This window comes from Achromobacter marplatensis (genome assembly GCF_049060505.1).
GTDB classification, from domain to species: domain Bacteria; phylum Pseudomonadota; class Gammaproteobacteria; order Burkholderiales; family Burkholderiaceae_B; genus Achromobacter; species Achromobacter marplatensis_A.
Window position 1 is genome coordinate 112,847 of the sequence record NZ_JBMGRB010000005.1, and the last position, 56,527, is coordinate 169,373.

Genomic DNA, 56,527 nt, shown 5'->3' on the forward strand with positions numbered 1-56,527 from the left:
GGGCGGTTTGCCGCCGGCGTCCGGCACGGCGCCGCCGCACAGGCTGGTGTTGCCGCCCTGGGGCAGTACCGGGGTGGCATGCGCGTTGCACAGACGGACGATATCGGCGACCTGCTGTGTGTTGCCGGGCAAGGCAACGCATAGCGCGGGGCCCTTGTACCGGCCGCGCCAGTCTTCGGTGTAGCCGGCCGTATCGGCGTCGGAATGAAGGATGGCGTCCGTGCCCAGGGCCTGGGTCAACGCGTCTAGCAGGGTCGTGCCGTTGGTCATGTCTGTGGTCCCGAATGGGGCCCGGACGTCAATGGAAGTCCGAGCGCATTGAGGCACAGCATACGATTACTTAAATCGCTTTTCGATTTGATTAATCGTATTTCAATCGATTCTAGGGTATGTACTAAGGGTGAATCCGTCTGGTACTGCGCGTTGGCGGGGGTCAGAGGATTGCCATGGTCAGCGCAGACCCGCATTCTGCCAAGCTCTGCCGACGACGGCGGCTGATTCGTCTTGCTTTGCAAGACGAAATTGGCCGCTAGTGGATAGCCCCGGATTGCGGTTTTCAAAACGATCGAAATACAATCATATCGTGTGAAATGCAATTCTATTCGGCTCCTGCAAATGAAGGAAGGGACATGCTTCCCAGCGTGATGGAGTACCGACGGCAGGCGCAAAAGCGGCTGCCCCGGCTGGCATTCGATTATCTGGAGGGCGGCGCGGAAGACGGGTTGGCGCTTGCCCGCAACCGGGCGGCGTATGCCGACCTGGAATTCCGCCCCGACGTCCTGGTGGACGTGACGGATTGCCGTCTGGACGCCACGGTGCTGGGAGCCTCGGCCGCCATGCCCGCCATCGTCGGGCCCACGGGCCTGAATGGGTTGTTCTGGCCGGACGCCGACGTGCATCTGGCGCGCGCCGCGCATCAGGCGGGCTTGCCTTTTGTGCTGTCCACCGCATCGACCTCGTTGCTGGAAGACGTGCGCGCCGCCACGCCCGGCGAACTTTGGCTGCAACTGTATGTGCAGCGCGACCGCCGCATCGCCGAACACCTGATGGACCGCGCCTGGCGGAACGGCTATACCGTGCTGTTTCTGACGGTGGATGTGCCGGTGCACGGCAATCGTGACCACGACAAGCGCAATGGCTTCTCGCTGCCGCTGCGGCCGTCGCGCCGGCTGTTGATGGACCTGGCGGCGCACCCGGGCTGGTGTTGGCGGATGTTGCGCCACGGCGGGCCGCAATTGAAGAACCTGGCCGTCAGCGCCAACGCGCGCGAGAACATCACGGAACAGGCCTCGGTGCTAAGCCGGCAGATGGACCTGGCGCTAAGCTGGAACGACGTTGCCTGGCTGCGCCGGCATTGGCGCGGCCGCATCGTGATCAAAGGCATTCAGGGCCTGGCCGACGCGCGGCGCGCGCACGCGCACGGCGTGGACGGGATCGTGTTGTCCAACCACGGCGGGCGGCAGCTGGAAAGCGCGCCGTGTCCGCTCGAAGTGCTGCCCGAAGTGGCCGCTGAGCTCGGACAGTCGCTAGAGATTCTGGTGGACGGCGGCGTGCGGCGCGGCAGCGATATCGCCAAGGCCATGGCGCTGGGTGCACGCGCCGTGTTGCTGGGCCGCGCACCGTTGTATGGATTGGCGGGGCGCGGGCCGGCGGGCGCGCATGACGTCCTGGCGATCCTGCGTACCGAACTCGACAACACCCTCAGGCTGCTCGGCCGCAATCACATCGGCGCGGTGAACGCCACCGCGGTCCGAAAGCGCTGAAGGCCGTTCTTGCCTCCCTTTTTTTGGAATCAGAGCAACATGCGCGAAAAGATCGTCTTCATCGGTGGGGGCAATATGGCCTCCGCCATCATCGACGGGCTGCTCGAACAGGGCCGCCAACAAGCCGACTTTCTGGTGATCGAACCCTATGCGCCCACGCGCCATGCGCTGTCCGCGCGTGGCCTGCGCTGCCGCGAATGCCTCGGTCCGGAAATCACCGACGCCGCGTTGTGCGTGCTGGCCACCAAACCGCAGGTGTTGCGCGACGCTTGCGGGCAGGTGCGCCAGCATCTGTCGCCGGCGGCTACCGTGGTCAGCATCGCAGCCGGCGTCCAGCTGGCATCACTGTCGGACTGGCTGGGCGGCCATGCGCGCATCGTGCGCGCCATGCCGAACACGCCGGCAAAGGTGGGGCTGGGCATGACGGGTCTGTACGCCACGCCGGCATGCGGCGAGGCCGAACGCGCGCGGGTGGACGCCTTGTTCGCCGCGGTGGGTGATCGCATTTGGACAGACAGCGAATCCATGATCGACGCGGTGACCGCCGTGACGGGCAGTGGGCCGGGCTATGTCTTCCACTTCATGGCGGCGCTAGCGCAGGGCGCGCTGGAATTGGGATTTTCCGCCGCTGATGCGCGCCGGCTGGCCGTCGCTACGTTTCGCGGCGCGGCGGGGCTGGCCGCCAGCGAAGACGTGCCGCTGGCCGACTTGCAAGACCGTGTCACGTCCAAGGGCGGCACCACCTACGCCGCGCTGTCCTACATGCGGGAAGCCGGCGTGGCCGACGCGATCGCGCAGGCGGTGCATCAGGCCGAACAGCGCGCGCGCGAGCTATCGGCGGGGTAGGCCGGGATACCGCCAAAAGGCGCCGGCACTGACCCGTTTCAGGGGCGCCGACCCAGCCACCCCAGCAGCAGGGTCGACACCGCGATCGCCGCCACGTTGAAGTGCATGGCCGAGGCGAACGCCTGGGCGTAACGCTCGGGCGCGCCGGCATCCGCATGCGCTTGCAGCGCGCCGCTGAACAGCATGCCCGCCGCCGACACGCCCAGCGCGGCGCCCACTTGCTGCAACGTCGACACCACGCCCGCCGCCATGCCGGCCTGGCGGTCTTCAACCAGGCCCAGCACCAGATTCACCAGCGGCGTGTTGACCGCGCCCTGCGCCGCGCCCAGCCACACCAGCGCCGGGACCAGCGACCAGGGCGCCAGCGCCGCGCCCGCTGCGCCTACGTGCGCCATCAGCGCGGCGGTGGCCCCGCCATATAGCAACGCGGCCACCGCGATTGCACCGGTGCCAAAGCGCGCCACCAGCCGCGGTGCGGCCATTGATCCCGCCACGAAACCCACGCTGGCCGGGGCGAAGATCAGGCCCGCCGTCAGCGCATCCAGCCCGAAGCCGGTCTGCACCAGCAGGGCGTAGCAAAGGAACATCGCACTGGCGGTCGAGAACACCAGCATCACCAGCAGGCAGCCGGCGGCAAAGCGCGGCTGTGCAAGCAGGCTCATGTCGACCAGCGGCGCGCCGCCCTATCGCGTCCAGCGCAAAGTCGGATTGATCCCTGCCGGCGGAGGCGGTTTCATGCGCCGCGCCGTCGCGTATGCGTTGATTGCCTGGCTGCCTTTGGTGATTGCCGCATGGTTGTCCGGCACGGCCATTGAATCGTTTCAAGACAAAGAGCCATTGCTGGGACACATCGGCATTCATGTGCGCTGCCTGATTGCCATTCCTTTGCTTGTGCTGGCCGAAGGCATCGCCCAAAAGCTCACTCCGCTAGGCTTGCGCGAATTTCGGCGTTCGGGGCTCGTTGACGAGAGTTTGTCCGCCAGATTTGATCAAGTCCTGATGGGGGTGTTGGCGCTGCGAAACCGCATTGCACCCTGGATCGTCATTACCGTCTTCGTCGTGACGTGGATCGCCGTCCTGTTCTTCTCGCCCAATCTGGACGAGCTGCGCTGGGCGGATTCAGGCAGCCAAAGTCTTAGCTTCGGCGTGTGGTGGCTATTGCTGGTGACGCGGCCCATTTTTTCGATTCTGTTGCTGGCCTGGGTGTGGCGGCTGATATTGCTTGGGCTGTTGCTGTTAAGGATCGCGGCCTTGCCCTTGAAGCTGGTGCCCAGCCACCCCGACCGCCTGGGAGGTCTGGGCTTTCTCACGCGGCTGCCGGTTGTCTACGGTCCTTTCCTGTTTTCTGTTTCGGCCGTCGTGGCGGGCGTGTGGGCGCATGAAGTCCTGTATCACGGGGTGACGGTGCCTTCGCTTTATGGCCAGATCGCAGCGCTGCTGGCGGTGCTTACGATCATCGGACTGGCGCCGCTGCTGGTGTTCACGCCATTGCTGCTGCGCGTAAAGCGAGAAGCGCTTCTGGATTACGGCGTGTTCGTGTCCCGGCACGGGCGGGCGGTCCATGAAAAATGGATAGAAGGCAAAGACGTGCCCGACTCTCCCATGCTGGATGCGCCCGAGCTCGGGCCGGTGGCGGATGTCCAGGCGATCTACCAAGCGGTCGCGGCCATGCGGGGAGCCATCGTCAATAAATCCGTGCTGCTGAAGATCCTGGCGCCGGCTGCCTTGCCCATGCTGCTATTGATCTCGATGCAATGGCCGTTGAAGAGCACGCTGTCCAAGCTGCTGTTCACACTGCTCTAGCCTTCCACAGGCGGGGCACTGCGCTGATCGTAGGCGGGCGGCGTGGAGGGGAGGCGAGGAAGGGAGGCGAGGAAGGGAGGCGAGGAGCGTCGCGCTTGACGACGGGTTTTTCGTGGGTGTATCGTAAGATATATATCTAAAGATACATCTTACGAGCTAATCATGCGCCATTCCCATTTCCAAGACGACCATCACCCTCACCACGACCATCACGGTAGCCACGGCCATCACGGTAGCCACGGCCATCACGGCCACCGCGGCAGCCACGGCCACCATCACGGCCCCCACAACCACCATGACCATTACGCCCGCCACGCGGCCGCGGGCGGCGACTGGTTTTCGGGCCCGCCCGACGGCCGGGGCGATGCCGACGGCTTTGGTGGCGACGGACGCGGCTTCACTCGCGGCCGCCGGGTGTCCGCCGACGATCTTCAATTGATGCTGTTGGGCCTGCTTGAGCAAAACCCCAGCCACGGGTACGAACTCATCAAGGCCCTGGGCACGCTCAGCAACGGCTTCTACACGCCCAGCCCAGGCATGGTCTATCCCGCGCTGACCTATCTGGAAGAGCTGGGCTACGCCACCGTTGAGCAGGACGGCGCCAAAAAGCGCTACCACCTGGCGGAAGCGGGCAAGGCGCACCTGGAGGCCAACCGCAGCCGCCTGACCATGATGTTCAACCGCTTCAAGCACATCGCCCGCAAGATGGACTGGATGCGCCAGGCCTGGAGCGGCGAGCCCCGCAACCTTGGCCCCGAAGGCCAAGACATGCGCACCGGCTGGCTTCCCGAATTCGTAGAAGCCCGCCACGCCCTCCGGCAAGCCTTGCTGGACCGCACCGACGCGTCGCCCGCCGAACAACGGCGCATTGCCGCCATCCTGGCGCGCGCCACCGACGAGATCAACGGCACGCCCTGTGCTTGACCCGTCCCCCCGATTTGGAGTGTTCATGACCCGTACCGATTTGAACGTGGAGCGCGTGCGCCACAACCTGAAAATGCGCGTGCTGACTGTCGCGCGCACCGAACGCATCGCGGGCCTGCTGGCCCGCATCACCTTCACTGGCGACGACCTGCAGGACTTCGTGTCCGCCTCGTTCGACGACCATGTAAAGCTCTTTTTCCCCGCCGACCCGTCCCTGCCGCCGGTGTTGCCTTCCGTCGGCCCTGATGGCATCAAGTTCCCCGACGGTATGCCCAAGCCGGCTGCGCGCGACTACACGCCGCGCTATTTCGATGCGGCCCGCCGCGAATTGGTCATTGACTTCGTGCTGCATGGCGATGGCCCCGCGTCAACCTGGGCCGAGCAGGCCGCACCCGGCCAGACGCTGGGCATCGGCGGCCCGCGCGGTTCCTTCGTGGTGCCCAAAGCCTTCGACTGGCACGTGCTGATCGGTGACGAAACCGCGCTGCCTGCGATGGCGCGCCGCCTGGAAGAACTGCCCGCCGGCGCGCAGGCGTTAGCGCTGATTGAAGTCCCGTCCGCCGCCAACCAGATCCCGCTGGCATCGGCCGCTAAAACGTCCGTGCGCTGGCTGCACCGCGACGGCACCGCGCCGGGCTACAGCACCTTGCTGCTGGAAGCGGCGCGCGAGTTGGTGCTGCCCGCCGGCGAAGGCTATGTCTGGGTGGCCGCCGAATCCGCGGTGGCCAAGGCCGTGCGCGAAATCATGGTGTCCCAGCATGCCATCGACAAGAGCCGCATTCGCGCCGCCAGCTATTGGAAGCGTGGCGCCGTGGCCGTGCACGAATCGCACGAGGACTGACCGGCCTACGACGTCGCCGCCGTCCGTTACGCCTTACGCGTCAGGCGAAGCAGGTTTTCGACCTTTCCGCCGGACGCGTCTTGCCGCACCGCCAGGCCCAGCACCGCCCGCGGCCAGTCCAGTGCGAAAGGGCGGTAGACGACGCCGTCGGGGCGCAGGTGGCGCAACGACGCTGGCACCACTGCCACGCCCATGCCTGCCGCTACCAAGTTCACCGCCGACGACAGCTGCGGCGCCCGTTGGCCGATCAGCGGGTTCAGGCCATGCTGGCGGCACGCCGCCATGATGTCCGCGCTAAGCCCGTACCCAGACTTCCGGGAATACAGAATGAAGCGCTCCTGCGTCAGGTCTGCGGGCGCCAGCCGCTTCCTCCGCGCCAACGCATAGCCCAGGGGCAGGGCCACCACCAGCGGTTCTTCGGCCAACTGCGTGAAAGCCAGACCGCCATCCAAGGCGAACGGGGGCCGCACGAAGGCGGCGTCGATGGCGCCTTCGCGCAACTGCGCCACCAGCGTCTCGCTATCGCCTTGCGACAGCGTCATCTCCACATCGGGATACTGCAGCCGGTACTGACGGATCAGCGCCGTTACCACACCATTGAACGAGGCAGATTCGGTGAAGCCCAACGTCAGCTCTCCCACTTCGCCGCGCGCCGCGCGCTGCGCCGTCTGCACGGCGGCTTGCGTGCGTTGCAGGATGTCTTGCGCGCAAGCAAGGAAGGCGCGGCCGGCGTCGTTCAGCGCGACCCCGCGGCCCGTTCGGTCAAACAGCGGCGTGCCGACTTCCTGTTCCAACTGACGGATTTGCTGGCTGAGCGGGGGCTGCGCCATGCCCAGCAGTTCCGCCGCCCGCGTGAAGTGCTGGGCCTCGGCCGTTACGACGAAATAGCGCAAATGGCGCAGTTCCATATTCATACCTGAAAAGTACTGGTTATCAATTTTCCATATATTGGACATTCTATTGCAGCGGGCCGATGATGCAGGCATCCCTTCATTGCCATCAAGGAACCCGCATGAATACCCCCGTCAAACCCAGCACCCTGTTGCGCCGGCATCTGGCCCAAGACATCGTCGTGGCGCCCGGCGCCTATGACGGCATGTCGGCCCGGCTGGTGGCCGCTGCGGGCTTCAACGCCGTGTACGCCAGCGGCGGCGCCATTGCGCGCGCGGCGGGCTATCCGGACATCGGGCTGCTGAGCTTCACGGAAGTGATGGACCGGGTGGAGAAGATCGTCGACGCCAGCGGCCTGCCGGTAGTGGCGGACGCCGACACGGGCTTCGGCGGGTCGGCCAATGTGGAGCGCACCGTGCGCATCATGGAGCGCGCAGGCGTGGCGGCCTTCCATATCGAAGACCAGTCCTTTCCCAAGCGTTGCGGCCACCTGGACGACAAGAGCCTGGTGGACGCCGACGAAATGTGCCGCAAGGTGCACATCGCGCGCCAAACGCTTTCGGATGCCGATGCGTTGGTCATCGCACGCACGGACGCGATCGCGGTCGAAGGCTTTGACGCTGCGATCGCCCGCGCGGAACGCTATGTGAAGGCGGGCGCGGACATGGTTTTCGTGGAGGCGCCCGAAACGCTGGCGCAGATCCAGGCCATCGCCGAACGCCTGCCGGGATTGAAACTGATCAACATGTTCTACGGCGGCAAGACGCCGCTGGTGCCGCTGCCCGAGCTGGCGGCGATGGGCTATCGCCTGGCCATCATTCCGTCTGACCTGCAACGCGCCGCCATCCATGCCATGCAGGCCACGCTGGCCGCCATCCGGCAGACCGGCGACAGCAGCGCGCTGGCCGACCGCCTGACGAGTTTCAAGGAACGGGAAGCCATCGTGCAGACGCAGCGCTACTTGGCGTTGGACGCGCAATAGGCGTCCAACGCCAGAACCCTAGCGGCGGCAGCGCGCCGGCAAGGACAGCGGCCACAGGCGCTGGCCAGCGCTGCCGTACAGCGCGCGCATGCCGCAGATCATCTCGACGCGGGCCAGCGCATTGCCGGCAGGGTCGATGATCTTCGACATGTCCATCGTGGATACCACGGCGCGCTTCCCGGCGAATGGCGTGACCGCGCTGTAGCTGGGCGGGATGACGAACTTGCCCTGGCCGTCCACGTAGCCGAAGTCGAGGTCGCTGCGGGCGGCCGCCAGGCCGTCGCGCAGGGCGCCCAGCGCGTCGAACGCCGGACCGCTCAATGCGCCCTTGGCGTCGACCGCGCGCACGGCCCGAGTCGATAGCAGCGTGACCGCGCGGCCCGCTGAAAACGCCGATGCCGTGCCTTCCACCTTCATGCGCGGTTTGCCGTCCAAGCCGGCGTACTCGGTCATGGTCTTGCCGTTCGTGGCGTAATGCCGAAGCAGCAAGTCCGAGCCCTGCGGCCAGCGCCAGTCGCCGCCAGGCAGGGTCAGGACGGTCTTGCCGGTGACGTCGATCAATCGCGTCCCCGCGTCATCGGTGGCCAGCGCGCGCGCCGGCGTGCCCTGGAAGACCGATCCGACGGCAGCCGTGGGGCCGATCTGCCAACCGCCTTGCGCGTTCAGATAGCCATAGCGCACGGCGCGGCGGATTTCCAGCCAGTCGCCCACGCGACCGTAGGTGGCGTCCTGCAGGTCCAGCGCGCTGCTGCCGTCGGCCGCCACGATCCAGCGGTTGTGCTCGCCGTCGGCCGAGATGGATCCGCCTGCTGCCGCGGATATCTGCAAATGCGGTTGGAACGACGTCAGCGCGCGGCCCTGGTTGTTGAATACGGCGGCGGCGCGTTCGTAGTCTTCTGCCTGTCCGCCGGCCTGCCATACCTTCCACAGCTTGTCGTTGATGCGGGCCACGCCGTGATGCGCCGCGGGCACCACCCAGCGTCCCTGCAGATCGATCACGCCCACGCGGTCCGCACCCAGCGAGGCCACGGCCTGGCCGTTCTGGAAGTGGCCGATCTGGTGGAAAGCGGGGGCGGCCAGTTCCTTGCCGGCCACGAAATCGTACAGACCCCATCGCGCGTCTTCGCTTGCCGTCTTCAAGAACCGGACCACGCCGGGCGCGACGATGTCGGTTTGAAAAACATCGGGCAGGTCGTAAGTCTTGCCGTCGCGGTCGATCATGCGGTTGACGCCGGCGGCGTAGGTCAGCGCATAGCCGTGGCGGAAGGTGCCGATATGCTGCTGCGGCGGCAAGGGCAACGGCTTGCCGTTGGCGTCCAGCAGTTGCAGGCCGCGTTCGGTCTCGGCCGCGTAGCGCAGTTGGTCGGGCTTCAGCGCGTCCGGGCCGTCCGGGTATTCCGGGTCGTCGCCGCGGCGGTCGTCGGAATCGTCCAGCGCAATCAGGTCCGTCCACCACGGATCGGTGACCCAGCTGCCGTCGGCCAGAATCAGGCCGGCGCCTGTCATGCCGCATTGGCAATGCCCCTGGCCCAATATGCCCAGCGGCGCGCCCGGGATGTTCAACGGCGGCGCCTTCAGTTCCATGCTCTGCGTCGCTTCCACCGCTTCGGGCTTGAGCAGTACGCGGCCGTCGGCATCCAGGACGTTCAGCAATCCGCCTTCCTGCTTCCGGATCCACAGCCGGCCCTGGCGCAGCTCCATCGGTCCTGCCTGGGGCAACCAGGCAGGTGCCGTGTCGCCGCTTAGCCAGACGCCCTTGGGCGTCAGCACGCCGGCGGGCGCGCCCGTCTGGTCAGCGAATATCACGAAGCCTTCTTCGTTCTGGGTCGGCGTCGACGCGCCGCTCAGTTTGATCGGTGCGGGCTGCCCGGGCACCAGCGCCATGAGCGTTTCCCCCACCGGGTAGACGATGGTGTCCTGGAAACGCTGGGACGCCTGGGCTTCGTCCGGCTTCATTGTCGTGACGACCGCGCCTGCGGCATTCAGCACGGCATAGCCCTTGCGGCCATCCAGCTCGGCGCTCCAGAACGCGCGGCCCACGGGCTGCAGGCTGTTGTAATGCTGGTCCGCGCCGGTCACCTTGCCGTCCGTGCCGATCAGCACGGCGCCGTCGCGGCCAAAGGCCACGGCGGGCCTGTCGTCGTGCTGCGTCAGGATGTCTTCGTAGGCAGGTTCGATCACCCAGTTCCAATCGCCGTCCACCACGCCGTAGCGGTGTTCGTCATTGATGGCGATGTACAAGCCCTTGCCATAGGACTGCGTGATGGTGATGCCGGGCTTGGCGAAACGGCGTTCGCCATTGATGCCGCGGTATTCCTGCTTGTATTGCACCGCAGCCCGGGCCGGCACGCCATCGGCCAGGAACAGGTTCTGGATACCGGCGTCCAGGGGTTCCCCCACGGGTTCTCCGTGGCGGTCAATCAATTGCTGGCGTCCGTCCAGCATGGCCACGGCCAGGCCGATCTCGGCGTAGTCCTGGACGCTGTCATAACGCGGTGGCACCGCCATGCGGCCGCGCGTGTCGATAAAGCCCCATTTGCCCTTCCATTGGACGGCGGCCAGGCCGTGGCGGAAATCGCGCACATCCTCGAATAGCGGGCGGATCGCCAGCCGGCCGTTCGGGTCCAGGAAGCCCCAGGCGTGGCGGCGCAGCGACTGGTCCATGGGGACGCGGTTGATGTTTTCCAGGGCCGAAGGCAGCAACACCGCGGCGCGTCCGTCCGACAGCGCGCGGATGCAGCCGTTGGTAAAGGGACTGCTGTTGGAGATGTCGTCGGCGTTGGTGTCGGCGCCGTAGCTGCCTTCGTCAAGGCAATACAGATGGCCGCTTTGCGCATGCGCGGACAGGGAAGCGCCCAGCGCGGCAATGGCGCAGGCGAGTCGGGTGGTGCGGATCACGCGTGACGTCATGGTTATTCTGCTTTGGCGTTGGCGTTGTTGAGGGCGGGGGGCGGCACCTGCGTGGCTTCGGGGCAGGTCAGCGCCTCTTTCGGCCACGTGAGGTTTTCCTCCGCGTCGAAGATCACCACTTTGTCGCACAGCACGCCAAACAGGGCGGTCGTTTTGCCTTGGGTGTCGATGAATTCAACCCCGCCGTCGCGCAGGACCATCGCGCGCCCGTCATGGAAATCGTCGGCCCACTTGAACGCGGGCGGAATCGCGTAGCGCCCGGTCAAGTCGATGAATCCATACAGCTTGCCGGTGCGCTCCAGGCGACGGGCGCGGGCCAGGCCGTCTTTCATCGGGCCGAGTTGGGAGAAGTGCGCGCCGACGATACGCTTGCCGTCCGCGTTCACGAAACCCCAGCGGCCGCTTTCGTCGCTGTAGGGCGCCACGCCTTCGCTGGCGCGGTTGTACTCGACCGAATAGCGCCCGGGGAAACGCGTGATTTCCCGGCCTTGCAGGTCAGTCATGATGGCGCTGGATTCCGAGGCGTCGGTGAACAGCAGGCGTTGCATCGACGCCAGCGGAAAGCCGTCCCCGCGTTTTTCCAGCACCGTCTTGCCGCGTTGGTCGATCAGGCGGTATCCGGTCCCCAGGTTGACCCGCGCCAGGCCTTCCGGCTGCACGAAGAAGGGATTGAATTCGCCATACAGGGCGGGCACGGCGAAATTGCCGCGCGCATCAATCGCGCCTTCGCGTTCATCGTGGCGCATGATGACCCAATCACCGTACTGGTCACGGCTTTCCGGCTTGCCCTCCGACAGGCGGGTCGCGTGGCCTTGCGCGTCGAACAGCACGGCGCTGCCGTCCGCCAGTTCTCCGACGTAGCGTCCGTCCTTGATCTTGTTGGGCTTGCCGTAGATCGTGTCGCTGGCCTTGCCGGTGCGAAGGTTGACCAGGCGGTACGGGCTGTCCGCGTAGCGGTTGGCGGTGTCCTTGGCGTCGGGGTCGTCCACCAGCATGAAGCCGTCGCCCAGGTATTCCATCTTGTAGGCGCTCTCGTGCGTGGGGCGCACGACCCACTGGCCGTCGCGGTTGACGACGCCCCAGTGGTCCTTGTCCTGGACGCGGGCCCAGTCGTCTTCGAATTCCTCGATGTGTTCGTAGGCGGGTTTCAGCGCCGGCGCGCCCCGGCGGATGTTCCAGATGCCCCAGCGGCGCGCGCGGTTCTCGTCCGGCGCGCGGTAAAGCAGCAGGTCGCCGTCAAGGTGCGTGGCGTCGGCTGCGACGTCGGCGGGGATCGGTACCGTCTTGCCCCGCGCGTCGATCAGCAGGGCGTCGTCGCGGGACATGTCCGGCGTGCGGGCCCAGGTGTAAGCGCCGCTGAAGTTCCGGATGCCGCTGTACTTGGGCGGCACCGCCCAGCCACCCTTGCCGTCGATGGCGCCGAACTTGCCGCCGGTGGTGCGCACGATGAGCGGCATCGTCGCGTCATAGGTGTCGATGGCTTCCCATTCCGGGTTCGAGACCACCGTGCCCGACGCCGTCAGGATCGACGGCGGCTGCTGATAGTCGTCGGTTCGCAACAACGCCAGCGGCATGTCCGCCGCAGCGCGGCTACGCGCGGCCGCCTTGCCGGGCGAAAAGGCGCTGATCTGGTAGGCCCGCAGCCGCGCGACGGTGTCCGCATTCAACAGCGGCTTGCCGTCCCCGGCGTAGATCTGGACCAGGGTTTCGACGCCCGGCGCGGCCATGGACGTCGTCTGACTGTCGCCGTCGACCTCAAGGGTGGATACCGTCACGTCGGTGGCTGCGGCGGTATCAGCATTCGAGTCGGACGCGGCCTGCGCGCTGTCTGCGGCCGGCGGAGGGGCCGCGACGTCCGTCATGACGGTCGCGGCGGTATCGACGGCCGCCGCTGCGGGGACCGCGTCCGCCGCGGATCCGGCTTCGACGGCAATGCCTGCGGCGTCGGCAGCCTGGACAGCGCCGGTCTCGGCCGAGGTTCCTTCCTTCGCGGCATCCATCAGGCCAGTCGCGCGGGTGGCGTCATCGGTCGCGTCGGCGTCCGCCGCGCCGGGCGGCGACGCCTGCACGCCGTAGACCCAGGCCCGCCCCTGGTTGATCTCGACACGGCCATGGCCCAGCGCCAACTGCTCGAGCGTGCCGGTCGGGCTGATCAGCAGTGTCATCGAGACATCCGGCAGGTAGCTCCAGCCATCGCGCTCCTGCAAGCCGACGTAGGCATTCGAAAAGGTGTGCAGCGTCTGGAGGGTTGCGTCCAATAGCGCCGCCTTGCCGTTTTCGGGCGTTACCAACCACAGGCCGGCCGCCACCCGCTGCACGCGTTCGTAGCGCGCGGGCGACAACGCCGTGCCGCGCGGATCCACGAATTGCCATTTTTCGTCGCGGCGCACGGCCAGCACGCCGCCGTCGCGAATCGGCGCTGCCTGCGAGCGCAGCACGTCCGGCGGCAGTGCCCAGCGGCCGTTGTCGTCCAGCAGGCCCCACCAGCCGTTGTAGCGGGATTCGCGCAACTGGGCAGGCAGATACCCCTCGGTGGGGGCGGCCAACGCCATCACGCCCGCAGGCAGGGATGCCGCTTTGCCCGTGGCGATATTGAAGAGACGCGGCGGCGTGGGCACTTCGATCGACGCCAATTTCTGTCCGGGTTGGAAGCCCCATGTCCGCGTGCCCAGCTCGAAGATTTTGATGACCTTGCCCTGACGATCGATCAGCACGTCGCGCTCGTCTTCTTCGGCCAAGGCCGTGCCTTCGGCATTGAATCCCGACGCGCTGCCGAAGCGCGGCTTGATGACCCACTGGCCTCGGGTGTCGATGTAGCCCCAAAGACCGTCCTGGCTGACCGCGGCCAGGCCATTCTGGAACGGAGAGGCCTCGGCGTAGGCGGGGGCGATCGCCATGCGTCCTTGATTGTCGAGGTAGCCCCAGACGCCTGCCGGGTCGTCGGCCGAGCCGGTCATCACGGCCGCCAGGCCTTCGCTGTAGGCCTGATGGCAGTACGTGTCGGACCCCTGGCCGTAGTAGCTGGCGGTGCACCGGTTGATCCACGAATCGGCTTGCGCCGTGCCGGTCAGGCCAGGCAGGGCAAATGCCAAGGCCAGCGCCAGGGGCTTGATCGCGGCCCTCATTGCGCGCGGGCGCGGGAGGGGCCCGCGAAGAGGAATACGCCGAGCCGGACGTGCCACATGTCAGGTGCCTGTCAAAAAGGGGAAGGCAGCACTGTAACCAGCAGTAGCAGTCAATAAAGCGGTAAATGTAACGATAAAGAAGAAAACGTTAATTCCGGTGCGCCGAATTGGCTCGAAAGGCCCCAGGGAAGCGACACCTCTGTGTCAAAATGATGCGCCGTTACCTGGACTCTCAATAGACGCATGACCGCTTCCGCTGCGTTATCTTCGAGTTCAATGCCGCCCGCTTCGGAACTGCACGCGCTTTATCGGGGCGAGCTGGCCCGCCTGCTGTATCGGCAGTCGTATGGCGTGCTCTTCGCCAATTTCGCCATTGTCGTACCCGTCGCCTACGTGATGCGCGCCAGCGTGCCGATCTGGCTATTGGCCGCCTGGGCCGCCGCGCTTTATCTGCTGACGGCGCTGCGCGTGGTCGTGAACCGCCGTTTCCTGCGGCGCCAGACCGCGCCCGCGGACTTGCAGGGCTGGGTCTCGTCGTTTTGCGTGCTGTCGTGGCTGTCGGGCCTGCTATGGGGCCTGGCCGGCCTGGTGGCGGTGCTGTCCGACGACGGCATGATGCTGGCGTTTGGCTGCGTGATGCTGGCCGGCATGTGCAGCGGCGCGGTGCCGTCGCTATCGGCCTATCCGCCCGCCTACGCGGGATCGGCGCTGGGCATGCTGGCGCCGTTCACCGTGGCCTGCCTGGTCCAGGACGATGCGCTGCATCTCATTTATGCGGCCTTCGCGTTCTGCCTGCTGGGCGTGAACATGTATTTCAGCGCCATCACGTACCGCAGCCTGAAGACCACCGTGTCGCTGCGCTTTGAGAACCTGGGTCTGATCGGCGACCTGCAACGCGAACGGGACCGCGTGGCGGCCGCCGACCAGGCCAAGACCCGCTTCCTGGCCGCTGCCGGGCACGACTTGCGCCAACCGGTGCATGCGTTGGGCCTGTTCACCGACATCCTGGCCAGCCGCGCCCAGCAGGGCGACGCCACGCCGCAAGACGTGCTGCACGTCGCGCAGCGCCAGCAAACCGTGCTGGCCAGCCTGAACCGGCTGCTGGATGGCTTGCTGGACGTGTCCCGGATGGATGCGCACCTGCTGCGCATCGAGCGCCGCCCGGTCCGCCTGGACGCGCTGTTCGACGAAATAAGACAGGATTTTGAACCGCAGGCGCAGGCGCAGGGCTTGCGCCTGTCGGTACTGCCCACGCCTCTCGTGCTGGAGACCGACCCCACCTTGCTGCGCCGCATTCTGCATAACCTGCTGAGCAATGCGCTGTCGTACACGCCCCGGGGCGGCGTGCTGCTGTGCGCCCGCCGGCGGCAGGGCGGCGTGCTGATCCAGGTGTGGGACACCGGCGTCGGCATCGCGCCGGATGCACAAGACGCCGTCTTCAACGAATTCACGCGGATCGGCGACGCGCCGGCGGGGCAAGGCCTGGGCCTGGGGCTGGGGTTGGCCATCGTGCGGCGGCTGACGGGATTGCTTGGGTTTGAGATCCGGCTGCGGTCCGTGCCGGGCAAGGGCTCGGTGTTCTCGGTCCATGCTTCCGCGTCGATCCCGCCGGATCACATTCCCGCAGGGCATGGTAGCGGTCCAGTTCATCTTGCGCCTGGGACCAGAACGCATCCCCGCCGTTGATGGTGGAAGCGGCGCCGGAGGCGTCCAGCAAGACATAATGCGACGACAGATCGGTGGCCATTTTGCGCATCCTCGGGTGGGGAGTCGTGCTGTCATAGCAACGAGGCGAACCGGATTCGCCCCAGGCGCGCGCGCCGGTTCCAGCGTGGCGCCGCGAAGCGATATCATGTCGGCCATCAGCAACCACAACGGGAAAGGCGATGAGCCAGGGGTTCGATGGGGTCAGGCCCGCGTCCGAATCGTCCATCGAGATCGGCTTCTTCTATGACGGCCGGCACTGCGTTGAACGCATCCGCGTCAAGCCCACCGCCGCCAACCTGAAACGCGCCGCCGACCGCCGGGCAGCCATCCTGGACGCCATCGCGCGTGGCGATTTCGATTACGACGCTGAATTTCCCAAACGCGGCACGCTTCCGAAACCATCACAGGGTTCCGCATGACAAGCCACACGCAACTGATCGTCAACGACCTTACGCCGCAGGCCTTTTCGGCTTACGGCTGGATGCTGGGCAAGCCCATGCCGGACGGCAATGGCGTGCCGCTGTTTTCCAATCCGGCCACGGATTTCTGGCAGGAACACCTGTTCAACACGGGCGCGGGCGGCGACGCCGAACTGCTGTGGGTCAACTACCGCAGTTCGGCGGAGGAAATCGCCAGTCTGGAAAAGCACTTGCTGACGCAACAGGCCATCGTGCCGTTGACGGGCCAGATCATCCAGGTAGTTGCAAAAAGCGCCGCCGACGGCAGCCCGGATCTCACCACGCTGGCCGCGTTTCGCGTGCCGCAGGGGCAGGGCGTCTGCATGCGGCCGGGTTGCTGGCATGCGACCCGTGTCGTCGAGCACGAAGTCACTTGCCTGATGTTGACGCGCAGGTCCACGACGGTGGACCTGATCCAGCACCTGACCACCGACGCGCGCGCAACCGAAAGCGCCATCGTGGATATTCCCCTTCACCGCCTGGAAAACCTGGCCGAATGGGTGCCGGAAACCGCTGTGCAATAAGCGCAATCAGGCCCGCAGCGGAAAAGCCCCCGGGGGCATCCCGCCGTGGTCAGTCCGCTTCGCCACACGTCACGCCCAGGCGCTTGAACAACGGCCACTTGTTGCGGTAGCCGTCCGTCCAGCACATGGCGGTAAACGCCGCCAGCGGTTCGTCCACCGCATGCACCGCGATCTGCGCCGCCGCCGCATCGTCTTTCGGGCAGAAGGGCTGGCCCGGCGTGGGATACAGGGCGCCTTCCCATACGGCGCTGTCGCAGTGTTCGCAGAAATTGGTCCACTGGCCGTTGCGCTCAGGGTTCTGCCGCACGGTGGGGGCCAGTGCGCGCAGCGTGCGTGCGACCGGGTCCGACAAGATGCCAACCTGCGACAGCAGCGCGGGCCCATCGATGTGTTGCCATTGCGCCGGGCTGAATAGCCATTGGTGGAACGCACCAGGGTCTAGCCCAGTGCTGTCCCCCTCTGCGTCCAGCTCAAGGTCGCCTTCCGTGCTTTCGTGGTCGGGCGGCACGGCCAGCGCGAACACGGGCGTGGATTCTCCGCATTGGGTGCAGCGGCACGAAGCCTGCAGCACGTAGTACGACGGTGCTCGCAGGTTTGCGCCCAGTTCGTCGCCGTCCTTCTCTTGATTCAGTATGCCCATGCCTGTTGTGTTGTTCCTGTGCGAACCCGTGCTGAACTTGCTGCACCGGTCCTTTTTCATCAACGGGAAATATGCCAGAATCGTTTTCCGGATTTCCTGCTTAGCCCGCGACGCTGCCGCCACCAGGGCGTTGCCAACATCAGCCACGTGTTGGAGCCACCATGCGCGACCGCCAGAGTAGCACTGGATTTTCCTCCGCCTTGCGTGGCAAGCCCGCGCGGTGGTTCACGGCGGCGCTGCTGGCGGGCGGCCTGGCTGGTTGCAGCTTCACATCGCCGGACGAGGCGACCGGGTCGCAATCGGTGGGCATCCACGGCGTGACGGGCCAGCAGGCGCGCAGCATCGCCCGCGAGGCCTATCTGTACGGCACGCCCATGGTCGCCAGTTACCAGACCATGTACGCGTTCAGCATCGACAAGAACAACCCGCAATACAAGGGGCCGTTCAATACGGTGAACAGCATCTCGCGCGTTTTCACGCCCGAAGACACGGCGTTCGTCACGCCAAACGCCGATACGCCTTACTCGTTCGCCATCCTGGACCTGCGCGCCGAACCCGTCGTCATTTCCGTGCCCCCCATGGAAAAGCGCCGTTACTTCGTTCTGCAATTGATGGACCTGTACACGTACAACTTTGCCTATATCGGCAGCCGCACCACCGGCAACGGCGGCGGCAACTTCCTGATCGCCGGCCCGCGTTGGAAAGGCAGCGTGCCCAAAGGCATTACCAAGGTAATCAAGTCGGAAACCGAGCTGGTCAACATGGTGGGCCGCACCCAACTGTTCAATGCCGCAGACCTTGAAAACGTCAAGCGGATCCAGGCGCGCTACAAAATCCAGCCCTTGTCGGCCTTCGCCAAGCGGCCTGCGCCGCCCGCACCGCCTGCGGTGGATTGGATCCCGCCGGTGCCTCCAGGCGAAATGCGCTCGTCGCTCGAGTTCTACAACCAACTGGCTTTCCTGCTGCAATTCGCGCCCACGCACCCCACCGAAAAATGGCTGCGTGAACGTTTCGGCAGCATCGGCCTGAAGCCCGGGCAGCCCTTCAAAACCGAGGACATGAATCCCGCGCTGCGCCGCGCCTTGCAGGAAGGCATGCACACGGCGCAGAACGACATCGACAAGAACCGCGCGGCGCTTGCCGGCAAGACCGACACGCTGTTCGGCGACCGCAACACGCTGAAGAACGACTATCTGTCGCGCGCCACCGGCACGCAGGTGGGCATCGGTGCCAACAGCCGCGACGAAGCGCTGTATCCGGTGCTGGAAAAGGACAGCCGCGGCCAGGAGCTGGACGGCCAGTACGCCTACACGCTGCGCTTCGCGCCGCGCAGCCTGCCGCCGGTCAACGCGTTCTGGTCCATGACCATGTACCGGTTGCCCTCGCAGTTGCTGTCGCCAAATCCCATCAATCGCTACCTGATCAACTCGCCTATGTTGCCGTCCCTGAAAAAGGATGCGGACGGGGGCTTGACGATCTACATCCAGGCAAAATCGCCAGGCAAGGGCAAGGAGTCCAACTGGCTGCCTGCCCCGCAAGGCCCGTTCATGGTGACGATGCGGTACTACTGGCCGAAGCCGGCCTTGCTGGAAGGCAAGTGGGAATCACCGGAAATACAGCGGGTGGCGCAATAGGCACATCGGCGCGCATCGCCTGGATTGGGACGCCGAAGACCGGTCGGGCCAAGGCCGGCCGCTTGTCCCATCGGGAGGGTTCAGGGGCATGAAGCGCAACTTCAACATCCACGATCTGCGTATCTTCTATACGGTCGTCATGACCGGATCGACGCGTCAGGCGGCGCAGGCGATGAACCTGACGCAACCGGCGATCAGCCACGCGGTCTCTCGCCTGGAAAGCGCCACGGGCGTGCAGCTGTTCGACCGTTCGCACAAAACCCTGCGGCCCACCGAGGCGGGGAAGTACCTGTACACCGAGGCCAAGTTCGTGCTGGATGAACTGGTGCGCATCGACGAAGCGCTGCACAGCATCGAGCAGTTCGGCGGCCGTGGCCTGCGCATCGCGTCGTCGCCGGCGCTGGCGCTGAGCTATGCGCCCGAGGCCGTGAAGCGCTACCTGGACGAACACGGCAAGCGGCCGTTCTCGGTCGACGTGGAGTCGTCGGTGCAGCTGATCAGCGCGGTGGAGACCATGCGGGCGGATTTCGGCCTGGGCGCGGTCGGGGGCGACAGCCCGCGCCTGAACTTCACGCCGTTCCTGCGCACCGACGTCATGGCCATCGCGCATCGCGAACATCCTTTGGCCAGACGCGGCGTGGTGGCCGTGGCGGATATCGCGCCTGACACCTTCGTTAAGCCGCTTTGGTCCGACTACGTGGTGGCGCAGGGCGATACCGGCGATTCGGCGCAGCTCGAATTCGGCATGCAGGCGCATATGACGCTGGTGCCTGGAACCGTCCGTGCCGTGAAGGGCATCAGTTTGGTCAACGCGTTGTCGGCGTCCGACATCGCGTCGGTCTACCCCGATCTGGTGGCGCTGCCGCTGGCCTCGCGGCAGTGGTTCGAATTCGTGCTGATCACGCGTCGCGACGCCCAGAACCAGGAACTGACCGGCCGGCTGTTAGGCGCGCTGCACGCCACGGCGCAAGCGCGGCGAACAGGCGTCTATGCCGACACGATTCAGCTGATCAGCTAGCGCCGCCTTAGTCGGGTGGATCAGGGTTTCATCAGGCGGCAGGTGGATTCCTGCGGCGACGTGTAGATCTGGTCGCCGGGAATCTGCGCGATCAGCTTGTAGTAGTCCCAGGGCCCCTTGGACTCGGACGGTTTCTTCACCTGCATCAGGTACATGTCGTGCACCATCAAGCCGTCGGCGCGGATGCGGCCGTCTTTGGCGAAGAAGTCGTTCACCGGGTTGGCCTTGAGCCATTTCATGATGGCGTCGCCATCCGTGGTGTTGGTGGCCTGCACCGCCTTGAGGTAGGTGGTCGTCACAGAATAATCGCCGGCCTGCAGCATCGACGGCTTCTTCTTCATGCGCTCCTCGAACCGCGCCGCCCATTTGCGAGAGGCGTCGTCCTGATCCCAATACCACGCGGTGGTCAGGTACATGTCCTGCGCGGCGGCCAGGCCCAGCGCGTGGATATCGGTGATTAGCACCAGCAGGCCGGCGATCTTCATCCCGGGCGTCAGCCCGAATTCCGCGGCCGCCTTGACGGCATTGCTGGTGTCGTTGGCGGAATTCGCCAGCCCCAGCACCGTGGCGCCCGACGCTTGCGCCTGCAAGATGAACGACGAGAAATCGGCCGTGTTCAACGGATGCCGCACGCGGCCCTTCACCTGGCCGCCATCGGCCTGAACGACCGCCGACGCGTCGCGCTCCAACGCATGGCCGAACGCGTGATCCACGGTCAGGAAGTACCAGTCTTTATTGCCGGCCTTCAACATGGCCCGCGCCGTGCCGCGCGACAGCGACACGGTGTCGTACACGTAGTGCACCGTATAAGGCGTGCATTGCGCGTTGGTCAGCTCGGACGCGCCGGCGCTGACCACGAAGAACGGCGCCTTCTTCTCTTCAGCCACCTTCGCCATCGCCAGCGCCGCCGCGGAATTGGCACCCGCGATCAGCATGTCGACGCCTTTCTGATCCAGCCATTCCCGCGCCCGCGACGACGCGATGTCGGCGCGGTTCTGGTGGTCGGCCACCAGCACTTCGATCTTCTTGCCCGCCACCGCGCCGCCCATGTCCGCTACCGCCATCTTGATGGCTTCGGCGCCACCGGGGCCGTCCGCATCGGCGGACAAGCCCGACATGTCGGTGATGAAGCCGATGCGGATCACGCCGTCATCGGCGCTGGCCGCGCCGCCCAGGCTAAGCAATACGGCGGCTGCGGCCGCATTCAACGTCTTCGTCATGGTGTTGTCTCCCCGCGAGGGTTGTTGTGTTATTTCGCCACCGCGTCAGAACGAGACGTCCTGCGCCGGCCCGTCGCATAGCGAATCTTTCAGGCCTGCGCGCAGATAGCCGCATGCACCGAGCCGGTAATGGCGCAGGGGGTGATCACGCGGCTCTTGGGCTTTTCATGCGGCCCATTCTGTCGCACGGCCCAGGCCTTGTCACCTGAACAGAAATTATCAACTGATAGGCTTTCCGGTGCTGCGGCGCAACGTGGGCGCGGCGCGTTGCCGCCTGAAAAAAAGCCGCCGCCCGGGCGGGCGGCGGCGCTACGGGAAAACACCATCAAGTCTGGTCTTTGGTCGGCGACTTGGGGCCGTTCGTCTTGACCGATGCGATGCCCTTGTCCCGCGCTTGCGCGGTCAAGTACATCTCGCTGCGCCCGACCGATTCGCCATTCGCCGCTACCAGCGTGAAGTAATGCGAACCGTCTTTTGCCGTCTTGTGCATATAGCGCGCATCGTCGGCCGAGTATTTCTGCACGGCGGCCACGCCGCCCTCGGCCGAGGCCTTGGTGGTGTAGGGTTCGCTGGTCAGGATCACCTCGTGATTCCCCGCGTGCAGATTGAACATGAACTGCGTCCCGCTACGCTTCAGTACAAAGTAACCGCTCATCGTCGTCTCCGTTCTTGTTGAAGGGGTAACGCCTGGGCAACTTGCAGAACGCCGGGTGGCGTGCGCCGAGAATACTTGATGCGCGCGATTTTGGGATAGCGGGCTGAAATACAATCGGCGGCTATGCCCGACAGCCCGACACTTCGCCTGGGATGCCCGCGTCGTCATCATGGACGAACCCACCGCCGCGCTGGGCGTGAAGGAAACGGCGCTGGTGCTGAACCTGGTGCGCAAGCTGCGCGAAGAGGGGCGCACCGTGATCCTGATCAGCCACAACATGGCCGACGTCGTCGCCCTGGCCGACCGCGTCGCGATCCTGAAGCACGGGCCGACCGCGTCGCGATCCTGAAGCACGGGCCAAAGTCATCGAGCGCGACGTGGCCGGGCTGAACGCCGATGCCTTGGCGCATAATCAGCGGGCGGGCCTGCGGGGCGTTGGCACACGCGATCGGCCACGCATCCAATATGTAGGATGGGTGTAGCGCGAGAAATCCGCCCTAAGCAGACAAATGCCAACCGCGCGCAACCCATCAAGCCGCCCCAGTGTAATCGCCCAAACGGCCAAGCAATCATCGCAATGTGGCTCGATGGGTTACGCGCGATCCGCGTTTGTACAGGTCGCCCAAGCCTCGCGCGCTACACCCATCCTACGGTCCGCGAATTCGTACAGAAAAAGGCCGCCGCCGGGTTTCCCCTGGCGGCGGCCTTTTTTCGCGTGCAGCAGCGGGACTTAGTCCTTGCGGCTGGTCACTTCAACCAGGTGATAACCGAACTGGGTCTTCACCGGGCCCTGGACCACGCCAACCGGGGCGCTGAACACGACGGTATCGAATTCCTTGACCATCTGGCCCGGGCCGAAGGTACCCAGGTTGCCACCGTCACGGCTCGACGGGCAGCTGGAGTTTTCCTTGGCGACTTGGGCGAAGTCAGCGCCGTTTTCAATGGCGGTCTTGAGTTCGTTGCACTTGTCTTCAGTGGAAACGAGGATGTGACGGGCGGAGGCTTGTGCCATGGGGGCTCCTTGGGGGAATGAATCGGGGAGGGGAGAGTAACGCATTTGGGCGTACTCGCTAGCTTGCAATCATAAACGGGGATTTGGGCCGTCCTGGACGGCGAGGCTGCCCGTTCTTGCATGTGCTTTCAAGTTACGTGGGGAGAATCCGTTGTGTTGCAAAAAGAAACGGTATGCCATGGATGGCCGGCGTCGGATAAATGGCCCGGCCGTCCGGCTTTCCTGCTTAATCCGCCAACCAGTTCCGAAACGGTTCCAAATCCATCCCGCCAGGCACATACCAAACCTTCCTGGTCTTATCCCACTGTGCCCCCAGCGCCTTCACCACGTCCTTATTCTCATAAGCGACTCGAAGATCCCGGTGTCCCACCGCCTGCGTGGGCGCGGCCATGTTTCGACGTAACGCCGTATCCGCCCGTTTCTGAATTGCCGCCAGCTGCATCCGGTCTACAAACGCGCTACGCCGCGCCGGGTCCTCCGACGAGACCAGCGTCAGCCGCGTTTTCGTCCGTGTTGCCGCCACATAAAACAGATTCTCTTCTTCCCCCAATTCCCGCAGCGGATTCGGGAACTCTCCCGCGTCCAGGAACGGCAGGACGACGTGTGGGAATTCCTTGCCTTTCACGTTCACGATGCAGTCCATCAAGACCGCGTTTTTCCCTGGTCGTCCACCGGCAAACGCTTCTGCGGCGCCGATCCATTCCGAGAACTGATTCAACGTCTTTCCGGAATCGCGCGCCGTGGTGATGAATCCGCTGACCGACTTGGTGACAACCGACGCTTCATAGGGATGGATGTACAGGCGCTTGGCCAATTTATCCATGTCCATGATGTTGCAGACTTGCTCCAGCGCGGGGTGGGCAAGGGAATCGGCAGACAGGCCGCGCAGGTACGACACAGCGTCCGCGATGCGTGTGCGGGCCGACACGCTGCCTACGCGCTGGATCTGGCCGTCGAAGAAGTGCTTTAGCGCAGAAGGTTCTTTCGCCAGCGTGGTTTTGGCTTCGCGGAGCTCGTCGGGTTCCAGCGGGACTTCCGCGAACGTGGCAAGCGCTTCCACGATGGCCTCGCGCGTTTTGGGAGACGCGACGTGATGGAAGTCGTCGAGCGCGATGGCGACCATGCCGCGCAAGAACAGAATCTCTTCGCGCAGCAGGTAACTATTCATGGTCAGCGTGCGATATTGCACGCCGGCGTTCATCAGTGCGTTTTCTATTTCTATCGACTGATGGGCGTCGCGGAACAGGATGCAGCACTGATCCAGCGCCTGGCCGTCTTGTTTCCACTGCAGCACGGCCTTGACGACTTCGGCGCCGCAGGCGCCGGGCGCGTTGGTGTAGGTTCGTTCGTGGATATCCGTGCGGACAGGCAGGTTCGAGTCGACGGGCTTCAGCTTGAAGGCTTCCATGGCGTAGGCCAGATGGGGGCCATGGCGGTACGTCATCGTCAACGGAAAATGGGCGCAGTCCGTAAAACTGGCCGCGATGCGATGCTGCAGAAATGCTTCGTCCGCGCCCAGATGCGAATAAATGACCTGGTCCTTGTCGCCCACTCCGACGAAGTAAGTGGTGTCAAGGCTGACCAGCGCTTCGACAATGCAGAACGAGGCTTCGTTCATGTCGTGCAATTCGTCGCAGACCACGAGCTTGTAGCGGGGCAGGTCCAGACGCGAATCCGGATTTGACCGCAGCAGGCAGGCCAGATCATAGGTCGCGTCGAAAAAGCCGCGCGCGTCGACATAGCCGAATACATCGACGCGCTGCTTCTCATATTCGACGGCCCACAGGTAGTCCGTCAGTGGCAGCCTAAGGGTTTCTGCCGCGTAGACGGGATCGTCGCCGCCATCCGGCGCAAGCGTCATCGTGGCTTTCAGCTTCAGCAGGTTGTCCAGGAACTGGCTGACCGCCGTGTTGTGCGTGCGGATATCCAGCAGGTCGGTGTACTGCGGGTGGTTGCGCGCCACGTTCTCCAACACGGACAGCGCATAGTCCTGCTGTTCTCGCGTGGACGGCAGGGGTTCCGGCTTGCCGTCCTCGACGCCGGACAGCACGCGCCGTGCAAAATCTTCAACGGTTTGGACGTTGATGCGCTTGGCGGTGTTGTAGGCGATGCCGACTTCCACCAGACGCGCTTGCAGAACCTGCCGGGCTTCGTCGGTGAACGTCAGCCCAAGGATGTCTTCAGGCGGCAAGCCCCTGGCAAGCGCCTCACCGATGCGCAGGGCCAGGGTCGTCGTCTTGGCGGCCCCCGCGTTGGCGACCACCAGACTGGTCCGGTTCCGCGAGGCCTGGATCTTTTTCTGTTCCTCGGTGGGAACGAATCCGGCAGGGAGGAACTGGGTCGAAGGGGAGGTTGTCGTCATCGGGGCGGTGAAGGCGCGAGCAGGAAGTCGCTGAGGAATGTCGCTGGGGTCAGACGCCAGTGTAACGATTCCCAAAATGCGCTCGACCAATGCAGACGGCCGGCGGTCGCACAGGGCGGCCGCCGGCCGTTCAGGCCCCATTACAGGGACCCCGTATCACCCGCTAAGGCGGCGCTTAGCGCATCGGCCAGCCGTACATCAGCCCGCCATCACGGTACGACGCATTCAAGCCGCGCGACAGCTTCAGCGGGCTACTGGGGCCCAGGTTCTTTTCGAAGCTCTCGCCGTAGTTGCCGATGTGCTTGATGATGTTGTAGGCCCACTTGTCATCCACGCCCAGGTTCTTGCCCATGCCCGGGGTCACGCCCAACAGGCGCTGCACGTTGGGGTTGGTGCTTTTCAGCATCTCGTCCACGTTCTTCGACGTGATGCCATATTCCTCGGCCTCAAGCATGGCGAACATCGTCCAGCGGACCACGTTGAACCATTGTTCGTCGCCTTGGCGGACCATGGGGCCCAGCGGTTCCTTCGAGAAGTTCTCGGGCAGGATGTCGTATTTTTCCGGGTTCTCGAGGTTGGTGCGGGCGGCGGCCAACTGCGACTTGTCGCCGGTGAACGCGTCGCAGCGTCCCACCGCGAAGGCGCGGATGATCTCGTCCAGGCGTTCCACCACCACCGGCTTGAAGACGATGTTCTGCGAACGGAACCAGTCGGACAGATTCAGTTCGGTCGTCGTGCCGGGCTGCACGCACACGGTCGCGCCGTCCAGTTCCTTGGCGCTCTTCACGTTCAGGGACTTGTTCACCATGATGCCCTGGCTGTCGTAGTAATTGACGCCGACGCCGATCAGGCCCAGGGTCGTGTCGCGGGTCAGCGACAGGGTCGTGTTGCGCGGCAGCACGTCCACTTCGCCGGATTGCAGCGCGGTGAAACGCTGCACGGCGCTGACGGCCATGATCTTGGATTTGGCGGGGTCGCCAAACATGGTGATGGCCAGCGCGCGGCACAGGTCGACGTCCAGGCCGATCCAGCCGCCCTTGCTGTCATTGACCGAAAAGCCGGCCACGCCGGTTGAGACGCCGCACTGGACAAAGCCCTTGTTCTTGACGCTGTCGAAAGTCACGCCGGCCGTGGCGGCCCAGGACGAAAGAAATAAGGCGGTGCCTGCCGCAACGTGTTTGAGTGCTTTCATGGTGTCTCCGCGCGATGGGCGCATTGGTATTCTGTCGGCCGCGGGCCGAGGTGCGCGGAATGGTAGCCACGCCGTCTGGGCGGGAATATCAGGGAATTCCCGTTAAATCCACTGGGCGGAATTTACGCGGGATAATTCTTGGCGGGCCAACACAAGGGCGATAAATGAATCAGAAAGATCCTCCGGAAGACGCTGGCGACGGCGGCCAGCCTCGGCGCCGCCCGGGGCGTGGCTTCGTCAAACAGCAAGTGCAAGGCACGTGGCGCGAACTGACCCGCGTCAATGCCAGCGACCGGCGTTGGGAAATGCCGTTGGCGGCGGCCTTGTCTTCCGGCCTGCCGTTGATGGTGGGCGCGTATTTTGGCCGCATGGACTATGGCCTGATGTCCAGCCTGGGCGGCATGGTGTTTCTCAGCCTGCCCAATACTTCACTTGCCCAACGGATGATGATGTTGCTGGCCGCATCGTTCGGCATGGTCGCCTGCTACGCCGTCGGCGCGCTGACGCAGTTGTGGCCGACCGCCATGATTGCCGCGCTGACCGTCATCGCCATTTTGGTGAACATGGTGTGCCGCTGCTATCGGCTGGGGCCGCCAGGCAGCCTGTTCTTCATCATGGCCACCGCCATTGCCGCGTATACGCCCGGGCATATCGAAGATGTGCCTCTGCGCGTCGGCATGGTCGCCTTGGGATGCTTGGTGGCCTGCCTGGTGGCCTTCGCCTACTGCCTGCACATGACGCGCGTGGCGCCGCCGCCACCCGAAGCTGCGCCGCCCAAACCCACGTTTGATTTTGTCGTGTACGACTCGGTCATCATCGGCCTGTTCGTCGGCATTTCCTTGCTGGTAGCGGAATTACTGCAGCTGCCACGCCCGTATTGGGTGCCGGTCAGTTGCCTGGCGATTATCCAGGGCGCAAGCCTGTGGGCCGCGTGGAACCGGCAACTGCATCGGATACTGGGAACGGCGGTGGGGTTGTGCGTGGCGTGGGCGTTATTGAGCCTGCCATTGAATGTGTGGACGCTTGCCCTGGTGATGATGGCGCTGTCGTTCGGTATTGAAACGCTGGTGGTCAGGCACTATGCCAGCGCAGTGGCGCTGATAACGCCGCTGACCATATTCCTGGCCGAAGCGCCGCATCTGGGCCAGGGCTATCCCGCCGACGTCATTGAAGCGCGGTTTGTGGACACGGTCATTGGCGCGTTCATCGGGGTGCTGGGCGCGGTGTTGTTGCATAACCAGCGTATCCGGCCCCGCTTAAGCCGGTGGATGCGTGCGGTGTTGCCGAACCGGGTGAACTGATTGCGTTGGCTCGGGGCGTGCGGATGCCGCTCGTTGCGCTTATCTTTCCGTTGCGCTTATCCGCCTGCGGCCGCCAGCCCCGCCACGCAATAGGGGCAATCGGCATCCGGCGCGGTGGCGGGCACCGTGGCCCCTTCCACGGCCGCCCGATGCAAACATTCATGCGACAGCCATTGGCTCAGGCGGTCATAGCTTTCCATGTTGCTGCGCCAATTCGGCGCGCACAGGTAATAACCCAGCGGGCTTTCAAACGTCCGGTTAAACACGTCGACCAGCTGCCCCGTGGCCAGTTCCTTTTCGATCAGGCAATGCGGCATCAAGGCTACGCCAAAGCCGGACGAGGCCGCCTGGATAATCATTGAAAACAGATTGAACCCGGGGCCAAAACGCGCGCGGTCATAATCGCCGATATACGTCGAGAACCAGTATTCCCAAGACAGCGGAATCTCGATGTGCTGTAGCAGCGTGCACTGCTTGATATCTTCCAGGCTGTTGATGGGATGCTGTTCCAGATAATCGCGCGAACACACCAGGCGGGTTTCACGCCCGGTCAGGTACTTGGCATCGCCATCGTGCCAATCCCCATAGCCATACTGAATGGATGCGTCGAAATCCAGTTCAGTGCTTTTGTAATCCGCCACGCTGTAGCGCACGAAGTTGACCGAGATATCGGGATTGAAGGCGCGAAACGTCTTCAGCCGGGGAAACAACCACTGCGCGGCGAAGGTGGGCGCCGCCGATACGTTCAACGACTTGGCTGACTGCTGCGTGGCCATGATCTGCGACGTGGCGCTTTCCAGCGTGTGCAGCGCGGGCCGGATCAGGCTGAGATACGTGGCGCCCATGCGCGTCAGCTGCAAGCCATTGGTGGCGCGGATGAACAGCGCGTGGCCCAGATAGCTTTCCAGCGTTGCGATATGCCGGCTGATCGCACTTTGCGTCACGAACAGTTCCTTGCCCGCCTTGGAGAACGACAGATGGCGTGCCGCTGCGGTGAACGCGTTCAGCTCAGACAGGGTGGGGCAGCGACGTCTCATGGTGGTGTGCGGAATCCGGCTACGCGTGGCGGGTTGGGGAATGCGGATACGAAATACGGATATGAAGCCGTGTGGGCGTGAACCCCGCAAAGGGGGGTATGAGTAAAGCGCATAAGGCTGTTCAATTTTGTGTCGAACGCCTAAGGGGAGACCCGGTATCGGACGTTTGGATTGTACCGGTAGAGTTCGCCATGCTGAATTTCCTGCATGTTGAACAGATAGCGTGATTTATTTATGAAGCCGGTTGTTGTTAAGAATTGCAAGATCTTGAATACCCGATCGTTGGTCCTCGAAGACGCGGTCAACGTATTGATCGAAGACGGAATGATCTCCCGCATCAGCGCCGACGACCTGACGGGGTCCGACGCCGACGTGGTTGACGCCAAGGGCATGACCTTGATGCCGGGCATGATTGACTGCCACGTGCACGTGGTGGCATCGTCGTTCAACCTGGGCCGCGTGGCGGCGCTGCCGAATGCGCTGGCGCTGCTGCGCGCGCTGCCCATCATGCAAGGCATGCTGGACCGGGGCTTCACGTCGGTGCGCGATGCCGGCGGGGCGGATTGGGCCTTGGCGCAAGCCGTGCTGGATGGCGTGGTCGATGGCCCGCGCCTGTTCTGCTCGGGCAAGGCCTTGTCGCAGACGGGCGGCCATGGCGACTTCCGGCCGCGTAACGACGAACTGGACCCGTGCCCGTGCTCGGTCAAGATCGGAAACATCGGCCGCGTGGTTGACGGCGTTGACAACTGCCGCCTGGCCGTGCGCGAAGAAATCCTGAAAGGCGCCACGCAGATCAAGGTCATGGCGTCGGGCGGCGTGGCGTCGCCGAACGACCCGATCCAGAACCTGGGCTTTTCCGAATCCGAATTGCTCGCCATTGTTGAAGAAGCCAGCAATGCCAACACCTATGTGATGGCGCATGCCTACACGCCGCGCGCCATCACGCGTGCCGTGCGCTGCGGCGTTCGCACCATCGAACACGGCAACCTGGTTGACCGCGAGGCAGCCGAGGTAATGAAGGCGCACGGCGCCTACATGGTGCCCACGCTGATCACCTACGAAGGCCTGGCCAATGACGGCGAGCGCTATGGCCTGCCGGCGGACTCGGTCAAGAAAATCGCCACCGTGCGCACGCAGGGCTTGAAGGCGCTGGAAATCCTGGATGAAGTCGGCGTGAAGATGGGCTACGGCAGCGACCTGCTGGGCGAAACCCACTACATGCAAGCCGACGAGCTGCCTTTGCGCGCCCGCGTGCTGGGCAACGCCAAGGTGATCCAGCAAGCGACGTTGATCGGCGCCGAAATCCTGAACCAGGAAGGCCTGCTGGGCGAAGTCCGCGAAGGCGCACACGCCGACCTGCTGCTGGTCGACGGCAACCCGCTCGACGACATCGCCCTGTTGACGCAGCCCGATTCCATCAAGCTCATCATGAACCGCGGCTTGTTGCACAAGAACGCCTGCTGACGTTCTTTCACCCTTACTCCCGGAAATCTTCACCATGTATTCCGTATCGGACCGCCTGGAGCGGCTACCGTTTTCCAGCTTCCATTTCAGGTTGCTGTTGATCGGCGGCCTGGGGCTTGCGTTTGAAGCGCTGGACGCCGGCATCATCGCCTTCATCATCCCCTCGTTGCGCACGCAGTGGGGCTTATCCACCGGCCAGATCGGCTGGATCGCCAGCAGCACCTACGTGGGCTTTCTGGTGGGCGCGCTGTTCTCCGGCATCCTGGGTGACCGCTACGGCCGCAAGAAAATCATGATGTGGGCGTTGATGCTGTTCTGCGTCGCCACGTTCATCAACGCGTTTGCGCGCAACTACCACGAGTTCTACATCCTGCGCATGATCGCCGGCATCGGCATGGGGGCGGAAGGCGCCATCATCGCGCCGTATCTGGCGGAGTTCGTCAGCAGCAAGTACCGTGGCCGCTTCACGGGCGCGCTGGCTGGCTTTTTCTCATTCGGGTTCGTGCTGTCGGCCCTGCTGGGCTATTTCATCGTGCCCTTGAGCGATGATGGCTGGCGCTGGATCATGATCATCGCGTCGGTACCCGTCGTGTTTTTGCTGTGGTGGCGCAAGTCGCTGTTTGAATCGCCGCGCTGGCTTGAACACACGGGCCAGACCGCCGAAGCCGACCGCATCTGCTCGGCCATCGAAGCCGAAGTGCAGCAGAAGCTGGGCCGTCCGCTGCCCACGCCCATCGCGACGCGCCGTGCCGCCACCGCCGCCGAAAATCCGCAAAGCGCGATGGACAAACTGGCGTCCTTGTTCTCGAAGACCTACCTGGGCACGACCGTGCTGGTGTGGGTGTTCTGGATCACCGTGCTGTTCTGCTACTACGCCTTCCTGGTGTGGATTCCCAGCCTGTTGGTCGAGCGCGGGTTCACGATCACCAAGAGTTTCTCGTACACCATCCTGATCTACCTGTCGCAGATTCCGGGCTATTTCTCGGCCGCGTATTTCAACGACAGGATTGGCCGCAAGTACACCATCCTGATCTACATGCTGTTGTCGTGCCTGTCGGCGCTGGGGCTGGCGCTGGCCAGCGGCGAGCACCAGATCATCATGCTGAGCATGCTGCTGTCCTTCGGCATGAACGGCGTGATCGCGGGTCAGTACACCTACACCGCCGAAATCTACCCCACCTCCATCCGGGCAACTGGCATGGGCGCGGCGTCGGCCTTTGCGCGGATCGGTTCGATTGCCTCTCCGACCATCGTGGGCGTGGCGTATCCGGTGTTGGGCTTTGCCGGGGTATTCGCGATGATGACGGCGATTCTGCTTGTCGGCGGCCTGGGCATCTTGTTCTTCGGCAAGAACACGCGCGGCGTAGTGCTTGAGGAGATCAACGCATGACGGCGGCATCCGTGTTCGCGCCCTGGGCCGGGTATGCGCGCGCCTTGGGGCTGGCAGACAGTCGCGCGGCGCAGTGGGGCGTGGTGTCCGAGCTGTTGGAGGCGGCCTTCGGGCATCGGCTCTTCACCGCGCTGCTGTATCTGGAAGCGCATCGCCTGATGAAGCGCTTGTACACGTCTGATGAAAGCACCAGTCCGTTGGGCGGCTTCAAGGCGACGGGAAATGGCCCTTGGTCGCGCCACGTGCTGGAGCAGGGACGCTTGTATGTGGCCAGCAACGAAGACGATGTGCGCGCGGTGTTTTCCGAAGCGCCGATGCTGATCGACCGGGGCTTGCAATCGGCGTTGAACATCCCGGTGCACCACGAAGGCCGGGTGATCGGCTCGCTGAACCTGTTGGCCGGCCGTCATGCCTATGACCAGGCCGATCAAGACCTGGCGGCGGTCATTGCCGGCCTGTGCGCGCCAGTCTTCCTTGACGAAATGCGGGCTGCGCAGTCGGCCGCGGCGCAGGTAGACCGCGCCCAGCTGGATAGCGTCTAAGCGGGCGCGGCCAGCACGGCGCGTACCACGTCGGGTGTGAAGGGCGCTTCATAGAAGCGTCGCCCGGTGGCATCGAAGAGTGCGTTGGCGATGGCGGCGGGGCCGGGCACCGAAGCCGACTCGCCCGCGCCCATGGGCGGTTCGTCCTGGCGCGGCATCAACAGAACGTCAATGGGCGGCAGGTCCTTGAAGCCGATGATGGGGTAACCGCCCCATTCACGGCTGGCCACGCCGGCGGCGTCAAAATCGACCTTTTCCAGCAGGCTGCGGCTTAGCGTCTGATTGACGTTGCCGTGGATCTGGTGGCGCACGCCGTCCGGGTTCACGACCATGCCGGTATCTTGGCCGACGACGATGCGTTCGACGTGAATGCGGCCGGTGGCGGCGTCCACCCGCAGGTCGATGACCCAGGCGGCCCAGGCGGCGCCGAACCCTGGAAACTTGCTGTGCACGTAGCGCGCATAGGCGACGCCCCGGCCGCGCAATTGGCCGTCGGGCCCGGGCGTGCCGCGGCTGCCTGGTGTGAGCGGATGCCATTGCGCGCGCTCGGCCGTGGCCTGGATCAGCGCGATGGCGCGGGTATCGTCCAGATGGCGCACGCGGTAGTTGACGGGGTCAGCGCCGGCGGCATGCGCCAGTTCATCAATCATGCATTCATGCGCGAACGAATTGGGCAGTGCCGACACGCCGCGCAGCCACGATGCGCGCACCAGCGGCGCCATGTCGTGGCAGACCACGCGCCGGTTCGGGTAGCGGTACGGCGGGGCCGCCGTGCGGTCGCCCATTTCCAGCGTGCGTGGGTCGGCCGGGATTACGCCGGTCAACAACAGCGCCAGGATGGGCGCGTCGTTGGATGGGTAGCGCACGGCAAAGTCGTAGGCCAACAGGTCGCCGTGCGCGTCGATGGCGGCAGCGACGTCCATCAATTGGCCCGTGCCCTTGGGTTCCCACTGGTGCTCCTGTTCGCGGGTGAGCTGCACGCGGACCGGCGCGCCGACCGCGATGGACAGCAGCGCCGCGTCGGCGCAGACGTCGTCGGCGCAGTTGCGGCCGTAGCACCCCGCCGCTTCCAGCCGCACAAGGTCTATCTGGCCTTCACCCAGTTTCAGCAGGCGGTCCAGGTCGGTGCGCAACATGTGCGGGTTTTGCGACCCCGTCCAGACGGTCAGGCGGCCATCGCGGAAGTCCGCGACGGCGCACGAGGGGCCGATGGAGGCGTGCATCTGGTAGGGCCAGACGTAGCTGCGGCGCAGATGCGTGGCGGCGCCTGCTGACGCGGTATCGACGTCGCCGTCTTCGATCAGCGGCCGGGCGCGCGCGGGTTGGGCGCGGATGGCATCGGAAAGGTTATCCAGTCGGGGCGCGGGGGGAATGGGCTTCCAGCGGACTTTCAGCGCGCGCATCGCGGCAATGGCCTGTTCTTCGCGATCCGCCACGACGCCGATGAAATCCCCCTGCGCCACGACCTGCACGTTGCCGGGCAGGTGGGCCACGGATTCCCGGTCCAGGTCGATCAGGCAATGGCCGATGAAGTCGCCGGCGTCGCGCCCCGGGTGGGGCGGACGGACGACGCGGCCGTGGCGCATGCCCGGCACGCGCACATCGTGCACGAAGCTGAGTTCGCCGGTGGCCTTGGCAGGAATGTCCACGCGGGCGACGCCTTGCCCGACGATTCGGTAGTCTTCCATGGGTTTAAGGCGCACCGCCTGATCGGGCGCGGCCAGCATCAGCCGCGTGTGCTGGCCGCGCGCCAGTTGCCCGTAGTGCAATTGGCGCGGGTCGCTGCTGTCTGCCGGGCGGATCACGCCGTCGCGCACGTGCAGCGCATCGCGCGGCAAGTCCCATTGCCGCGCCGCCCTGGCCAGCAGATGCTCGCGCGCCTGCGCAGCGGCGCGGCGCAGGGGAACCGCCGCTATCTGGATGCTGGCGCTGGCAATCGTGGGCCCCTGGTTGGGGGCGGCGTTGGTGTGTCCCAGCACCATGTCCAGGCGCGACATCGGGATATCCAGTTCTTCGGCGACGATCTGGGCCAGGGACGTCTTGATGCCGGTGCCCAGGTCCACGTGGCCATTGAAGGCCAGCACGCGCCAGCCGGGCTCGGCGCCGTCGGCGGGCAAGTCATCGCCGCCCAGCACCGCGATGAATATCTCGGGGCTCGCCTGCACGTAATCCGAGGCGGTGCCGGGTTGGCCCGGCGCCGGCCGGGGCGGGGCCGAGGGCTCGCGCACGATCAGCAAGGCGTCGGGGTGCGCAAGCAGCGTGCCGACCAGTACGTGAGGCTGAGGCAGGTTCATCGGGCGGAGGGCGTCGGGACCAGAGAGAGAATTATGCCGCCATTACCGGGCGTCAGGCGGCCCGGGGTGGCGTCATGGCGTCCGTATCGGAGATGGCCTGGTCCAGCGGCATGACGGCGGCGTACTTCTGCGCCATGTCGAACAGATTGGCGTTGTGCGGAGCCAAGGCACGGTCGCCGCAGCAGTCGGCCACGACCAACGGCCGAAAACCTGCCTGCATCGCGTCCACCACGCTGGCCCGCACGCAACCGCTGGTGACGCACCCGGCGACCACCAGGGTCTGCACCCCGCGCTGCGCCAGCCATGGCGCCAGCATGGTGCCAAAGAAGGCGGACGGCGTGCTCTTGCGCACCACGTATTCACCGGCGGCGGGGGCCAGTTCCGGCACGATGGCGCTGTTGTGGCTATGTTCTTTCAGGGCCAGCATAGCGGGCACTTTCAGGCAGAAGATGTTGCTGTCGGCATCGTCGTCCGAGAACACGATGCGGCTATGCGCCACCGGCCAGCCGCGCGCGCGGGCGTGGGTCAACAGATGGCGCGTTTGCGCGATAGCTTCAGGGATGTTGCCGCCACCCAGCACGGCGGGGTCGGCAAAGCCGTTGACGAAGTCGACGATAAGCAGCCCGAACGGGGCTTTCAATGGCAACGGGGTGCCGAAGCCTTGCCGCGAATACGCAGAGATGTCGCCGGCGGCGCCTTGGGTGGGAATGGTCTGGGCAGCGAGTGTCATTTGCTTTCCTTCCGGCGGGCGGCACGGGCCAGCCCAGGTTCGTCCTGCACGACGCCGTGGATGACAACCGGCTGATCGTCCAGCGCGACGCTGCAATGGCGCATCGGGATATCGATGTGGCAGGCGGTAGTGCGGCTGCCGCCGGCTTCATTGTTGGGGCCCATGGACCAGAGGAAGTTGCCCTCGAAGGCGCGGGCATCCATGCCGATGTGGGCTTCCTTGTTGTAGTGGGCCAGCATGGACCACTGGGCGCGCGGTTGCAGGCCCCAGCCGATATGGGACACGGCGTAGGCTTCCGGGTCTTCGTAGGCCGCCATGTATTCCTTCAGGATGTCGGCCTGCAATCCGCCATTGATGCGGGTGACGTAGCCCTTTTCGATGACGAGTTCGATGGGATCGGTCACGTAGTCTTTCATGGGCAGCAGGATGTCCCCGCGGTCCAGCACCACGCGCCCTTCGCTTTGGCCTTCGTTGGGCCACGTCAGCACGAAGCCGCTGGGCCAGTGGTCCCAGCGGCCGGGCTGGTCCACGAACCCGTATTCAGAGATCGCGGGAAAGTCGCCCAATTGGCAGCGCAAATCGGTGCCGGCCGCGGACGTGATGCGCATCTGGCGCGAGGACTCGATGCGGCGCGCGGCGGCCTGCACGCGAATACGGTCCGCCTCGGTGGGAACCAGCCGGCACAGCACTTCGGGCGGTTCGATTGCCAGCAGAATCTTGGTGCCGGTTTGCAGGATTTCGTGTTGCTCCGGCGAAAAAAGTAGCGTCATCAGGTCCAGCACCAGGTCGCTGGCCGTCAGCGCCGCGATGGCCGCCGGATTGCCCGTCAGCGGCGTGGTGCCCAAGTAGGCCAGGGCGTCGCGGCTGATGGACTTGTCGGCATTGACGGGCGGCAGATCCAGCCGGTTGACGCGGGCGCCCATGTCGGTCGCGGCGGCGATGGCGCAGCGCAGGGTTTGTGGGTGCGTGTCGGCGCCGGTAAGCACGGTGACGATCTGGCCGGCTTCAAGCCGGGAGAGCGCAAGCACCTGCTTCCAGGCGTGGATCAGGTCGATATCGCTGACGGACATGGGATTTCCTTGGGAAGGCGGCAGAGGGAAGGGATGGGCGGCGGTTCAGTCCAGCGGGTGGCCCAGGAAGTCGCCGAAGGCGGCGTAGAACCCGGCTTCGTTGTCCCAGGGAATCATGTGGCCGGCGCCGGGCACCCGCACATGCTGGGTCTGCGGCGCCAGGCTTTGCCATTCGGCCACGTCGTCGTCGCCGACGACGCCGCCCTTCTCCGCCGTCATCAGCAGCAGGGGCACGGCGATGCCGGGCAAGTCGGCATGAATGTCGTCACGCCCGAAATCTTCGAAGCTCTGCACAATCGCGGGTTCGTGGCAGGTGTGCAGCCACTGGGCGCGCAGTTGGCGTTGCGCGTCCGTCCAGGTGGGGCAGAACGCGCGCATGTCTTCGGCGGTCATGCCTTGGGTGGCTTGGCGGATGGAGTCCACGTACCAGGCCAGGTTGGCGGGATAGGCGCGGCGGCCCGGGCCGGATACCGGCGGGTCGACGATCACCAGGCGCGCCAGGCCCTGCGGGGCCTGGCCGGCGGCGCGGACGGCGATGCGCCCGCCCATGGAGTGGCCGACCAGCGCGTACTGCGCCAGGCCCAACGCCTGGGCGAAGGCCGTCACGTCGGCGGCTTGCGCGTCCAGCCCGTAGTCCAGGCCCGGGCCGGATGCCGACAACCCGCGGCCGCGCACGTCCAGCACATAGGTGTCGAAGTGCCGGCCCAGGTGTTCGGCCACGAAGCCCCACGTCACGGCGGGGCTGGTGATGCCGGGGATGATGATGACGGACAGGCGTTCGGCGCGTTCGCCCGCGTTGCCGCCATAGCGAAGATAGTGCTGGCGGATGCCGTTCGCGTGGACGTGGCCGCCGTAGAGGTAGGTGCTGGTTGCGGGGGTCATTGCGCGTTCCTGGAATAGGGATATGCGCCCGAGAGCAGGGCGCCGGCGCCCGGCACCACCGGGTCCAGGCCCAGCTCTTTCAGGATCGCGTAGGTGGTGGCGATGGAGGCGGTCAGCACGGGCTTGCCCGTTTCGGCTTCGACTTGCGAAACGGCCGCTAGCGACGGCATCTGCACGCAGGCGGACAGCACGATCACATCGGCGTCGGCGACGTTCATGCCGGCAACGATGCCGGGCAGGCGGGCGGGGTCGTGGCGGCCCACCTCAAGGTTGTCGGGAATTTCCAACGCGCGCCAGTCCACGATCTGGAAGCCTTCGGCGGCGATGTAGTCCATGACCAGTTCGGTCAGCGGCACCATGTAGGGCGCCACCAGCGCAATCTTCTTCGCACCCATGACGTGCAACGCGTCGACCAGGGCGCCGGCGCTGGTGATCACGGGCGCCGACGCGCCGTTCTCGGCGGTGCGCTCGGACAGGCGTTTCTGCGAGACGCGGTGATAGCCCCGGCCCATGGCCATGATGGCCACCAGGCAGGCGTAACCCAGTACGTCGACCCGCGCGTCGCTGAGCTCCAGCGCGCAGCGGTCGCTTTCGGCGTCCATCGCTGCCAGTTCTTCCTTTTGCACCTTTTTCATGCGCATCCGGCTGGAATGGAACGTGAAGCGGTTCTCGGGCCGAAGCGACGAATGCGCCTGCAGCATCGCGGGGACTTCGGTTTCCATGGTGGTGTTGGAACTGGGGACGATCTGGCCGATTCGAAAATTCTTCGTCATGGGGTGCCTTGAAGGGAGAGCCTAGGGTTTCCGATAAATTCAAAAGAAGCGTATACGCTCTATTCTTGCAAAGAGCGAGGCAGATAGCCAACCTGGTTTTCGTAGTGGTTTTCACCTAATACGGTGAAAAACATGCACTATTTTGGTGATCTGTCTTCGGGTTTACGCGTGGATTGAAAAATTTGATATCTAAAAATGAAGTGTGTACTTCATAATTTTTCAAATTTCATGGTCATGCGCCGGCGCCGCCGCGAGCTGGCCCGCAACGTGTTCAAGCATTCACTCATCCCGTCATTCACCATTCAGCAAGGAGAAGCCCCGTGTCCACATCCCCCCGTATCGCCATCGTTGGCGCCGGTCTTGGCGGCGCCGCAACCGCGGCGCTGTTGCTCAAAGAAGGACTGAATGTCCGCGTCTACGAGCAGGCGCCGGGCTTTTCGCGGCTGGGTGCCGGCATCCATGTGGGCCCCAACGTCATGAAAATTCTGCGCCGGATCGGCGTGGAAGATGCGCTGAACGCCCAAGGCTCCCACCCGGACTACTGGTACAGCCGCCATTGGCAAACGGGCGACATCCTGGCGCAGATTCCGCTGGGCGACTACGCCGTCAAGCACTACGGGGCGTCGTATCTCACCGTGCATCGCGGCGACTTCCATGCCTTGCTGATCGACGCCTTGCCGAAAAGCGCCGTTGCCTACGGCAAGTCGCTGACCCAGGTAGAGGATCGGGGCAATGTGGTGGTGATGCACTTTGCCGACGGCACCTCGGAAGAGGCCGACATCGTGATCGGCGCCGACGGCGTGAACTCCCGCATCCGCGAAGAACTGCTGGGGCCGGAACTGCCCAAGTACGCAGGCTATCTGGCGCACCGCGCCGTGTTCCCCACGCCGCAGGTCAAGGCCGGAATGCTGCCCTTCGACGCCTGCGTGAAGTGGTGGAGCGACGACCGCCACATGATGACCTACTTCGTTACCGGCAAGGCCGACGAGCTCTATTACGTTACCGGCGTGCCGGTCGAGCACTGGGACCTGAACGACCGCTGGCTGCCCAGCAGCAAGGACGAAATGCGCGAGGCCTTCAACGGCTGGCATCCCACGGTGCAGGCGCTGATCGACGCCACGGTGGAAGTGACCAAGTGGTCGCTGCTGGAGCGCGATCCGCTGCCGCTGTGGAGCCGCGGGCGCCTGGTGCTGCTGGGTGACGCCTGCCATCCGATGAAGCCGCACATGGCGCAGGGCGCGGCCATGGCCATTGAAGACGGCGCGATGTTGGCGCGATGCTTCAAGGAAGTGGGCGTGCACAGCCATGAACTGGCGTTCGCGTTGTATGAGGCCAACCGCGCCGAACGCGCCAGCAAGGTGCAGCGTATTTCTCACGACAATACGTGGCTGCGCACCAACGAGGACCCCTCGTGGTGTTTTGGCTACGACGTGTTCAGCGAGCCGTTGGTGGACGCCAAGTCGCGGGCCGCGGCGTGATGTTCTCCGTCGCGCTGGCCAGAAACCTGCCCCGGGAAGAGAAGGGGCTTGCTCCCCGGCCCGCGTAGCGGCAACCTTTCACCCTTTCACACAGCAGCCACGCGTTACGCCCATGGGATCCTCAGTCACTCCAAGCAACGTCTCGCCTTCCATCCGCTTGACGGTCAACGGATGCGCACATGACGTGCCGGCGGCGCCCGATACGGCGTTGCTGCATGTGCTGCGCAATGACCTGGAACTGAACGGCCCCAAGTACGGCTGCGGCCTGGGCGAATGCGGCGCCTGCACGGTGCTGATCGATGGCGTGGCGGCGCGGTCCTGCGTGATCCCGGTCAGAGCGGCGCAGGCAAGGGCGGTGACCACCCTGGAGGGCCTGGGCACGCGGCAGCAACCCGGGCCGACCCAGCAGGCGTTCATCGACTGCCAGGCGGCGCAGTGCGGGTATTGCCTGAACGGCATGATCATGACGGTGGAGGCCCTGCTGCGCCGAGATCCCTGCCCTACGGAACAAGCCCTGCGCAGCGAACTGCAACACAATCTTTGCCGGTGCGGCACGCATGTGGAAATCATGCAGGCGGCGCTGCGGGCCGTGCAATTGCGCGCGGCGGGCGCTGCGGAAGATCTGCCACGATGAGCGCGAACGCTTTTGCAGCCTTGTCGGCACACACCGGCCAGCCGCCCGCATTGCCCACCGACCCGTTGCACGGCATTGCCCTGCGGCCCCCCGAGCTGACCTGGGACGGCACGCGCTATCGCGGCAGCCGGTTGCTTAGCGTGCGTCTGGCAGAGGTTCGCACCCTGGCGGGCGTGGTCGCGACGGTGCAGCACGAACATTTCGCGGGCGTCGTGGCGGTGACCTCGCTGTATGCCCGGCAAGCGGCGGTGGGGTTGGCTCCTGTCTGGCAAGCCCCGGGGACGAACCCGGCGCCGCGCCCGCCAGCGCCCGACGCGGATGCGCTTCGCTACGGTTTTCGGCTGCCTGCGGGCGAATCCAATGCTGGCGGGCGGGTCACCGTCTGGAGCGTGAACGGGCATACCGCCGTGTGGGTGCCGGCCTGCGCGCAAGACGTTCAACAACAATTGCGGCGCGAGCTATCCGCCTTGCTGCAGCAACCCGAAGCGGCGATACAGTTGACGGTCATGGATGCCGGCGACACGGCCGCAGCGTGGCAAGGTGCGCCGCATCCCCTGGACCTGCTGGATGCGGCGGCCGACGCAGCGCTGCTTTCGCAGGCGGCGGGCCGGCCGGTCTGCGTGGCCTGCCATGCCGGAACGGCGGATGAACTGGTGCTGCACGCGCGGCAATCGGCGGTGATGTCGGAAGGGGCCCTGGACGCCACGACGTCCGTGCCCGATGCCGGCAACGATCAAGCGCCGCCCACGGTGTTGTGGTCGGACGCGCCCTGGGCGATGCGCCCCAGCGTGGCGCGGCTCTTGAGCCAGCCCGGGCATGCTCACGCCTTGGCGCAAGCGACGGTGCGCAGTGACGTTGCCGTACAGGCAAGCAAGCAGTCGTCCCGTCCGCTACGCGCCAGCGTGGCCGAATTGAATGCGGCGCAGGTATTTGCCGAGGAAAGCCAGTGGCACGAACAGGCCGTGGCCCGTGGTGAAGACCCCGTGGCGTGGCGGCTGCGGCACCTGCCTGAAGGGCAAGGGCTGGCGCTGGCGCGCCAAGTGGTGGAGCGGGCGGATTTCTCTGCCGCGGCCGGCGAAGGTGTGCCGGAAATCGGCACCTTGCGGGGCACCGGATTCGCCGCTGCGCAAGTGCAGTGCGTAGACGACACCGGCGCTGACCGCATGGTCTGGAGCGCCTGGGTGGCCGAAGTGACGGTGCAGCCTCAGACCGGCCGGGTCGACGTCACGCGGGTAGTGGCCGGGCACGACAGTCAGCCGCTGCAGCCCGCGCAGATTGCGCCCTTCTTGCCAGAAATCGAGCATCAGACGCCACGGCTGCTGGCCAGCGCGCGCCGGCTCCTGGCCGGGCCGCCGGCGTTTGATGACTGGATCAGTCCGGCGGCGAATGCGGCAGCCGAATCCGGTCGCGCGCTAAGCAAGCATGAAGGTAAAAAAGGCTTGGCTCGAAGTGATCTTGCCGACGACGGCGTGCTGACGCAAGGGCAGCTGGGCGTGGACGGCGTCGTGACGCTGCCTGCGGCGGCTGCCATCGCCAACGCCATCCACGACGCAACGGGCGTGCGCCTGCGGCATGCTCCGTTTGACCCCGAGCAACTGCGGCTGGCGCTAGCCGGTAGCCGCCGCGCGCGGCCGCGCAATGCGTTGGCGCGGGGCTGGGGCTGGCTGGCAGCCGGGATGGCAGGCGTGGCCGGAATGGCCGTTGCGCTGTGGCCGATGAAGCCCGCGCTGCCGCTGACGGCTGGGCCGGACGTATCGCTGTATTCCGTGGGCGCGATCGAGCGCGGACGCCTGGTGGCGGCGGCGGGCGATTGCATCGCGTGCCACACCGCGCCCGGCGGCAAGACCAACGCCGGCGGCCTGGCCTTGGATACGCCATTCGGCACCATCTACACCACCAACATCACGCCCGACAACGACACCGGCATCGGCCGTTGGTCGTACCCCGCATTCGAACGCGCCATGCGTCAAGGCGTGCATCAGGACGGGCGGCAACTGTACCCCGCGTTTCCATACACGGCTTACGCCAAGCTAAGCGACGCGGACATGCAGGCGCTGTACGGTTATCTCATGTCGCAGCCCGCGGTGCGTGCTGAACCACCCAAGACGCAGTTGGCGTTCCCCTTCAATTTCCGTCCGCTGCTGGCGGGCTGGAATGCCTTGTTCCATGATGCCAAGCCGTTCGCGCCGGATCCGTCGCGCAGCGCGGAATGGCTGCGTGGCGCGTATCTGGTGCAGGGCGCTGGCCATTGCGCGGCATGCCACTCGCCCCGCAACCGCCTGGGCGCGGAAAAGACGGGTGTGAACTACCTGGCGGGTGGCGAGGCCGAAGGCTGGACCGCACCCGCGCTGAACCAACTGGCCACGGGCGCCCGCGCCTGGACGGGCGACGAACTGTTCCAGTACCTGCGCACGGGCTATTCGCCGCGCCACGGCGTCGCGGCGGGCCCGATGGCGCCAGTGATCCACGGCCTGGCGGAATTGCCCGACAGCGACATCAAGGCCATCACCACGTACTTGCTGGATCTGCCGCAGGCGGCGGGCGCTGCCGTCGCCAAGCCGGACTCGTCCGCGCCGATGCAGGCTGCGCAACCCGCGCCGGCCGCCGCCACGATCCAGTCCCTGCAGGGCCGCCGTGCGAACGGCGAACGCGTCTATCAGAATGCCTGCGCGGTCTGCCATGAAGCCGGTAGCGGCCCCACGCTGTTCGGGGTGAAGCCCCTGTTAAGCGCAAACACCAATTTGCATGCCGCGACGCCCGACAACCTGATCCAGGTGATCCTCAACGGCATTCAGACGCCCGCCAACGACGAGCTGGGCTACATGCCGGGATTCAAGGACGCGCTGGACGACAGGCAGATCGCGGATTTGGTCGGCTATTTGCGGGAACGCCATGCGCCAGGCAAGGACGCCTGGCCAGATTCGACGGACACGATTAGCAGGCTGCGCGAGCACGCGGAGCTGAACTAAAGGAAGCGCGGCCACAACGCGTGCAGCAGTTTGTGTTGATCACAACAAGGGGTTTTTCATCTATGTCAGCTTCATTGGTTTCAGTGGACAAAGCCATCCAGGTGGCGGGTGTCGGCAAGTTCCAGTACCGGCTCTTCGTGATATTCGGCCTGGTCTGGCTGGCCGACGCCATGCAGGTGCTGTCGATCGGCTTCAGCGCGCCGTCGATCGCCAAGACTTTCGGCATCACCGTGCCGCAGGCATTGCAGAGCGGCACGTTCTTCTTCATCGGCATGTTGATCGGCGCATTCGTGTTCGGCCGCATGGCAGACCGCATCGGCCGGCGTCCGGTCCTGATGATCGCCGTGGTCATCGACGCCTGCGCCGGCGTGGCCTCGGCCTTCGCGCCGGAATTCACGTGGTTGCTGTTCCTGCGCTTCCTGACCGGTATCGGCGTGGGCGGCACGCTGCCGGTGGACTACACGATGATGGCCGAATTCCTGCCCAGCGACCGGCGCGGACGCTGGCTGGTGCTGCTGGAATCTTTCTGGGCCGTCGGCACCATTTTCCTGGCGCTGTTGGCGCTGGCCGCGGCCTCATGGGGCGACGACGCATGGCGCGTGATTTTCTTCGTGACGGGGCTGCCCGCCCTGATCGGCGTGGTGCTGCGCTTCTATATTCCCGAGTCGCCGATGTTCCTGAATCGCAACGGCAAATCGGATCAGGCGCGCAAGGTGCTGGAACGCGTGGCCCGCGTCAACCGCCGCGACGTTGACGTGCCCCATCTGCAACCCGAAACGGCCGGGCACAAGTCCATGTTCGCCCTGTTCTCGGCCAGCTACCGGCGCCGCAGCATCGGGCTCTTCCTGGCATGGGCGCTGATCTCCATCGCGTATTACGGCGTCTTCGTCTATCTGCCCGTCAAGCTCAGCACCGAAGGCTTCGCCTTCATGCGCGGCCAGGAATTCCTGGTGCTGCTGGCATTGGTGCAATTGCCCGGCTTCGCGTTGTCGGCCTATGGGGTGGAACGCTGGGGCCGCAAACCCACGCTGGTCGGGTTCCTGATCCTGAGCGCCGTGGGGTGCATGCTGTACAGCCTGGGAACGTCGCCTGCCGTGGTCATCGGCTCTACCTTGTTGATGAGCTTCTCGTTGCTGGGCACGTGGGGCGCCTTGTACGCGTTCACGCCCGAGGTCTACCCGACCGACCTGCGCGCAAGCGGCATGGGCATGGCGGGTGCCGTAGCGCGTTTTGGCGGGCTCTTTGCGCCGGCCATCATCGCGCCCATCATGAGCAGCCACTTCACGCTGTCGCTGGTCGTGCTGTCCAGCATGTTGGTGGCGGGCGCGATCTCCATCTGGTCTGTCGACGTGGAATCACGCAACCGCGCGCTGGAATGATCGGGGCTTGAATGATCGCCTGGCTGACTGCCAGGCTGATTGACTGACGGCGACGAACAGGCTTTATGCCTGCTCGTCGCCGTTCAGCATTTTGGTCAGCAGAAAATCCAGCGCCACACGCTCGGCGGGGTTCAGGTTGCCGTAGGTGCTTTCGGTAATCTGCTTGGCAAACGGTTCCATCTGAGCAACCAGCTCTCGCCCGATCCGCGTCAGATTGATAACGACTTTGCGGCGGTCGACGGGGTCGTGGTCCACCTGGACCAGTTCGCGCTGCTTCAACCGGTCAACCACGCCGCGCACGGTTGCCTGATCGATAACCGTTGCCTTGACCAGATCCGCCAGCGAGCTCGCGCCATTGTCCCGCACCGAACACAGCACCACGAATTGGGCGGCGGTAAGTTGCGAATCCGGTATGTACTGCTGAAATAGCGCGGTATGCCGCTGATAGACACGCCGCAGCAGGTGACCTATCTGATCAGAAAACAAATAGCCATCCTTGTTGGACGAGGACTTGCCTTTCATAGTGCGCATAAGCCTATCTGAAGTACTGCGGTGAATATCATGACTTTTATCAACGGTACACGGTTTGAGCGCCAGCGGGTTCGGTTTGCACCGAAAGTCAATCCGCCAGCAGTTTCACCGTTTGCGGATTGAACGCGCTGAAGGCGCCGCCGCAGCCGGCATAGGCAGCCGCGCGCGTCGGCAGGCCCGTTGCGCGAATCGCCAACTGATCCCGCGACTTCCGCACTTCCACAAAACGCTCGCCCTCGACGGAGCCGTCCGGCAGGAAATAAAGCTGGACACGCATCAACGTCGATTCGCCATCCATGCTTTCCGGCTGGCGGAATGCGGGGACCTGCAACGTGGCCGTATGCCAAACCTGCGGGGCGTCCAGCGTTTGCCAGCGCAGCGTCAACGGTTGGCTAAGGTCGGCGAAAGCCCCGCCCGCCGGGTACGGGTAGTCGTGGCACGATGCGGGAAGCGGCACAACCGGTGTAAGCGCCTGCTCGCCGATATCCAGCGTTTGCCCATTGATCTCCAGCCGTGCAATGCCATGCGGCGCGTAGTTCTGTGTCTTGAAAAGGACAAGCCCTTTCTGCGTCTTGTCGTCGAGCCGTTGCTCCGTCATCCCGGCCAGGCGTTGCAGCGCGGGCGCAACTTCTACGTGATCGGGATAGTGGTAATAGAAATATCGAAGCATCGCCGCTTCATTTTTTCCAAGAGCGGCAAAGAGCGGCTTCAGATCCGGGTACGCAAGGCGCTTCAACGGCAGCGAAGCGCCCGCGTCGCCCGACGCAAGACGATAGGTGTACTGCTGGACCTTATCGTTCAAGCGGGCGCCGCTGTACGGAAACGCGGGTGAAGTTTCCGACCCGCTGGCTTCGGTCTTGGGGCTGGGATAGCGGATAAAAGCCGCGAACCGCTCCGGCTTGCTGGCCGCAAGCGGCATATTCGGGCCGGCGCCTGAAGCGGTGCTGGCATAGGGCTTGGTATCAAGCCACAGATCGTTGCCGCTTAGATTGACGTGCGTCTCGCCGATGGGAGGATGGGCCGCGCTGAACGTGTCGTACTTGCCCCGTTCGATCGAGTCACTGACCGGGTAGATCATCAACGCCAGCAGCGTAGGCGCAAAGAGCAGCGCATGCACGCGTCCCGGCATTTGCCCCCGGTCGCGCACCATATAAGCAATCCAGGTGATCGCCAGCAGGATCGCCAGCGGCACGCCCACCCAGATCGCCGCCGTGATCACGGCCACAATGCCCCAGCCCAAGTTCGGGGTAGCCACCGCGATGATGCCAAGCGCGGCAAGCCAACCCGCCAACGCGATCGAGAGGATGATGCCGAAGAGGTAGTGCCGGTAGGTTTTTGTCGTCATCTCGCGGGGCGCGGAATGTCTTTTTGGCTAGCGCAATATTGCGTTACTGGAACTGTACCTGACACTACGCCGAGCATGTCTACCGAGAATCCGGTATGCCTGCGGCCGGAGATTTTGGTGCTTTATGGTGTTTGCATGGGGACGCAGGGCGAAGCTGTGCGCGGGTGGCGTGCTTGACAGCGGCTGCCGGCCCAAAGGAGACACCGGCGGACGATCCGAATAGCAACGAGGTCTTTACTACGGTGCTTTCATCTCCTTCGCCTTTTCCTTATCCTTTTTTTCTCCATCGTAGTGAGACTTAATGGCGAAAAACATACCCGTGCCCAACACGAGGAGCTTGAACGTACCGAAGACTACAGGGACCCAAAAATTCATCATTTCCTCAAAATGCTGCGTCAGCAGCTTCATTAACTACGCGTGGGCCAGGCAAAGACGCACGAGCGACAGCCGGCGGGGCACGAAAAGCACCAGCCCGATCCCTGGACAGGACCGGAAGGCTTTCCCCATGTCTTCATCAAGGGGTTAGCGCCAGACTTCCGATAGATAATCAAATTTTACCGTCAAGCGCCATACAAATTGTTGAATTGTTCGATATGCACGTCTTATCTGACTTGCGCAAGTTGCCGAACATCCAGCTGCCGCCGCCGACGAGGTGTGCCCGGACGCGGGCTCTGTGACGCGGGCTCTGTGATTACTCGGTACGGTTCGATCCAAGATTGGCGTTGATCCAGGACGCCACGTCGGTGACCGGAATCCCTTGGCGTTGATTGAACGTCCCGCGCTTATCCCATGCAACGCCTCGGCCTTGTGCAAAGGCAGCACGATATTTACGCATCATGTTCTGTGGGTCGCGCGCCAGGTCATCCATCAAATACTGCACGCTCCACTCCGAACGCCTGAAGGGCCGGCCAAGGCCCGCTTGCAACTTGTCGGCGACCTCTCCGTAAGTCACGGTGTCGCCAGCCAGATACACGATCTCGTTTCGGATACGAGGCTTGGCGAACACAATTTCGGCAGTCAGCGCGCCGATATCGTCGGGCGTCGTCAGCGTCACAGCAGTGTCGAGGCTGCCCAGGGCATGGACTGCGTCGTGTTGCAGGTCAACGACACCGAACTCCGGCTCGAACAGGTAGCTCATGAACATGCCGGTCGAAATGATGACCCACTCAGTCTGCTGCTGACTGCGCAGAAGTTCACGCACGTCCAACTGTGCGTCGAAGATGTCCTGCGGGCTGCCGCGACCGATCACGTCAAAATCGACGCCGAATTGCCAAGGAAAGTACCGCGGGATGCGCGCCTGCAAGGCAGCCCGCGCCAACTTCATCGGCGTGTTGATTCCCGCTGCATAGCCTGCACAACCGATTACCGTGTCGTACCGCGCGAATACGACGGCCAGCTCATCGACGGAGTGCTTCACAAGATCGCCTACGACAATCTCGATCCCAAGATCACGGATCTCCGCGATATCATTTCGCTTGCCAGGCTCGCTGGATTCGACGGCACTTGCGCGCAGCAGCACGCTGATCTTTTCCCCATCTACGGTCTTGGCTTTGCGCGCAAGGTTGCGTAGCACGGGAAGACCGAGTTCACCGGCACCGAGTACCAGGATGTTCTTGGACGTAGCGTTAAGGCCGGTTTGGTTCATGGTGTAGACCACTGAAGATTGCGTTGCGGCAGTCTAGCAATGCTTGCACGTGTCGGTAAGAAGGCACACGCGTGATACTGGGAGCTGGATATGTTGGACCGAGACGAAATTCTCCGATACTCGCAGACCGTGTGCGATGGCCTGAGAGATGATGACGATGGGCTGCGGCGAGAGGTGCTTGCGCATGCCGGAAGCCGCTGGTCTCTCGGCGTCGTCCATACGCTTGGCGTGTATGGCAGGCTGCGTCATGCCGAGATCGGCAGACGCATGCACGGGGTTACCCAACGCATGCTGACGCTTACCTTGCGACAGCTTGAGCGTGACGGCCTGGTGCATCGTCATGACTTCGGAGAGGTGCCGCCCAGGGTCGAGTACGAGCTTTCAGACACGGGCATGGAGCTGCTCGTTCGTATGGTGCCGCTGTGGACCTGGATCGTCGAGAATGCCGACCGCTTTCGAGAAGCGCGGCAAAATTTCGACAACGCGCAGCCCAAATAACGAGCCCGTGGCGAACTGGGCAAGCGGGATTGTCGTTGGCAGGCCCCATGGTAAAGACAGCGCCGTGGCAAAGTCCGTCGAACGTGGCTGCCTTCACGACGATAGATGTGATCGACGCTCTGGTCGCTTTGGTCCAGAGCGAACCAGCCGAAGAATGCGGTGATCGTGGGCGGGGACTGGGGCGTCAGCATCGCATGTCGCCAACGGTCTTTGGACGGCTACCAATTTTTATACATGGTCGGAATTTCGCTGTTCAGGATTTCCCTTTTGTATTGGGCCAGGCGCGCAGGATTTCCCGCCAGGTAAGCCGTTGCCTCGTCTCGCACCCGCAGCTCGGGCATTGCTGCTGTCAAGGTCCGAAGGTCATTCATGAACCACTGTTCAAAATGCTCTGGTTCCCACAGCGCCTGTGTATGGAGACGCGACAACTGTGGGAACTTGTTCGGAATGGCGGTGAGATCGTCCTGGGAATAGTTCAAGGCGAAGGTGTTCATGACGAACAAACTGAATCTCTCAAGATTTGGCAATGCAGGAAGATCGGAGATGCGCTGCTCGGGGTTTTCCTCGCTTCCGAGGATGTCGGTGCCCAGCATCAACCGCGTCAGGTTGGTGAGGGCGTTCAAGTTGGTCCCCAGCAGCGTAAGATCAAGCTGCTCCGCTTTGAGTACCAGTGCCTCGAGGTTGACCTGTCTCGAAATACTCTCTACGAGCGCTCCCTCGATCAGGCTTTGATTCGAATACAGCGCTAACTCCTTCAATTGAGGAAGAGCGGGGAGACGGTCTGTATCGCGAGCAACGTTCCCTAAGGCCAGGCTTTTAAGACGCGTTAACTGCTGCAGGCAGTCAAGTGATTTGCTGGTATTTTCCAGAGCGGATCCGTGCCGTGGGCCACAGATCACCAATTCGATCAGGCCAGGGCATTGCGTCACGATAGATTCCAGCATGGTCGCCTGGCTCGAGGGTCCGGTCGCGTCCTGATAATGCAGCGTTAGCGAGGTCAGGCCTGGCGGCAGCTGTAGCAATGGGCTGGCGCCCGTCTGCGTACCCCAACCGGTGTGGGGCACAAATAGCTCCAGTTGCTTTCTGCCCGAATTTGTATAGTTCGCCAAATCCTGCAGGTCGATGCGTAAACGTGTTGGCCTATCGACGTTATTGACCTGCCGCTTCCAGTCTTTGCTTACTGTTTGGCTTGTCTCCCACATCATCGGATCTTGGTGGGCAAGCTCATGCATAATTTTCTTAACGATTACCAGATTTTCGAGCGTTTTCTGCTTTAGCCTGTCCTCTTCCGTGACGGGATCAGCGGTGCGAATGGCTGGATTCTGGGAACTGGAGGGTGAGATATTCATAAATGTCGATATGAGAGGATAGGCTGGCCGGCTGGCCGAATTTGTTAGCCAAGGTCTCGGTGGCATGCCGGGGGTGCCTGGTTCCATCGACCACCGAATTCGGCGCGGTCGCGAAAGATCCGAGACTGCTGGCTCCCTGGGCCCCTCGTCGACCTGGGATCTGAAAATTCGCAGAAAATTCAAGCCTTATTCAAACCCTGGAAAACACACAACCATGGGGCAGGGGGTTACGGCACCCCGGCGCAACAACTCGACCCATCCGTTGCAGCGACCGGTTGAATGCACGGCCAAAGCGGCGCCGGCTCCTCAATTCGCCGGCTTAACGCCAATTAGCGACACAAGTGGTGTCCAGAGGGCAATGTCGTCTTGGATACGACGGGCGAATTTCTCCTTGGCCTCGCCCACGCAAGGTTGACTGCCGGAGGCGTCGAACTTGCGCAGCACGTCCGGATCGCGCAGCATGATTTGCACCGCGTCAGCCAGCCGGTCAACCACCTCGGCGGGCGTGCCGGGCGGCGCAAACAGGCCGTTCCAGGTCTGGATCTCGTGCCCCGAAATGGTGTCGGCGATAGCTGGTACGCCGGGCAGTTGAGGCACCGGCTGACGGCTGGACACGCCCAAGAAGCGAATGCGGCCGCTGTCTTTATAGGGCAGGATCTCGGATATGTTGGCCGAGTAAAGGTCGGTGGTTCCGCCCATGGTGTCAAGCAAGGCCGGCGCACCGCCGCGGTAGCCGATAAGGGTTGCCTCGATACCCGCGCGCTTCAGAAACACCAGCACGGACATATGCGACATCGAACCTTCACCGCCATGCGCAACGGTCAGCGCGCCGGGATTGGCACGGCCATATTCGATCAACTGCGCCAGGTTATGGAAACGCGAAGCAGATGGTACGGTGAGGACCAGCGGGTTGCTGGCGATATTGGCCACCGGCACAAGGTCGTTCAGCGGGTCGTAGCGCACGTTGAACAGAAACCGCACCAACGAGACCTGGCCGATCGAGCCCACCATCAGTGTGCTGCCGTCGTTGCGAGAGCGGATCAGCGCTTCGGTGGCGATGGTGCCGCCGGCGCCGGCCTGGTTCTTGACCACCACAGCCAGGCCCAGCGTGCGCCGCAGCGAATCGGACGTAATGCGGGCGACATAATCCGTGTTTCCGCCGGGCGGGTAAGGCACGATCAATGTGGTGGCGGGCCCTTCCTGAGCCTGCGCCAACGCGGACAGCAGCAGCGGCGACGAGGCCAACAAACGCGAGAACTGACGACGATTCATTTTGATTTCCCCTTGTGTCGTAGTAGTGCGCGGCGTTCGCTTAGCGGGCCGCGGCAGCCATCTTGCCGCCGCCCTTGGCGCCGACCACTTTCCCGTCTGCATACACCGTCGTGCCGCGCACAAGGGTACGCACCGGCTTGCCCTTGAGGCGGCGGCCGGCGTAGGGACTCCAGCCCACCAGGCTGAGTACGTCCTCATCACGCACTTCGTATTCGGTTTCCAGGTCGACCAGCACCAGGTCTGCGTCCAGACCCACGCGGATTTCCCCTTTGTCGCGCAGCCGGAACAGCTCGGCGGGTTTGGTCGAGCAGGCCTGGGCCACGCGTTCCAGGCTTATCTTGCCCTCCTGCGCGGCAGTCAGGAACATGCTTAGGTAGAACTGCGTCGAAGGCGTGCCGGTATGGGCTTTCCAGCCGTCGGTCCAGCCCACTTCCTTTTCTTCGCGGGTGTGCGGGGCGTGGTCGGTGGCAACGATATCGATCGTGCCGTCGTTCAACCCTTCCCACAGTCCGGGCACGTTTTTCTCTGGAACCCAGTAAGACAGTGCATACGAGCCCAGGCGCTGGATGGCCGACCATTCACAACCCAGGAAAAGGGCCCATGGATTGATCTCGCAGGTGACCTTCTGGCCTGCCGCCTTGGCTTCGCGAATTAACTGCACGCTGCCGGCGGTTTGGGTGTGCAGAATATGAAGGTGGCAGCCGGCTGCCTTTTGCAGCCGCAGCAGGGTGGCGATAGCCGTTTCCCAGATGACGCCGTCATGGGCGGCATAGGCGCGGGCATAGGCAAGGGCATCGCGTTCGCCGCGATCCCAGTAGGTTTGTTCGATCACGTCCATCAGGGCCTGGTCGTGCGGATGGACCATCAACGGAACGTCCAGCTCCGCGCACCGCTGCATGATGCGCAGCAGCTTGCCGTGGTCATGTACGCCGATGCCGGGCATGTGCGGGTAGTCTCGCCCTGTGTCCACAACCATGAAGATCTTGAACGCGGCAATGCCCGTGGTGCTCATGGCCTGCATTTCCGACTCGATCGTCGGAGCCGGGTTGAAGTTCCAATCCACCACCGCGTCGCTGCGATAGATGTCAAACTGCTTTTCCAGCAGATCCAGCGAATTGGGCGGTGGAGTCACGTTGGGCATGCCCACGCTGGTGGTGACGCCGCCGGCGGCGCATTGCTGCGTGGCTGTGTGAATAGTGTCCTTGTACTCGAATCCCTTCTGTGAACCTTGACGGTGGTGCGAGTGCATATCGATGGCGCCCGGCAATACCGTCAGGCCGGTCGCGTCGATAATGGTACGCGCCTGCGGCTCGGCGCCGGCCTCGTACAGGCCGGCGATCTTGCCGTCGCGGATGCCAACGGACGCGCGCAGGCAACCCTGCGGTGAAACTACCAGGCCATTCTTGATCAAGGTATCCATGCTGTTTTCCTTGTGATGGGGATTGCGAAACGATCAGGCGGCGCAGGCGGCAGGCTGGCTTGCGCGCTGGCGCACCGTGTCCCATACCTGCATGACGTAGTCCTTGCTCAGGCCCTTGGTGATGAAGACCATTCGGGATGTCTTGTCCGTGCCAGGCCAGCCGGGTAATTCCGCTGGCGGATGGAACAGACGCTGCACGGCTTGCAGCACGATGGGCCGGTCGTGCCCGGCTATATGCAAAATGCCCTTAACGCGCAGCAGCTCGTCCGGATGCGCCATGACCAGTGCATCCAGCCAGGCGCTGACCTGCGGCCACTGCAGGGGTTCGCTGAAATCCACGCAAAAGCTGTCGATCTGCGTGTGACGATGCGCGTGTTCGTGTACATGCTCGGGTTCGGGTTTGTGTTCGTGCTCATGTTCATGTTCATGTTCATGTTCATGTTCATGTTCATGCGCGGGGCCGTCGCTGTGGTCCTGGCCATGCTTGCGTTCATGGCTCCTCGTGTACGGGGCGGCGTTCAGCCATTGCCGCGCCTGCTCCGGGCCCACGGACGCGGCGTAGACGTCAGGACCGTCCAGCACCAGGGTGTTTGGTCTGGTCGTTAAATTGCACACCACGCGCGCGGCGCCGGGGTTGATTTGCGCAAGCTCTTCCTCCAACGCCGTGGCGTGGGCGTCGGGCAAATCGGTCTTGGTGATGATCATCGCGTCTGCGACGGCCACCTGTTTGACCGCTTCCGGGTGCGCTGCCAACGTACTGGGCCCGTTCACCGCGTCCACAACGGTCAGCACGCGGTTCAGGCGAAACGAGCGGGCGACGGGAAACGTCATCAAGGCCTGGATCACCGGAATCACGTCAGCCATGCCCGTTGTTTCGATCAGAACGCGGTCGAAGGCAGGAATACGGCCAGCCGTGCGCTTGGCGAGCAAATCCCGAAGGGTCTCGACCAAGTCGCCCTGCACGGTGCAGCACAGGCATCCCGTGGTCAATTCGATGGTGTTGTCGTTGCTGCTGGCGATCAGCGCGTGGTCGATGCCGATCTCGCCGAACTCGTTGACGATGACGGCCGCGTCGGCCAACGCGGGGTCGCGCAACCAATGATTCAGCAAAGTGGTCTTGCCGCTGCCCAGAAATCCGGTCAGCAAGGTCACCGGAATGCGTGTTTCGGAGGTCTCGTCGTTTGCCATATTCCGTCCTTTTGCAAAATCATATGAATTCGCATTGGTTGCGAATTAGTCAATTCTTGCATCGAGTTGGCGGTTTGGCAAGCCCTCGGATGGCGTCATTCGGGACGCGGCTCAAGGCGCACGGGGGGCGATGCTAGAATTGCCGCAAAATAAGTTTTCGCAATCACTGCGAAATTTCTGCGCTGCTAAGCGCAACGATGAGGAGATCGCGACGTGGCGGGCGAAATCAGGACACGCAATCGGATACTGCATATCCTGCAGCTCTATGACCGGCGTGCCGCGTGGTCCGTCGAGGAAATCGCCGGTGAAATGGATATTTCCGTCAGCTCCGCCTATCGAGATGTGCAGGAACTGGTGCACGCCGACTTTCTGACCCCCGTGATGGGCGCGCGCTACGTGTTGGGGCCCACCTTTGCGCATTTCGATCTGCTGATGCGCCACGGCGACCCGTTGTTGAAGGTGGCCGAGCCCCATATGCGCGGGCTGGTAGGAGCCACCACGCCGTTCTCGGCGTCGGTGCTTACCCGCAGCTATCAAGACAAAGTCATGTGCATTTATCAGGAAATCGGCGACCCCACCGCGCGTATCGGCCGCTATGAACGCGGCGCCACCATGCCGATGTTTCGGGGCGCGACTTCCAAGGTCATCCTGGCGCACCAGAGCCGCCGCGCGCTCGAACGCATGTATCTCGCCCATGAAGAGCAGGTGCGCGCCAACTCACATCGGCAGAGCCTGAAGGATTTATGCCATGAACTCGACGCCATCCGCGAAGCGGGCGTAGCCGTGAGCGACTCCGAGATCACCCCAGGCACCATAGGCATCGCCGCGCCCATCTTCATGGAAAAGAAAGTGGTGGCCGGACTAAGCCTGATCGTGCGTACCGAGCACTGCCGCCTGGAGCCCTTCCAAGCATCGGTCATCGACACTGCCGCCAAGATCAGCCGGCAATTGGCCGACGTGGACGGCGCCTGGGTCGCTCGCGCCTGAGTGTTGGGCGTGCGTCTTTGGGCGGATGCGCAGCGTCGGCAGGATGGATCGTAGGCAATAAAAAAATGCCGCTAACTCGCAGCGAGTTAACGGCATTTTTTGTATCTGGTGCCCGGGGCCGGAATCGAACCGGCGCGCCTTGCGGCGGGGGATTTTGAGTTGGGGATTAAGGTGCGGCCTCTAGCGAAGGTGGATGTAGTTGGGCGTAGCGTGATGTAGGTAAAAGCACATTTATATCAGGAGGTTAGCGAAATAAATAGAAGGTGGCCGAACCTGATATGTGTACCGCTACTGTACCGAATTTCAGAAGGATTGATCGCTAGGGCCAAACGGCCTGGGAACTGGCTTCTTGCACATTCATACCGTCAGCAAACCCGGAGGTTCGTCAATGCGGTGTCGCCCAAGTGGGCGGCGTCAATCGCTGTTCACTGACTTGCCATTCAGACAGGGAAGAGGGGCAGATCGTTGAGAATTGTCTGTGCGGTATCCCGCGGCCGCTCCGCTAGGTACAAGCTATCGATTGCTCTGGTCGGCGTTCCCCCTCTCGCGAGAGAGATTAGTGATGCTGCTTTGTAATGCCCCTCGACGTTTGCGCCTTCAAAGGAATTGAGATGCGCATAGAACCGGAAAGCAGGTCCGCGGAGGACTACTTCAATCAGGTACTTTAGGATGTTAGCTTCAAACAGCGGCTGATAGAGACGGTCACTTCGAGTGGTGCGTTTGACCGCAATAGCAAAAAGAAAGCCTGTACTTTCAATTTTGTCCTCTAGTAGACGGTGTGCCGACTCGACTTGCGTTAACGAAGCCCCCTCCAAGTTAGCGAGCGGTGAGAGGAAAAGATTGAGCTCAGGGGGTAACGGATGAGGCAATCTAACACCAATAATGTCCGGCGATGAGAGTCCCAGTTCCATTTGCTGAAGGTTAAGCGCGTGCTCAAATGCATGGATATTCGCTCTTACTTCGGGTTTGAACAGTCGAGTCGCATCGTAGCCCCGAGGCAGCTTCACAATGGCTACTTTGCGGAGAGGTGTGGCCACAGCACCCGGCGGGCATGAAAATATCTGGGACGGCCATAGGCCTTCGTCCATGAAGCGGTTCCAGTCAGCCGCAGCGTTCCAAAGCGCAGCGGCCTCTAGGAGTTCGAAGACATCGCCTTCAACTTTTGCTAGGGCCGGTGGGGCTACCTTGAATGCTGTGTCATGTACTCGACGTCCAGCCGACAAGGCATTGCTCCTGAACTGAGCTAGATAGGCCGAGTATGTCCGATCAGGCTTCGGATCGTTGTCGGAGCCAGGAACAAATTCACTGAAGGTGCAATTAAGTGCGGCATGTTGGCGTAACCGGAATTCTGTTTCACGTCCACGGACTCGGTTCACCCGGCGATCTTCAAAACAAAGGCCATAGGGACACTGTGCACAAAGTTCCGTGTCAAAGTCGAAAGACACTAGTTTTCCCCTTCTGACTCTTTTATGACAGCCAATTCGCGGGCAGTGCAGAAAATGACATCAAGATCTGCTCCCAGCCCCTCAGCGATACGCTGCATCACTTCTAATGATGGATTCCGGACCCCCCGTTCAACGCCGCTGATGTAAGTGCGGTCTATACGAGCCCGATCAGCCAGATCTTCCTGACTAAGGCGTAGGAGCTCACGGTGCCGGCGGATTGCCAAACCAAAGAAGGGGGCCAGATTCATGCCGCGCAGCGTACTTCCATGATGCTGATTGGTACACGGACTATTAGTCACATTTCCGTGGTTTTGCACACGAATTAGCCGTATGTTTGACGGAAATTGTCCGGTCCCGTACACTCTCGCGAGGTATAAAAGTCACACGAGTTCACCGG

50 protein-coding genes and 1 pseudogene (1 of these 51 only partly in view) are annotated in these 56,527 nt (G+C 63.8%); 22 read left to right on the forward strand and 29 right to left on the reverse strand.

Annotation, left to right across the window (positions count from 1 at the left end; genetic code table 11):
- A protein-coding gene (locus ACI0FO_RS14250) for an FAD-binding oxidoreductase (protein WP_416027559.1) crosses the window boundary here: on the reverse strand, positions 1-270 show its start. 1,158 nt of this gene lie to the left of the window's left edge; the window shows 270 of its 1,428 coding nt (coding positions 1-270); the start codon lies at positions 268-270; its stop codon lies beyond the left edge, outside the window.
- 359 nt (positions 271-629) lie between these two features.
- On the opposite strand from ACI0FO_RS14250, the gene ACI0FO_RS14255 reads away from it, so the two are divergent.
- Together ACI0FO_RS14255 and proC are read left to right on the forward strand one after the other, a co-directional pair.
- Complete coding sequence (locus ACI0FO_RS14255) at positions 630-1,763, forward strand: alpha-hydroxy acid oxidase (RefSeq protein WP_416027561.1); 1,134 nt, start codon at positions 630-632, stop codon at positions 1,761-1,763.
- Positions 1,764-1,802: 39 nt separating this feature from the next.
- Positions 1,803-2,609: a pyrroline-5-carboxylate reductase gene (gene proC, locus ACI0FO_RS14260; RefSeq protein ID WP_416027563.1), complete on the forward strand. Its 807-nt coding sequence runs from the start codon at positions 1,803-1,805 to the stop codon at positions 2,607-2,609.
- A 38-nt stretch (positions 2,610-2,647) separates the two neighbouring features.
- On the opposite strand, the gene ACI0FO_RS14265 is transcribed toward proC, so the two are convergent.
- A complete protein-coding gene (locus ACI0FO_RS14265) occupies positions 2,648-3,271 on the reverse strand; it encodes an MFS transporter (RefSeq protein WP_416027564.1) in 624 nt (207 codons plus the stop codon).
- 73 nt (positions 3,272-3,344) lie between these two features.
- On the opposite strand from ACI0FO_RS14265, the gene ACI0FO_RS14270 reads away from it, so the two are divergent.
- The 3 genes from ACI0FO_RS14270 (at position 3,345) to ACI0FO_RS14280 (ending at position 6,177) form a co-directional block, all read left to right on the forward strand.
- Complete coding sequence (locus tag ACI0FO_RS14270) at positions 3,345-4,412, forward strand: hypothetical protein (protein WP_416027566.1); 1,068 nt, start codon at positions 3,345-3,347, stop codon at positions 4,410-4,412.
- Between the two features lie 162 nt (positions 4,413-4,574).
- The gene (locus tag ACI0FO_RS14275) at positions 4,575-5,336 is read left to right on the forward strand and encodes a PadR family transcriptional regulator (RefSeq protein ID WP_416027568.1); all 762 of its coding nucleotides are present in this window, start codon (positions 4,575-4,577) and stop codon (positions 5,334-5,336) included.
- 25 nt (positions 5,337-5,361) lie between these two features.
- Positions 5,362-6,177 carry a siderophore-interacting protein gene (locus ACI0FO_RS14280; RefSeq protein ID WP_416027570.1) on the forward strand — a complete coding sequence of 272 codons (816 nt, stop codon included), beginning with the start codon at positions 5,362-5,364 and terminating at the stop codon, positions 6,175-6,177.
- Positions 6,178-6,203: 26 nt separating this feature from the next.
- Here the strand turns inward: ACI0FO_RS14280 and ACI0FO_RS14285 are convergent, their stop codons facing one another.
- Positions 6,204-7,085 (reverse strand): LysR family transcriptional regulator, encoded by an 882-nt coding sequence (locus ACI0FO_RS14285; RefSeq protein ID WP_416027572.1) that lies wholly within the window; start codon positions 7,083-7,085, stop codon positions 6,204-6,206.
- Positions 7,086-7,189: 104 nt separating this feature from the next.
- Here ACI0FO_RS14285 and ACI0FO_RS14290 point away from each other — a divergent pair, with 104 nt between their 5' ends.
- Positions 7,190-8,050 (forward strand): isocitrate lyase/PEP mutase family protein, encoded by an 861-nt coding sequence (locus tag ACI0FO_RS14290; protein WP_416027574.1) that lies wholly within the window; start codon positions 7,190-7,192, stop codon positions 8,048-8,050.
- A gap of 18 nt (positions 8,051-8,068) precedes the next feature.
- Here ACI0FO_RS14290 and ACI0FO_RS14295 read toward each other — a convergent pair whose 3' ends face one another.
- On the reverse strand, positions 8,069-10,960 hold the full coding sequence (locus ACI0FO_RS14295; RefSeq protein ID WP_416027576.1) for a WG repeat-containing protein: 2,892 nt from the start codon (positions 10,958-10,960) through the stop codon (positions 8,069-8,071).
- Between the two features lie 2 nt (positions 10,961-10,962).
- On the reverse strand, positions 10,963-14,085 hold the full coding sequence (locus tag ACI0FO_RS14300; protein WP_416027578.1) for a WG repeat-containing protein: 3,123 nt from the start codon (positions 14,083-14,085) through the stop codon (positions 10,963-10,965).
- A gap of 276 nt (positions 14,086-14,361) precedes the next feature.
- On the opposite strand from ACI0FO_RS14300, the gene ACI0FO_RS14305 reads away from it, so the two are divergent.
- The 3 genes from ACI0FO_RS14305 to ACI0FO_RS14315 all read left to right on the forward strand — a co-directional run bounded on the left by ACI0FO_RS14305 (position 14,362) and on the right by ACI0FO_RS14315 (position 16,774).
- Positions 14,362-15,771 carry a sensor histidine kinase gene (locus tag ACI0FO_RS14305; RefSeq protein WP_416027580.1) on the forward strand — a complete coding sequence of 470 codons (1,410 nt, stop codon included), beginning with the start codon at positions 14,362-14,364 and terminating at the stop codon, positions 15,769-15,771.
- A gap of 200 nt (positions 15,772-15,971) precedes the next feature.
- Positions 15,972-16,211 (forward strand): Arm DNA-binding domain-containing protein, encoded by a 240-nt coding sequence (locus tag ACI0FO_RS14310; RefSeq protein ID WP_416027582.1) that lies wholly within the window; start codon positions 15,972-15,974, stop codon positions 16,209-16,211.
- Positions 16,208-16,774, forward strand: coding sequence for an ureidoglycolate lyase (locus ACI0FO_RS14315; protein WP_416027584.1), 567 nt, complete (start codon positions 16,208-16,210; stop codon positions 16,772-16,774). The genes ACI0FO_RS14310 and ACI0FO_RS14315 overlap by 4 nt, the downstream gene beginning before the upstream one ends.
- A gap of 49 nt (positions 16,775-16,823) precedes the next feature.
- Here the strand turns inward: ACI0FO_RS14315 and ACI0FO_RS14320 are convergent, their stop codons facing one another.
- The gene (locus tag ACI0FO_RS14320; protein WP_416027586.1) at positions 16,824-17,414 is read right to left on the reverse strand and encodes a hypothetical protein; all 591 of its coding nucleotides are present in this window, start codon (positions 17,412-17,414) and stop codon (positions 16,824-16,826) included.
- Positions 17,415-17,575: 161 nt separating this feature from the next.
- On the opposite strand from ACI0FO_RS14320, the gene ACI0FO_RS14325 reads away from it, so the two are divergent.
- Positions 17,576-19,048: a DUF1254 domain-containing protein gene (locus ACI0FO_RS14325; protein WP_416027588.1), complete on the forward strand. Its 1,473-nt coding sequence runs from the start codon at positions 17,576-17,578 to the stop codon at positions 19,046-19,048.
- Between the two features lie 88 nt (positions 19,049-19,136).
- Positions 19,137-20,066, forward strand: a complete 930-nt coding sequence (locus ACI0FO_RS14330; protein WP_416027590.1) for a LysR family transcriptional regulator — start codon at positions 19,137-19,139, stop codon at positions 20,064-20,066.
- Between the two features lie 20 nt (positions 20,067-20,086).
- On the opposite strand, the gene ACI0FO_RS14335 is transcribed toward ACI0FO_RS14330, so the two are convergent.
- From ACI0FO_RS14335 to ACI0FO_RS14345, 3 genes are all read right to left on the reverse strand, one after another.
- On the reverse strand, positions 20,087-21,286 hold the full coding sequence (locus ACI0FO_RS14335) for an ABC transporter substrate-binding protein (protein ID WP_416027592.1): 1,200 nt from the start codon (positions 21,284-21,286) through the stop codon (positions 20,087-20,089).
- 89 nt (positions 21,287-21,375) lie between these two features.
- Positions 21,376-21,615, reverse strand: coding sequence for a hypothetical protein (locus ACI0FO_RS14340; protein ID WP_416027594.1), 240 nt, complete (start codon positions 21,613-21,615; stop codon positions 21,376-21,378).
- Positions 21,612-21,941 carry a YegP family protein gene (locus ACI0FO_RS14345; protein WP_416027595.1) on the reverse strand — a complete coding sequence of 110 codons (330 nt, stop codon included), beginning with the start codon at positions 21,939-21,941 and terminating at the stop codon, positions 21,612-21,614. The genes ACI0FO_RS14340 and ACI0FO_RS14345 overlap by 4 nt, the downstream gene beginning before the upstream one ends.
- Before the next feature lie 169 nt (positions 21,942-22,110).
- Here ACI0FO_RS14345 and ACI0FO_RS14350 point away from each other — a divergent pair, with 169 nt between their 5' ends.
- Positions 22,111-22,290: a hypothetical protein gene (locus ACI0FO_RS14350; protein WP_416027597.1), complete on the forward strand. Its 180-nt coding sequence runs from the start codon at positions 22,111-22,113 to the stop codon at positions 22,288-22,290.
- Between the two features lie 381 nt (positions 22,291-22,671).
- Here the strand turns inward: ACI0FO_RS14350 and ACI0FO_RS14355 are convergent, their stop codons facing one another.
- From ACI0FO_RS14355 to ACI0FO_RS14365, 3 genes are all read right to left on the reverse strand, one after another.
- On the reverse strand, positions 22,672-22,953 hold the full coding sequence (locus ACI0FO_RS14355) for a peptidylprolyl isomerase (protein ID WP_169269666.1): 282 nt from the start codon (positions 22,951-22,953) through the stop codon (positions 22,672-22,674).
- Between the two features lie 226 nt (positions 22,954-23,179).
- Complete coding sequence (locus tag ACI0FO_RS14360; protein ID WP_416027599.1) at positions 23,180-25,315, reverse strand: ATP-dependent helicase; 2,136 nt, start codon at positions 25,313-25,315, stop codon at positions 23,180-23,182.
- Positions 25,316-25,490: 175 nt separating this feature from the next.
- Positions 25,491-26,507, reverse strand: coding sequence for an amino acid ABC transporter substrate-binding protein (locus ACI0FO_RS14365; protein ID WP_416027601.1), 1,017 nt, complete (start codon positions 26,505-26,507; stop codon positions 25,491-25,493).
- Between the two features lie 164 nt (positions 26,508-26,671).
- On the opposite strand from ACI0FO_RS14365, the gene ACI0FO_RS14370 reads away from it, so the two are divergent.
- Entirely contained in the window at positions 26,672-27,808 is a 1,137-nt protein-coding gene (locus tag ACI0FO_RS14370) for an FUSC family protein (protein ID WP_416027603.1), read from the forward strand.
- A 56-nt stretch (positions 27,809-27,864) separates the two neighbouring features.
- Here ACI0FO_RS14370 and ACI0FO_RS14375 read toward each other — a convergent pair whose 3' ends face one another.
- Positions 27,865-28,845, reverse strand: coding sequence for a LysR substrate-binding domain-containing protein (locus ACI0FO_RS14375; RefSeq protein WP_416027605.1), 981 nt, complete (start codon positions 28,843-28,845; stop codon positions 27,865-27,867).
- A 234-nt stretch (positions 28,846-29,079) separates the two neighbouring features.
- Here ACI0FO_RS14375 and ACI0FO_RS14380 point away from each other — a divergent pair, with 234 nt between their 5' ends.
- The 3 genes from ACI0FO_RS14380 to ACI0FO_RS14390 are packed head-to-tail and all read left to right on the forward strand — an operon-like array spanning position 29,080 to position 32,241.
- Entirely contained in the window at positions 29,080-30,309 is a 1,230-nt protein-coding gene (locus ACI0FO_RS14380; protein WP_416027607.1) for a metal-dependent hydrolase family protein, read from the forward strand.
- 34 nt (positions 30,310-30,343) lie between these two features.
- Positions 30,344-31,699 (forward strand): MFS transporter, encoded by a 1,356-nt coding sequence (locus ACI0FO_RS14385; protein ID WP_416027609.1) that lies wholly within the window; start codon positions 30,344-30,346, stop codon positions 31,697-31,699.
- Positions 31,696-32,241: a GAF domain-containing protein gene (locus ACI0FO_RS14390; protein WP_416027611.1), complete on the forward strand. Its 546-nt coding sequence runs from the start codon at positions 31,696-31,698 to the stop codon at positions 32,239-32,241. The genes ACI0FO_RS14385 and ACI0FO_RS14390 overlap by 4 nt, the downstream gene beginning before the upstream one ends.
- Here ACI0FO_RS14390 and ACI0FO_RS14395 read toward each other — a convergent pair.
- Genes ACI0FO_RS14395 through ACI0FO_RS14415 form a run of 5 tightly spaced genes read right to left on the reverse strand, consistent with a single transcriptional unit; the run spans position 32,238 to position 37,990 of the window.
- A complete protein-coding gene (locus ACI0FO_RS14395; protein WP_416027613.1) occupies positions 32,238-34,535 on the reverse strand; it encodes a xanthine dehydrogenase family protein molybdopterin-binding subunit in 2,298 nt (765 codons plus the stop codon). The two genes, ACI0FO_RS14390 and ACI0FO_RS14395, sit on opposite strands and share 4 nt — an antisense overlap.
- 52 nt (positions 34,536-34,587) lie before the next feature.
- Positions 34,588-35,265 (reverse strand): isochorismatase family protein, encoded by a 678-nt coding sequence (locus ACI0FO_RS14400; RefSeq protein ID WP_416027615.1) that lies wholly within the window; start codon positions 35,263-35,265, stop codon positions 34,588-34,590.
- The gene (locus tag ACI0FO_RS14405; RefSeq protein ID WP_416027617.1) at positions 35,262-36,335 is read right to left on the reverse strand and encodes a 2,5-dihydroxypyridine 5,6-dioxygenase; all 1,074 of its coding nucleotides are present in this window, start codon (positions 36,333-36,335) and stop codon (positions 35,262-35,264) included. Before ACI0FO_RS14405 ends, ACI0FO_RS14400 begins: the two co-directional genes overlap by 4 nt.
- A 45-nt stretch (positions 36,336-36,380) precedes the next feature.
- Entirely contained in the window at positions 36,381-37,217 is an 837-nt protein-coding gene (locus ACI0FO_RS14410) for an alpha/beta fold hydrolase (RefSeq protein WP_416027619.1), read from the reverse strand.
- Positions 37,214-37,990 carry a maleate cis-trans isomerase family protein gene (locus ACI0FO_RS14415; protein ID WP_416027621.1) on the reverse strand — a complete coding sequence of 259 codons (777 nt, stop codon included), beginning with the start codon at positions 37,988-37,990 and terminating at the stop codon, positions 37,214-37,216. Before ACI0FO_RS14415 ends, ACI0FO_RS14410 begins: the two co-directional genes overlap by 4 nt.
- 320 nt (positions 37,991-38,310) lie before the next feature.
- On the opposite strand from ACI0FO_RS14415, the gene ACI0FO_RS14420 reads away from it, so the two are divergent.
- From ACI0FO_RS14420 to ACI0FO_RS14435, 4 genes are all read left to right on the forward strand, one after another.
- Positions 38,311-39,468 carry an FAD-dependent monooxygenase gene (locus tag ACI0FO_RS14420; RefSeq protein ID WP_416027623.1) on the forward strand — a complete coding sequence of 386 codons (1,158 nt, stop codon included), beginning with the start codon at positions 38,311-38,313 and terminating at the stop codon, positions 39,466-39,468.
- 112 nt (positions 39,469-39,580) lie between these two features.
- Entirely contained in the window at positions 39,581-40,102 is a 522-nt protein-coding gene (locus ACI0FO_RS14425) for a (2Fe-2S)-binding protein (RefSeq protein WP_416027625.1), read from the forward strand.
- Complete coding sequence (locus ACI0FO_RS14430) at positions 40,099-43,071, forward strand: c-type cytochrome (protein WP_416027627.1); 2,973 nt, start codon at positions 40,099-40,101, stop codon at positions 43,069-43,071. The genes ACI0FO_RS14425 and ACI0FO_RS14430 overlap by 4 nt, the downstream gene beginning before the upstream one ends.
- Before the next feature lie 62 nt (positions 43,072-43,133).
- On the forward strand, positions 43,134-44,450 hold the full coding sequence (locus tag ACI0FO_RS14435; RefSeq protein ID WP_416027629.1) for an MFS transporter: 1,317 nt from the start codon (positions 43,134-43,136) through the stop codon (positions 44,448-44,450).
- Positions 44,451-44,513: 63 nt separating this feature from the next.
- Here ACI0FO_RS14435 and ACI0FO_RS14440 read toward each other — a convergent pair whose 3' ends face one another.
- The 4 genes from ACI0FO_RS14440 to ACI0FO_RS14455 all read right to left on the reverse strand — a co-directional run bounded on the left by ACI0FO_RS14440 (position 44,514) and on the right by ACI0FO_RS14455 (position 47,971).
- Positions 44,514-44,981, reverse strand: a complete 468-nt coding sequence (locus ACI0FO_RS14440; RefSeq protein WP_416027633.1) for a MarR family winged helix-turn-helix transcriptional regulator — start codon at positions 44,979-44,981, stop codon at positions 44,514-44,516.
- 88 nt (positions 44,982-45,069) lie between these two features.
- Entirely contained in the window at positions 45,070-46,179 is a 1,110-nt protein-coding gene (locus ACI0FO_RS14445; RefSeq protein ID WP_416027635.1) for a hypothetical protein, read from the reverse strand.
- Between the two features lie 384 nt (positions 46,180-46,563).
- Positions 46,564-46,734 carry a hypothetical protein gene (locus tag ACI0FO_RS14450; RefSeq protein ID WP_416027637.1) on the reverse strand — a complete coding sequence of 57 codons (171 nt, stop codon included), beginning with the start codon at positions 46,732-46,734 and terminating at the stop codon, positions 46,564-46,566.
- Between the two features lie 283 nt (positions 46,735-47,017).
- On the reverse strand, positions 47,018-47,971 hold the full coding sequence (locus tag ACI0FO_RS14455) for an aromatic alcohol reductase (protein ID WP_416027639.1): 954 nt from the start codon (positions 47,969-47,971) through the stop codon (positions 47,018-47,020).
- 93 nt (positions 47,972-48,064) lie between these two features.
- Here ACI0FO_RS14455 and ACI0FO_RS14460 point away from each other — a divergent pair, with 93 nt between their 5' ends.
- Positions 48,065-48,469, forward strand: coding sequence for a winged helix-turn-helix transcriptional regulator (locus ACI0FO_RS14460; protein ID WP_416028097.1), 405 nt, complete (start codon positions 48,065-48,067; stop codon positions 48,467-48,469).
- A gap of 218 nt (positions 48,470-48,687) precedes the next feature.
- Here the strand turns inward: ACI0FO_RS14460 and ACI0FO_RS14465 are convergent, their stop codons facing one another.
- The 5 genes and pseudogenes from ACI0FO_RS14465 to ACI0FO_RS14485 all read right to left on the reverse strand — a co-directional run bounded on the left by ACI0FO_RS14465 (position 48,688) and on the right by ACI0FO_RS14485 (position 53,698).
- Positions 48,688-49,818 carry a hypothetical protein gene (locus tag ACI0FO_RS14465; protein ID WP_416027641.1) on the reverse strand — a complete coding sequence of 377 codons (1,131 nt, stop codon included), beginning with the start codon at positions 49,816-49,818 and terminating at the stop codon, positions 48,688-48,690.
- Between the two features lie 306 nt (positions 49,819-50,124).
- The gene (locus tag ACI0FO_RS14470; protein ID WP_416027643.1) at positions 50,125-51,090 is read right to left on the reverse strand and encodes a Bug family tripartite tricarboxylate transporter substrate binding protein; all 966 of its coding nucleotides are present in this window, start codon (positions 51,088-51,090) and stop codon (positions 50,125-50,127) included.
- A gap of 40 nt (positions 51,091-51,130) precedes the next feature.
- A complete protein-coding gene (locus tag ACI0FO_RS14475) occupies positions 51,131-52,357 on the reverse strand; it encodes a dihydroorotase (protein ID WP_416028099.1) in 1,227 nt (408 codons plus the stop codon).
- Positions 52,358-52,405: 48 nt separating this feature from the next.
- Positions 52,406-52,513, reverse strand: a pseudogene (locus ACI0FO_RS14480) (hypothetical protein); the annotation flags it as partial.
- A 30-nt stretch (positions 52,514-52,543) separates the two neighbouring features.
- Complete coding sequence (locus ACI0FO_RS14485; RefSeq protein ID WP_416027645.1) at positions 52,544-53,698, reverse strand: CobW family GTP-binding protein; 1,155 nt, start codon at positions 53,696-53,698, stop codon at positions 52,544-52,546.
- A 213-nt stretch (positions 53,699-53,911) separates the two neighbouring features.
- On the opposite strand from ACI0FO_RS14485, the gene ACI0FO_RS14490 reads away from it, so the two are divergent.
- Complete coding sequence (locus tag ACI0FO_RS14490; RefSeq protein ID WP_416027647.1) at positions 53,912-54,685, forward strand: IclR family transcriptional regulator; 774 nt, start codon at positions 53,912-53,914, stop codon at positions 54,683-54,685.
- 440 nt (positions 54,686-55,125) lie between these two features.
- Here the strand turns inward: ACI0FO_RS14490 and ACI0FO_RS14495 are convergent, their stop codons facing one another.
- Together ACI0FO_RS14495 and ACI0FO_RS14500 are read right to left on the reverse strand one after the other, a co-directional pair.
- On the reverse strand, positions 55,126-56,130 hold the full coding sequence (locus ACI0FO_RS14495) for a Cfr10I/Bse634I family restriction endonuclease (protein ID WP_416027649.1): 1,005 nt from the start codon (positions 56,128-56,130) through the stop codon (positions 55,126-55,128).
- Positions 56,130-56,378: a helix-turn-helix domain-containing protein gene (locus ACI0FO_RS14500; RefSeq protein WP_416027651.1), complete on the reverse strand. Its 249-nt coding sequence runs from the start codon at positions 56,376-56,378 to the stop codon at positions 56,130-56,132. Before ACI0FO_RS14500 ends, ACI0FO_RS14495 begins: the two co-directional genes overlap by 1 nt.
- Positions 56,379-56,527: the final 149 nt, after the last annotated feature.

Coding starts and splice junctions, on each gene's coding strand:
- ACI0FO_RS14390 (WP_416027611.1), top strand. CDS start 31,696: ATGACGGCGGCATCCGTGTTCGCGCCCTGGGCCGGGTATGCGCGCGCC.
- ACI0FO_RS14410 (WP_416027619.1), bottom strand. CDS start 37,217: ATGACCCCCGCAACCAGCACCTACCTCTACGGCGGCCACGTCCACGCG.
- ACI0FO_RS14440 (WP_416027633.1), bottom strand. CDS start 44,981: ATGCGCACTATGAAAGGCAAGTCCTCGTCCAACAAGGATGGCTATTTG.
- ACI0FO_RS14415 (WP_416027621.1), bottom strand. CDS start 37,990: ATGACGAAGAATTTTCGAATCGGCCAGATCGTCCCCAGTTCCAACACC.
- ACI0FO_RS14380 (WP_416027607.1), top strand. CDS start 29,080: ATGAAGCCGGTTGTTGTTAAGAATTGCAAGATCTTGAATACCCGATCG.
- ACI0FO_RS14455 (WP_416027639.1), bottom strand. CDS start 47,971: ATGAACCAAACCGGCCTTAACGCTACGTCCAAGAACATCCTGGTACTC.
- ACI0FO_RS14350 (WP_416027597.1), top strand. CDS start 22,111: ATGGACGAACCCACCGCCGCGCTGGGCGTGAAGGAAACGGCGCTGGTG.
- proC (WP_416027563.1), top strand. CDS start 1,803: ATGCGCGAAAAGATCGTCTTCATCGGTGGGGGCAATATGGCCTCCGCC.
- ACI0FO_RS14355 (WP_169269666.1), bottom strand. CDS start 22,953: ATGGCACAAGCCTCCGCCCGTCACATCCTCGTTTCCACTGAAGACAAG.
- ACI0FO_RS14285 (WP_416027572.1), bottom strand. CDS start 7,085: ATGGAACTGCGCCATTTGCGCTATTTCGTCGTAACGGCCGAGGCCCAG.
- ACI0FO_RS14500 (WP_416027651.1), bottom strand. CDS start 56,378: ATGAATCTGGCCCCCTTCTTTGGTTTGGCAATCCGCCGGCACCGTGAG.
- ACI0FO_RS14385 (WP_416027609.1), top strand. CDS start 30,344: ATGTATTCCGTATCGGACCGCCTGGAGCGGCTACCGTTTTCCAGCTTC.
- ACI0FO_RS14280 (WP_416027570.1), top strand. CDS start 5,362: ATGACCCGTACCGATTTGAACGTGGAGCGCGTGCGCCACAACCTGAAA.
- ACI0FO_RS14300 (WP_416027578.1), bottom strand. CDS start 14,085: ATGAGGGCCGCGATCAAGCCCCTGGCGCTGGCCTTGGCATTTGCCCTG.
- ACI0FO_RS14270 (WP_416027566.1), top strand. CDS start 3,345: ATGCGCCGCGCCGTCGCGTATGCGTTGATTGCCTGGCTGCCTTTGGTG.
- ACI0FO_RS14370 (WP_416027603.1), top strand. CDS start 26,672: ATGAATCAGAAAGATCCTCCGGAAGACGCTGGCGACGGCGGCCAGCCT.
- ACI0FO_RS14400 (WP_416027615.1), bottom strand. CDS start 35,265: ATGACACTCGCTGCCCAGACCATTCCCACCCAAGGCGCCGCCGGCGAC.
- ACI0FO_RS14395 (WP_416027613.1), bottom strand. CDS start 34,535: ATGAACCTGCCTCAGCCTCACGTACTGGTCGGCACGCTGCTTGCGCAC.
- ACI0FO_RS14470 (WP_416027643.1), bottom strand. CDS start 51,090: ATGAATCGTCGTCAGTTCTCGCGTTTGTTGGCCTCGTCGCCGCTGCTG.
- ACI0FO_RS14315 (WP_416027584.1), top strand. CDS start 16,208: ATGACAAGCCACACGCAACTGATCGTCAACGACCTTACGCCGCAGGCC.
- ACI0FO_RS14425 (WP_416027625.1), top strand. CDS start 39,581: ATGGGATCCTCAGTCACTCCAAGCAACGTCTCGCCTTCCATCCGCTTG.
- ACI0FO_RS14290 (WP_416027574.1), top strand. CDS start 7,190: ATGAATACCCCCGTCAAACCCAGCACCCTGTTGCGCCGGCATCTGGCC.
- ACI0FO_RS14360 (WP_416027599.1), bottom strand. CDS start 25,315: ATGACGACAACCTCCCCTTCGACCCAGTTCCTCCCTGCCGGATTCGTT.
- ACI0FO_RS14310 (WP_416027582.1), top strand. CDS start 15,972: ATGAGCCAGGGGTTCGATGGGGTCAGGCCCGCGTCCGAATCGTCCATC.
- ACI0FO_RS14485 (WP_416027645.1), bottom strand. CDS start 53,698: ATGGCAAACGACGAGACCTCCGAAACACGCATTCCGGTGACCTTGCTG.
- ACI0FO_RS14375 (WP_416027605.1), bottom strand. CDS start 28,845: ATGAGACGTCGCTGCCCCACCCTGTCTGAGCTGAACGCGTTCACCGCA.
- ACI0FO_RS14330 (WP_416027590.1), top strand. CDS start 19,137: ATGAAGCGCAACTTCAACATCCACGATCTGCGTATCTTCTATACGGTC.
- ACI0FO_RS14450 (WP_416027637.1), bottom strand. CDS start 46,734: ATGAAGCTGCTGACGCAGCATTTTGAGGAAATGATGAATTTTTGGGTC.
- ACI0FO_RS14335 (WP_416027592.1), bottom strand. CDS start 21,286: ATGACGAAGACGTTGAATGCGGCCGCAGCCGCCGTATTGCTTAGCCTG.
- ACI0FO_RS14255 (WP_416027561.1), top strand. CDS start 630: ATGCTTCCCAGCGTGATGGAGTACCGACGGCAGGCGCAAAAGCGGCTG.
- ACI0FO_RS14435 (WP_416027629.1), top strand. CDS start 43,134: ATGTCAGCTTCATTGGTTTCAGTGGACAAAGCCATCCAGGTGGCGGGT.
- ACI0FO_RS14265 (WP_416027564.1), bottom strand. CDS start 3,271: ATGAGCCTGCTTGCACAGCCGCGCTTTGCCGCCGGCTGCCTGCTGGTG.
- ACI0FO_RS14320 (WP_416027586.1), bottom strand. CDS start 17,414: ATGGGCATACTGAATCAAGAGAAGGACGGCGACGAACTGGGCGCAAAC.
- ACI0FO_RS14295 (WP_416027576.1), bottom strand. CDS start 10,960: ATGACGTCACGCGTGATCCGCACCACCCGACTCGCCTGCGCCATTGCC.
- ACI0FO_RS14465 (WP_416027641.1), bottom strand. CDS start 49,818: ATGAATATCTCACCCTCCAGTTCCCAGAATCCAGCCATTCGCACCGCT.
- ACI0FO_RS14430 (WP_416027627.1), top strand. CDS start 40,099: ATGAGCGCGAACGCTTTTGCAGCCTTGTCGGCACACACCGGCCAGCCG.
- ACI0FO_RS14365 (WP_416027601.1), bottom strand. CDS start 26,507: ATGAAAGCACTCAAACACGTTGCGGCAGGCACCGCCTTATTTCTTTCG.
- ACI0FO_RS14305 (WP_416027580.1), top strand. CDS start 14,362: ATGCCGCCCGCTTCGGAACTGCACGCGCTTTATCGGGGCGAGCTGGCC.
- ACI0FO_RS14345 (WP_416027595.1), bottom strand. CDS start 21,941: ATGAGCGGTTACTTTGTACTGAAGCGTAGCGGGACGCAGTTCATGTTC.
- ACI0FO_RS14325 (WP_416027588.1), top strand. CDS start 17,576: ATGCGCGACCGCCAGAGTAGCACTGGATTTTCCTCCGCCTTGCGTGGC.
- ACI0FO_RS14275 (WP_416027568.1), top strand. CDS start 4,575: ATGCGCCATTCCCATTTCCAAGACGACCATCACCCTCACCACGACCAT.
- ACI0FO_RS14405 (WP_416027617.1), bottom strand. CDS start 36,335: ATGTCCGTCAGCGATATCGACCTGATCCACGCCTGGAAGCAGGTGCTT.